Genomic DNA, 42366 nt, shown 5'->3' with positions numbered 1-42366 from the left:
GGAAGAGCCGAAGGCAGAGGAAAAGGCCGACAAGAAGGCCGAGGAGAAGTCCGAGGCCAAGGCTGAGAAGAAGGACGAGAAGCCGGCCGCGTCCGCTGAGCCGAAGGCTTCCGAGACCTCTACGAAGGTCAATAACGGTGACAACGTCCCGTACGTCACTCCGCTGGTACGCAAGCTGGCTGAGAAGCACGGCGTGGATCTCTCCACCGTCTCTGGCACCGGTGTTGGCGGCCGCATCCGCAAGCAGGACGTGCTGGCCGCTGCTGGCGAGGGTGAGGCACCGGCTTCCTCCGCTAAGGCAGCTTCCAGCAGCCCGCGTGCTCGCTGGTCCACCAAGTCCGTGGATCCGGAGAAGCAGGAGCTCATCGGCACCACCCAGAAGGTCAACCGTATCCGCGAGATCACGGCGTCCAAGATGGTTGAGGCCCTCCAGATCTCCGCTCAGCTGACCCACGTCCAGGAAGTCGATATGACTGCCATCTGGGATATGCGCAAGCAGTCCAAGCAGGCGTTCATTGACAAGTACGAGGCCAACCTCTCCTTCCTGCCGTTCATCGTGAAGGCAACCGTTGAGGCACTGGTGTCCCACCCGAACGTCAACGCTTCCTACAACCCGGAGACCAAGGAGATGACCTACCACGCTGACGTCAACGTGGCCATCGCCGTAGACACCCCGAAGGGCCTGCTCACCCCGGTCATCCACAAGGCTCAGGAGCTGACGCTTCCGGAGATCGCTCAGAAGATCGCCGAGCTGGCTGACAAGGCACGCAACAACAAGCTCAAGCCGAACGATTTGACCGGTGCAACCTTCACCGTGACCAACATTGGCTCCGAGGGCGCCCTGCTGGATACCCCGATTCTGGTTCCGCCGCAGGCCGGCATCCTGGGCACCGCCGCTATTACCAAGCGCGCGGTTGTCGTCACCGAGGACGGCCAGGACGCCATCGCTATCCGCCAGATGTGCTACCTGCCGTTCACCTACGACCACCAGGTGGTCGACGGTGCCGACGCTGGTCGCTTCATCACGACCATCAAGGACCGCCTCGAAACTGCAGATTTCGAAGCCGACCTTGACCTCTAAGGCTTCGAAGCCCTCTAAGCCCTAGGCTTGCTCCCCCGCCACTGCGGCGGGGGAGCCTCGTCGTTTTCGCCCTGCTTTCCTCCATCCCACAAACACAGCTCGGTGACATCGCTCAGAGGAACCGCTACCCCTCCAAAACTGACGAAGTTTCCTTCAGATCCTCAGAGATCGGCGCCAACTTTGTCAGTTAGGCGCGTTTTCTTTATCCGTCTTGTCACCAAGACCCGACACCTGTGACTCAGCACACTAGACTGAGCCGCATGGTTTCTCAGAAGTGGTTTCGCGTCGTACTCGGTATGTTTCTCGTCGCCTGCGGCGCTAATCTCTTCGCCCCCATGGTCGTGGTCTACCAAACCACCACCTCCCTCGGGGTTCTGCAGACAACCTTCCTTTTTGGCATCTATGCCCTCGGCATCATGGTCGCTCTATTCATCGGTGGTCCGCTTTCGGATTCGCTAGGGCGCCGCGCCATCATGCGCCCAGCTGTCCTCACCACCACCGTCGGTTCCCTCGTTTTCCTTAGCGGCGCAGGCGGCGCCTTCCTCCCCTTGTTGATCGGTCGCCTGTGCGCCGGTGCCGCCGTGGGCCTCGCCATGTCTTCTGGCGCAGCCTGGATAAAGGAGCTCAGCACACACCTGAGCGTTGGAGCCAAGCGTTCTTCCATAGCCCTGTCGGCCGGTTTCGCATCGGCGCCCGGCGTAGCTGGTATCGCCGCCGAGTTCCTCCCCTGGCCCACCGTTGTGCCTTATCTTTTGCACATCGGACTAGCACTCATCGTGGTCCCACTCGTGTGGACGGTGCCGGAACAGCGATCTGCACAGGCAGCTTCGAGGCGCCATTCTTTTGTCCCGACCAGCCTGATTACTCCCCGCTACTTACCGGTCGTGGCCTATGCACCATGGGTCTTCGGCTCCGCCACCACCGCCTTTGTGTTCCTGCCCGCGCAGCTCAGCGAGCACCTACGCCACCCCGTTCTTGTCGCCGGCCTGTGCGCGCTTCTCACCATGGGCAGCGGCGTGGTTATCCAGCAACTGGCTGGCCGCATCCGCGTGACCTCGTTCCACGGCATGGCGCTGGCCGCAGTAGGAATGGCACTGTGCCTCGCCGTCCTCGCTGCGGCTCAGCATGGTTGGGCAGTTTTTCTCCTGCCTATCGCAGCTATCATCATGGGCAGCTCCTATGGAATCGGCATGCTCAGCGGACTCGCGGAGACCCAAGCCATCGCCGACGCAGAGGAGCTCGGCGCAGCGACGGGGGTGTTTTATTCACTGACCTATCTGGGTTTCTTTGCGCCTTTCATCCTGTCACTTTTGGGCCCTGCCGTTGGCTATTCCACGGCCTTCGTCATCGGCCTCACCGTCGCGGTAGCGACCGCCGTAGCGCTGCGCCTCCATGTCAGGGGTAACCGGGGCTAATGTCATGGCCTACGCCTTATACTTGGGGCAGTTTAGGTCACACAATCTAACGCCACAAAGGAGATAAAACACATGGATTTCATCTCTCGCCACCTCGGCCCCGATGCGGCCGAGCGTGAGACGATGCTCAAGGCAGTGGGCTACGACAGCGTGGAGGCACTCGTCGATGCCGCCCTGCCCACCTCCATCCGCGCCACCGAGGCGCTGAACCTCCCGGAGGCTTTGAGCGAAGATGACGCGCAAGCGAAGCTGCGCGAGTACGCCTCCCAGAACGTCGTGCTGAAGTCCTTTTACGGCCAGGGTTATTCCGATACCCTCACCCCGGCGGTCATCCGCCGCGGGCTGCTGGAGGATGCCGGCTGGTACACCGCATACACGCCCTACCAGCCGGAGATTTCCCAGGGCCGCCTCGAGGCGCTGCTGAATTTCCAGACCATGATTGAGTCCCTGACCGGTCTTCCCATCGCGAACGCCTCGCTTCTCGACGAAGCCTCCGCCACCGCCGAAGCCGTCGGCCTCATGGCCCGCGCGGTGAAGAAGGGCCGCCGCGTGCTGCTCGATTCGCGCCTGCACCCGCAGGTTCTGGCCGTGGCCGCTGAGCGTGCCCGCGCCATCGAGCTGGAGGTCGAGATTGCTGATGTCCGCGATGGCATCGTCGGCGAAGACCTCGTTGGCGCAGTTCTGGCCTACACCGGAACCGAGGGCGATATCGTCGACCCCCGCGCTGCCATCGAGGAGCTGCACACCCGCGGCGCCCTAGCCGCCGTCGTGGCTGACCCCCTATCACTGCTTCTCTTGGAAGCCCCCGGCGAGATGGGCGCGGACGTGGTTCTCGGATCCTCACAGCGCTTCGGCGTGCCGCTCTTCTTCGGCGGCCCGCACGCGGCCTTCATGTCTGTTACGGACAAGCTCAAGCGCCAGCTGCCCGGCCGCATCGTGGGCGTGTCGAAGGACGCCGCCGGCCGCCCCGCCTACCGCCTCGCACTGCAGACTCGTGAGCAGCACATCCGCCGCGAGCGCGCGACCTCCAACATCTGCACCGCCCAAGCACTTCTGGCCAACGTGGCCTCCATGTACGCGGTGTACCACGGGCCTGAGGGCCTCAAGGTCATCGCGCAACGCGTCCACGACCGCGCTTCTGCTTTCGCTGCGGCCGTCACCGACGCGGGCAAGGAGATTGTCTCCCGCGACTTCTTCGACACCGTGACCGTCACCGGCGTGGATGCCGCGGCCATCAAGACCCAGCTGCAGGAGCAGGGCTACCTGGTGCGCACCATCGGCTCGGACAAGGTCTCGGTCTCCTTCGGTGAGTCCGCCACCAACGAGGATGTCAACATCCTCGCCGCCGTCTTCGGCGCCGAGTCCTCCGCTAACTCCGAGCCAGCCGCGTCTGGCTCCTTCGAGATTCCGTCCTCCGTCCAGCGCGCCGAGGCCCCGCTGCAGCACGAGATCTTCAACTCCATCCACTCCGAGACCCAGATGCTGCGCTACCTGCGCACCTTGGCGGATAAGGACCTGGCCCTGGACCGCACGATGATCCCTCTGGGCTCGTGCACGATGAAGCTCAACCCCACCGCCGCGATGGAGCCCATCTCCTGGCCGGAATTCGCCGGCATCCACCCGTATGCCCCGGAGGAGACCACCGCGGGCTGGCGCGCGCTGATCGACGAACTCGAGTCCTGGCTCGCCGAGATTACCGGCTACGCCCAGGTCTCCATCCAGCCCAACGCCGGCTCCCAGGGCGAGCTGGCCGGCCTTCTGGCCATTCGCCACTACCACGTGGCCAACGGCGATCACGGCCGCGATGTCATCCTCATCCCGGCCTCCGCGCACGGCACCAATGCGGCCTCAGCCACCTTGGCCAACCTGCGCGTCGTCGTGGTCAAGACCGCCGACGATGGCTCGATTGACCTCGCCGACCTCGACGCCAAGATTGAGCAGCATGGCGAGCACATCGCCGGCATCATGATTACCTACCCCTCCACCCACGGCGTCTTCGACCCCGAGGTGCGCGAGGTCTGCGACAAGGTCCACGCGGCCGGCGGCCAGGTCTACATCGACGGCGCCAACATGAACGCGCTAGCCGGTTGGGCCCGTCCGGGTGCCTTCGGCGGCGATGTGTCCCACCTGAACCTGCACAAGACCTTCACCATCCCGCACGGCGGCGGTGGCCCGGGTGTGGGCCCGGTGGGCGTCGCCAAGCACTTGGTGCCCTTCCTGCCGGCCGATGCCAACGACCCCAAACTGGATCCCTCGCAACCGACTGCGGAGACCACCGGCGTGCCGTCCACCGCATCGCGCTACGGTTCCGCCGGCGTGCTGCCAATTTCCTGGTCCTACCTGGCCATGATTGGCGCCCAAGGACTCACGGAGGCCACGAGCCACGCCATCCTCGGCGCGAACTACCTGGCGCAGAGCCTGAAGGATTCCTTCCCTGTGCTCTACACGGGCAATGCCGGCCTGGTGGCTCACGAGTGCATCTTTGACCTGCGCGAGCTGACCGATGCCTCCGGCGTCACCGCCGCCGACGTGGCCAAGCGCCTCGTGGACTATGGCTTCCACGCGCCGACCCTGTCCTTCCCAGTGGCCGGCACCCTCATGGTGGAGCCCACCGAGTCTGAAGACCTGGGTGAGCTGGACCGCTTCATCGAGGCCATGCGCTCCATCCGCGCCGAAATCCAGGAGATCATCGACGGCCAGGTGGCCTACGAGGACTCCGTCATCCACCATGCTCCGTTCACCGCCGAATCCGTCGCGGCCGACGAATGGGACTTCACCTTCACCCGCCAGCAGGCCGCCTACCCGGTGACCTCGCTGCGCGCCAACAAGTACTTCCCGCCGGTGCGCCGCATCGACGAGGCTTATGGTGACCGCAACCTGGTGTGCACCTGCCCGCCGCCAGAGGCTTTTGACTACTCCGACGACAACCAGGAGGTTTAATCAATGACTGACTACCTGCACTCCCCGCTGCACGCTGAGCACGAGAAGCTCGGCGCCACTTTCACGCCCTTCGGGCCGTGGGAGATGCCGCTGAAATATGACAACGAGCTTGAGGAGCACCGCGCGGTGCGCGGAGCCGCCGGCCTCTTCGACCTGTCCCACATGGGTGAAATCTGGGTCAACGGCCCGGACGCCGCCGAGTTCCTGTCCTACTGCTTCATCTCCAACCTGGTTCCCCTCAAGGTGGGCAAGGCAAAGTACTCCATGATCTGCGCCGAGGATGGCGGCATCATGGATGACCTCATCACCTACCGCTTGGAGGAGACCAAGTTCCTCGTCGTGCCGAATGCCGGCAACGCCGATACCGTGTGGGAGGCTCTCAACGAGCGCGCCGAGGGCTTCGACGTAGACCTGAAGAACGAGTCCCGCGATGTGGCCATGATTGCTGTCCAGGGCCCGAAGGCGCTGGAGATTCTCGTCCCGCTGGTGGAGGACACCAAGCAGCAGGCCGTGATGGACCTGCCCTACTACGCCGCAATGACCGGCAAGGTGGCGCGCAAGTACGCTTTCATCTGCCGTACCGGCTACACCGGCGAGGACGGCTTCGAGCTCATCGTCTACAACTCCGATGCCCCGGAGCTGTGGGAAGAGCTGCTCAAGGCCGGCGAAGAATACGGTATTAAGCCTTGCGGCCTGGCTGCGCGCGACTCGCTGCGCTTGGAGGCCGGCATGCCGCTCTACGGCAACGAGCTCACCCGCGACATCACTCCGGTCGAGGCCGGTATGTCCCGCGCCTTTGCCAAGAAGGAGCAGGACTTCGTGGGTGCAAAGGTGCTGCGCCAGCGCGCCGAAGAAGGCCCGCAGGCCGTTATTACCGGCCTGGTTTCCTCGCAGCGCCGCGCCGCCCGCGCCGGAGCGGAGGTCTTCGTTGGTGAGAACAAGGTGGGCACGGTGACCTCCGGCCAGCCCTCCCCCACCCTGGGCCACCCTGTCGCGCTCGCGCTCATCGATACCGCCGCAGGCTTGGAGGCTGGCGACGCCGTGGAGATCGACATCCGCGGCAAGCGCTACCCCTTCGAAGTGTCCGCGCTGCCCTTCTACAAGCGCGAGAAGTAAACTCCACTACTGAATCCATCTACCGAAAGGACATCCCTTCTCATGGCTAATCTTCCTTCCGATTTTTCTTACTCCGAGGACCACGAGTGGATTAACGCAGCTGCTGATTCCGTCGTCGGTTCCACCGTCCGCGTCGGCATCACCTCCGTGGCCACCGACCGCCTGGGGGAGGTCGTCTTCGCCGAGCTGCCGGCCGTGGGCGATACCGTCGAGCACGGCGAGACCTGTGGCGAGGTGGAGTCCACCAAGTCCGTGTCTGACCTCTACTCCCCGGTCACCGGTACCGTGACCGCCGTCAACGAGGGTGTGCACGATGACTACGCCGTCATCAACAACGATCCCTTCGGTGAGGGCTGGCTCTTCGAGGTCGAGGTCACCGAAGCCGGCGAGCTGATGACCGCTGAGGAGTACGCCTCCGCCAACGGCGTGGCCTAAATCTGCGCCTGAACAGCACGCATTCAGCCCTTGTCTGGCTGAATCTTCGCGGGGACTAGCATGGGTATCCATGACTGCTCCCCGCGAACCTTTCTTTCCCGCCAACCGCTCTATTCGCGCTTCCGACGAGCCACTGGAGATCCGCCGCTTGGGCCGCATGGGCTACCAAGAAACATGGGATCTGCAGGCCGAGCTCGCCGCAGCACGCGCGGCGGGTACGCAGGGTGATGTCATCCTCGTGGTGGAGCACCCCAACGTCTATACCGCCGGCAAGCGCACGCAGCCGGAGGATATGCCCGATAACGGCCTGCCGGTCATTGACGTTGACCGCGGCGGACGTATCACCTGGCACGGCGAGGGCCAGCTGGTTGTCTACCCCATCATTAAACTGGCCGAGCCGGTCGACGTCGTTGACTATGTCCGCCGCCTCGAGGAAGCCATCATCCAGGCCGTCCGTGAACTTGGAGTGAGCACCGCCGGGCGCATCGATGGCCGCTCGGGCGTGTGGGTCCCCTCCACCACCCGCGCCGCCGATCCGGCCGCCCCGAAGCGCGACCGCAAGTTGGGTGCGCTAGGCATCCGCGTTACCCGCGGCGTAACCATGCACGGCCTCGCCCTCAATTGCACCAATACCCTGGAGTACTACGAGCACATCGTGGCCTGCGGCATCGACGATGCCGACGTGTCCACGCTCTCGCTGGAGCTTGGCCGCGAGGTCACCATTCAGGAAGCGGAAGCGCCGCTTCTCGACGCCGTCCTCAAAGCCCTCTCAGGTGAACTCACCGTGGCCGACCACACCTTCGCCTCGGCGCCTGATCCCATCAAGGTGGCCAACGAGAAGGCACGCCAAGCCCGCAAAGCAGCAGAGGGAAAATAGAAGATACCCTCGGTGGAATAAACCCGGCTCTCGCAGGACTTGTATTAGGAAGAGCTAACTCTAACGCGTAAAGTGAGGTTCCGTGACTGTTAAGCCTGAAGGACGCAAGATGCTCCGCATTGAGAAGAAAAATGCGGAGTCGCCCATCGAACAGAAGCCACGCTGGATCCGCAACCAGGTTCGCACCGGACCGGGTTATGAGGACATGAAATCACGCGTATCCGGAGCTTCCCTGCACACCGTGTGCCAGGAGGCCGGCTGCCCCAATATCCACGAGTGCTGGGAATCGCGCGAGGCCACCTTCCTCATCGGCGGTGACAAGTGCACCCGCCGCTGCGATTTCTGCGATATCGCCACCGGCAAGCCGGAGGAATTGGACCGCGACGAGCCGCGCCGCGTGGCCGAGAACATCCAGGAGATGGATCTCAACTACACCACCATCACCGGCGTGACCCGCGATGATCTGCCCGACGAGGGCGCCTGGCTCTACGCCGAGGTTGTGCGCAAGATTCATGAGCTCAACCCGCACACCGGCGTGGAGAACCTCACCCCGGACTTCTCCGGTAAGCCGGATTTGCTCCAAGAGGTTTTTGAAGCCCGCCCTGAGGTCTTCGCCCACAACCTGGAGACGGTGCCGCGCATCTTCAAGCGCATCCGCCCGGCTTTCCGCTACGAGCGTTCCCTCGACGTCATCCGCCAGGCTCACGAGTTTGGTTTGATCACCAAGTCCAACCTCATCCTGGGCATGGGTGAAACCGCCGAGGAGATCGAGGAAGCCCTTCGCGATCTCCGCGAGGTGGGCTGCGACATCATCACGATTACCCAATACCTGCGCCCCGGTCCCCGCTTCCACCCCATCGAGCGCTGGGTGCGCCCAGAGGAGTTTGTGGAGCACTCCAAGCTTGCCAAGGAGCTCGGCTTCGGCGGCGTCATGTCCGGTCCGCTGGTGCGCTCCTCCTACCGCGCTGGCCGCCTCTACGTGCAGGCTATGGAGGCCCGCGGCCTCGAGCTTCCGGAGAACCTGAAGCACTTGGCTGAGACTTCCCAGGGTGCTACCGCCCAGGAGGCCTCCACGCTTCTGGAGAAGTACGGCCCCTCCGAGGAGACTCCGGTGACCACGCGAATGGTTAAGACCCCGGCTGGTGCAGCGAACCCGAACTCTGCGGCGTCCACTATTCGCTAGTTCGATTCTCTTTTTGACCCTCTGACCTCTAAAGTAGGAGCCATGGCTAACGACGACAAGGCATCGCTGAAGGAAGCGAAGAAGCAGGAGCGCGCAGCAAAGCGCGCCCAGCGCAAGCAGAACTGGTCACAGATGTGGCAAGCGTTCAACATGCAGCGCAAGCAGGACAAGGCGCTCATCCCCATCATGCTGGCTGCATTCTTGGGCATGGGCTTGCTCTTCTTCCTTATCGGCATGCTCTTCAACGGCGAGTGGTTCATGCTCATCCTGGGCTTGGGCATCGGCGCTATCCTGGCCATGTTCCTGTTTACCCGCCGCCTCGAGCGCGATATGTACAAGAAGGTGGAGGATCAGCCTGGCGCCGCCGGCTGGGCCTTGGAGCAGCAGCTGCGCAACACCGTCGGTGTGGTGTGGAAGGTCAAGACTGGTGTGGCCGCTACCCGCCAGCAGGACCTTATCCACCGCGTTATCGGCAACTCCGGCGTCATCTTCGTCGTCGAGGGTGACCGCAAGCGCGTCGGCCCTACTCTTAACCGCTTGAAGAAGCGCGTGGACCGTATGGCCGGCGGCGTGCCGGTGTACGAGGTCTTCGTGGGCAATGGCGAGGACGAGGTTCCCGTGTCTAAGCTGCGCAGCCACATTATGAAGCTGCCGCGCAACTACAACAAGAACGAAACCTACGACAACATTCGCCGCATCGAGGCGATGGATGATCTGCCGGGCACCACCCCTGGTCTGCCCAAGGGCCCGATGCCCCGCCAGGCTCAGAACATGGCGGGCATGAACCGACGTATGCGCCGCATGCAGGAGCGCAAGGGCGGCAAATAAGCCACTAGCTCCAAGCACAACAAGGGTCCCTTCCGAGAGTTCGGAAGGGACCCTTTTCGTTGCCTTCGAAGCCTCCCGGCCTTGTTGCCTCACGCACCCCAGCAGCTTTATCGCTGGTCCCAACAGCCTTAGGCCATGATGACGGCGGTGCCGGTGGCGCGGTCGTGGAGGCCGCGGCCGTCGGCATCGACCATCGCTGCGGGAAACAGCACGGCGGTCAGCAAGGTACGGACCACCGCACGCCACAGGCCGACGGAAGTGCCTGGGACGTCGAGGCGCGCCACGCCCATACCGAGCAACGCCATGCCCGGGGTGCGGGCGAACAGCCACCCGCACACGATGCCCATGACTACCCACACTGCATAACCCAAGAAGGCGGGACCGCCCAGATTGTCGGTGAAGAGCTCGAGAACGTTGGCAATGATCATGGCCAAAATCCAGTCAATTAACACGCCGAACGTACGCCGCATTACCGACGCCAGGGCACCTGGCCCTTCCTTGGGCAAGCCCAATGCCTGCCCAGGCCACTGCCCCGACCCGATGCCATCGTTGTTATCTGCCATGCCCACCAATCTAGCCGCCGTCCATCCCGAGCAGAAATTTTGCCTTCAGGTGCCCACGCGTCCCAGTGATGCAGCCAATACCTGTAAACTAGTCGGGAGTACTACACGTCAACCAACAGGAGACCACCGTGTCCTTTGAGACAATCCAGGACGTCATCACATTCATCAAGGAAGAGGACGTCAAGTTCGTTGACATCCGCTTTACGGACGTCCCCGGCACCGAGCACCACTTCTCTATTCCGGCCGAGGAATTTACTGAAGACGCAGCCGCCGACGGCCTCGCCTTCGATGGCTCTTCCATCCGCGGATTCACCACCATCGATGAGTCCGATATGACGCTGTTGCCGGATCCGAAGACTGCCTTCGTGGATCCCTTCCGCACCGCGAAGACCCTGAACATCAAGTTCTTCGTCCACGACCCGTTTACTCTGGAGCCCTTTAGCCGCGACCCGCGCAACATCGCCCGCAAGGCCGAGGAATACCTCTCCTCCACCGGCATCGCGGATACCTGTAACTTCGGCGCTGAAGCTGAGTTCTACATCTTCGACTCCGTTCGCTACGGCACCGATGTCCACAACGGCTTCTACGAGGTTGATACCGACGAGGGCTGGTGGAACCGCGGCTCTGAGACCAACTTCGACGGCACCCCGAACACCGGCTTTAAGACTCGCGTGAAGGGCGGCTACTTCCCGACGGCACCCGTCGACAAGCACGGCGAAGTCCGCGATGCCATGGTGGAGCAGCTGCAGAAAGCTGGTTTCACCATCGAGCGCTTCCACCACGAGGTGGGCAGCGGTCAGAACGAGATTAACTACCGCTTCAACTCCCTGCTGCACGCGGCTGATGATATTCAGACCTTTAAGTACATCATCAAGAACACCGCTGAGCAGTTTGGTAAGTCCGTAACCTTCATGCCGAAGCCGCTGGCTGGCGATAATGGTTCCGGTATGCACGCCCACATGTCCCTGTGGCAGGACGGCAAGCCGCTCTTCCACGATGAGGCTGGCTACGCTGGCCTGTCCGACATGGCTCGCTACTACATCGGCGGCATCCTGGCCCACGCACCGGCTGTGCTGGCGTTCACGAACCCCACCCTAAACTCCTACCACCGCCTGGTTCCGGGCTTCGAGGCGCCGATTAACCTGGTGTACTCGCAGCGCAACCGCTCGGCTGCCATCCGCATCCCGATTACCGGCTCCAACCCGAAGGCCAAGCGCATCGAGTTCCGCGCGCCGGATCCGTCCGGCAACCCCTACTTCGGTTTCGCTGCCATGATGATGGCGGGCCTCGACGGCATCAAGAATCGCATCGAGCCGCACGCTCCGGTGGACAAGGACCTCTACGAGCTGCCGCCGGCAGAGGCCGCCTCCATCCCGCAGGCACCGACCTCCCTGGAGGCCTCCATCGCAGCACTCGAGGAAGACAACGACTTCCTCACCGAGGGCGATGTCTTCTCCGAGGACCTCATCGAGACCTACATCAACTACAAGCGCGAGAACGAGATTGCGCCGGTCCGCCTGCGTCCGACTCCGCAGGAATTTGAGATGTACTACGACTGCTAATTTCTGGCAGAATCGCCCTGATCTGAGAAATTACTTTCCCAGGTCAGGGCTTTTTCATGCCCGCAGATTTCAATGAAAATGGGCGAAAGCATCCGCCTTTCAGAATTGTGCGGGATTTCTGCGGGATCCGGCCTACACCGAAAGCGCTTCCCAGCTCACGAAAACACGCAACTCTGGCACGCTTCAAGGGGTATATTCATCCTGATCTCTCAGCTCTTTGTGCGCGTTTTTCCTCGCGTGTGAAAGGGCGCTCTCTTTACTCTCCAGACCCCTTTTGAGGTAGCACGTTGCGATAACTGTAGTCAGGGCCCGTTCGGTGCGGGTGCGTCGTTCAAGAAGCCAGTCGGGGAAGAAGGAACCACGGCGCAGCTTCGGGACGGCTATGCCGATAGAGCCCACCCTGGTATCGAGTTGTCGGTGACGGTAGCCGTTGCGGGAATTAGTGCGAGTATCGGACATGGTGGCGTAATCAGCACCGCAGACGCTATCGGCTTGGGCAGAGAGGATCTGATTGATGAAATCGCCAAGCATTTGGCGCATTAAGTCTGGGGAGACTTGGGGCAGCAGTTCTTCGAGATAGGCAGTCGGGTCGATATGATAGGGGCAGCGGCCATCGCGGTGGACTTCCTTTCGAGGATAGGTAGAAGTTGATTCGAAAGGTACCCGCGATGGTCGCCGCATTCGTTCACGGCACCGACATCACCGGGGCACAGATACACCACACTAAGGGACGCAACCCACCAAATTCCTAAATTAGAAGCAAATGCCCTGGCAGGCGCATCGGCAATTAGTTATGTAGTGGAGTCCTCGTCTGTATCTTTGTTTTTCGCAAATCGGCCACGAAGCCCTTTCGCGAGCCCCGTAGCATTGCTCCCAAGGCTGCCGAGCTGCTCTTTGGTTGCCTGAGCAGCTGTGCCTGCGATATCCCGTGCACTTACAGCCGCGCTTCCAGCTAATCCGAGTGCACTTTCAGACACGCCTTTGACAGAGGAGCCCAAGTCCGCGAGTCGCGTCGACCCTGACCGTTCGGCGATGTCGTTGGCCACCGTGACCATGGCGAGATATTCTGCGCCGTCGACACCCGGGGGCGGCAGTTCGCGCAGGTGATCCTTGAGACGCTGCGACTGCGTCCGCAAGGTTGCAAAGGTCATCGTGCCGGAGAGCGCACCGCCCAGCAAGGGGATTACCTTTGTGACTGTCTTCGCGAAGGAGTCTTTGGTGACCTTGACACCCACGAGCCTGAGGGTTTGCTTAACCACTGGGAACCAGGCGGTCTTGGTCAGAGCTTTTTGAGAAATCTGCTTCTGAATCGCGGGGCGAGCGACTTGTTTTGAGAATGCAATGAGGCTATTCGCGGCGCCACCCACGCCCATCATCACACCCAAGAAAACGGCGAGCTTGCCAACGGTTTCATCATCAGCTTCATCCATGTCGCCAAGCAGATCCTGCCAGCCGTACAGATAGGCGAGCTTTTGCATCACGCGGAATGCGTGCACATAGAACTGAGTGATGTCGCCAGGAACGGTGGCGGCCATTGCTAGGCCGCCTGGCAGGCCCGCCGTGAAAGAAATCGCTGCGGACTTGGTGGTCTCAAAGCTAATGGTCGAATCTGCAATTGAATCCAGCTGCGCCAAGGTTAATTCAGCATGTATTGGCGTGCTTCTCAGAGCCTGTGAAATGACGTCATTGGATACACCGACCTTGCGTAGCTCTTGCGCAAGGAATTTTTCGCGATCGATGCGCACCCCGCGAAGACGGATGATTTTCTTGAGAAAATCCATGGCGAATTTTTGCGCCGCTGCGTCCTGCTCGGCGGTCATTGTCTCTAGGTCTTGTACGTCCTCAAGCTCAGTGGGGACTTCGACTCCCTCGAGCGATTCTTCAACAAGTTCGCCATCGAGAATGTCATCGGTCAGTTCAAGAGATAAATCGTCGGGTTGCTGTGACATGAGACAGCCTTTCGTAATCAGGGAATGTGGACCAAATGTTACTGCAACGCCATGGTTTGCAGCTACAAAGTAAGAGGTACCTCTCAGCACTGGTTTCTTCCGCCCTAGGGCGAAATCGATGCGGGAGTGCGGAAGTAACTCGGAGAGATTCGCAGAAATCCAATTCGCTTCAATCCGGCTTAGGCTTTTGTGTCTGTGATGGGACAAAAGCAGTTCGCAAACGGGAGAAAACGCCAAAAGCCTAACTCGGCGTTGACCGAATTAGACTTGCGCGGACGGCCGGGAAGCGGCTACTCCACTGTGGGGCCTGCCCCCGGATAGTAGACACGTCGGGAGTTAGGCCCGAACAAGCCAGCGCGCAACGCGAACAACAGCAGCAGCAAACCAGCAACAGCACCAGCTCCGGCACCTGCCGCACCGCAGCAGAAAGCGCCCAGCATGGAGTGGGCAACCTTTGGCCCCTATGGTGGATTCATGGACTGCTCCCAGGCGCAAAGCATGTGGCCCTCCAACTCGACCGAGTGCTACCAAGGCGGCGACGGCAACTACTACTTCAACGGCCTACGGCAGGCAATGTGCTAGATACAGCTCACCGGCCGCCCTACTTCTTGGTGGAGCGACATTGAGGAATGTGGGGCCGCTTACTGAGCAGGCGAAATCGGAGTAAATTCACCGCTCTATCAGGCATGACGATGGGGCACGACACGAGCTAAACAACTACGCTAACCGCGTGACTACTAGATTCCGCCACTTACCGCCGCCCGGCCCCGCGTGGGGCGGCAGCCTCATGGGTACCTCCATCGTCTCTCGGCTGCTCGTTGAGGAGGGCATGCTGACAGGCTCCGCCGTTTTCGCAGCGCTATCCTGCATTATTCTCCTCGTGCTGACGGTTGGCTTTGCGCTATACCGCCAGCCCAGCTTCGCGCGAACCTCGATGGCTGAATGGTCCATGTATTTCATCGGCATCCTGGCGCTCGGCGCAGCGCTGTCCGGGTTGACGGATATCGGAACCTTCCGCCTCGTCGGCTTTTGGATCGGCGGACCCGTCACCGTCATCACGTGGGCTATTCAGCTCACCCGCTTCGACGGTGAACCGCGCTTTACCTGGGGTCTGCCGCTGGTTGGTCCCATGATTTCATCCTCCGTGGCTGGCTTCCTTGCCCTCGACTACGGACATGCCTACCACGTCATGGGCACCATTCTTTTCGTCATGTCGATCTCTACCGCGGTCCCCACCTTCATCCGCGTGTATTGGGCCGCTTGGCACGGCAAGGTAAATCTCTCCGGGGCCAACTCAGCTACCGCCTGGGTTCCGCTGGGCGTGGTGGGCCAATCCACCACCGCGATGCAGATCCTCTACCCCGGTCATGTTTCCGTCTATTACGGGCTGACCGCTATGGTGATCGCCGTCCCCCTCGCGCTCTATGCCATGATCACCTTCTACCCCAATGTGGCTCGCTGGGTGGACTACTCGCCCGCATGGTGGGCCTGCACCTTCCCGCCCGGGACAGTCAGCATGGGCGGGCACCAGGTAGCCCTAGTGAATGGCTCGGAGCTTCTCGACGTCATCGCGCTCAGCATCCCGTTGCTCCTCGTCGCGCACTGGTCTGCTTGCTCCTGCCGTTTCATTAGCTGGCTCATCGAAGGACGGCGCGCACAGCGAAGCGGAGCTAGCCCAATCTCGAACTAGCTCCGCAGTGCACGCTGTCAGGTGCTTAACAGGCTTTAGTTTTCAGCCTTGGTGAACTGAATGGCCTGGCCCTGGCTGCCCAGCGCGAAGGTGTTGCCCTCCACGGGGATAACGACTGGCTTTGCGGTGAGGATGGTGTTGAGCGCATCGGCATCAGCCATCTCATCCGGGGCGCAGGCACGCATCGTGGAGTTCAGGTTCTCCACCACGATGGCATCGGTCTGATCCAGCTTGTAGCTGCCGCCACCAGAGTTGCAGCCGTCATCGTAGGTTAGAGTTCCATCCTCATTGAAGGTCACGGAAATCGCCGGGTTCTTCTTGGCGGTGAAGGTGCCGTTGAGAACCTTCTGGGCCTCATCAGCCGGCAGCTTCTCCTGCAGACCGTCGATGTCTTCATACTTCTCAATCAAGCCAGAACCTTCCGGTGCTTCCGAATCCTTCGAGGAGGAGAAGGAGTCACCGAACAGGCGCGAGCTCAGCTCCTGAATCTGGCTGGACTTCACGGAGTCAGCGGAGGATGGTTCCTGCGCACCGGCAGTACCGGCACCCAGGACGCCGCCCGCGAGGGCGACGAACGCAGTTGCAGTGGTTACTTTCTTCAGTGTGCGTGAAATCATGACCCCGAAGCTATCGAGCACCGCCGGCAACATCAACCCACTTCATGCGTTTCTGATGATACTTTGCGGTAACTCCAACGATTCCCAGCCCACGGACAAACCTCAAAGAAAATACCTTTGAACTGGACTTTTAGCTGCGCTTAACGTAGCCCATCCGCGGACGGAAGCCCTGCGGGTGTTTCATCTGCGCCACGGCGTCCCCGATGATCATGCGGTGACGGGCGCTGACTGAGGTGGGCATCTGCGCCACCGAGAACCACTGGGCGGCCAGGTTCTCCTCATCGGAAATGACCGGCTCAGCATCATCCGGAACGGAGACACGGATGGCGGTATCCATGTAGAGGCACTTATCCCCATTGGGACAGACTACTGGGCCCACCTGACCGACGCCGAGGAGCGCTTCGATGCGGCCATCGAGGCCCACCTCTTCCTTGAGCTCACGCAACGCGGTCGTCGTGACTTCCTCGCCAGGCTCACAAATACCGGAGATGGGGGCCCATGTGCCGTTGTCGGCTCGCTGGGCCAGCAGCACTGAAGGCAGCTCCCATATCGCAGAACCGGTAGGAACCGCCCGCACAATAACCGCGGTCACGCTGGGAAGGAAGAGCTGCTCGTGACCAATCTTCTCACGCAGGGACACAATAAAATCAGGAGTCGGCATGGGTTCAATCTTAGCGCCTAAACCCGCTCCAGAATCTCCGGCAGGAGTGCCTCAATGTCGGAGGCAGGGGTAAAAGACATCTCCGCCGGCGACCCGTCGGCGCAGCCCTGACTGCTTGCCGCGGCTTCCGTCGTCCCCGACAGAACCCCGACGATCACGCCTTCAAAGGCGCTGCCCGGCGCGCCAAAGACCGGCGCCCCGGAATCACCATGCGTAGAACAGACTCGGGCACTCGCCGAGACGGTATCCACCGTTCGCTCACCAAACTGGAGTTTCCCGTGGCTTTCTCCATGCGTCAGTGGTCCGCACGTCTCTCCCGTGATGCGCCCCAGCTTGCACACCTCATCCGGAAGCTCCTCCTGCCCCGCAGCGACCACGCTGGTAGGCATGTCCTGCGGGACATAAAACTCCGCCTGCCGCGTGATCTCCACCAAAGCGAAGTCGAGCTGGTGTGTGTCAGGTGAGCTGAGATCGGAATAGATGATAGTGCCGACGGGCTCCGCCGGGTACACGAATTCCCCGTCCGCAGCACCCGCCCACACCGTATCCCCTGGCTCACCGCAATGGGAGGCGGTGACGGCGATGGTACGGGCGTCGTCAAGCACGAAGCTCCACGCCACCGTGCAGAGATTGAAATCAAAGGCTTCACCGGGAACCGGCTGCATAGCAGAGATGTCCAGCGCCGCACCCGGCGGCACCGGGGAGGCATCGGGCGTATGCATCTGCGGCGGGGCCGGCGTCATAGTGGTGTACTCGGACGTGCGCGAGGCAGCTTCGGGAACGGAGTCAACCCCCATAGGCATTGAGCATCCACCCACCCCCAGCGCAGTCGCGCTGAGCACCACCAGAAGGTAAGTCCTAGTCCTCCTGAGCGGATGCAGCCTCACCCGAGTCCGCCTTGTGATCCTTATTTTCCTTCTCCATCTCAGCGACCTGCTTCATGTCACGGATGAACTTCTCCGGGTCAAACTCGGTGAAATACTCCGGACCAGAGAACTGCTCCTGTGCCATTGGCTTAAACCTCCGTGCTCTTGATGTACTGCGTGATGTAATCCTTCACCGCCGCTGCATCGTTGGGCAGATCGGTGACGTGGCGCTCGGCTTCCAGAATTCCGGCGAAACGCTCCGGCACCTCCGGCTCGCTGCCGATGGCTTCCGCGATGGTCTCCGCGAACTTCACCGGAAGCGCGGTTTCTAGGCACACGATGGGAGTGTCAACGCCGAACTCATCCTTAACTGCGCGGGCAACCTTGATGCCGTCGGCAGTGTGCGGATCCACCAGCACGCTGTAGCGCTCGTGGACATCCTTAATGGTGGCAAGGCGGTCGGCGTGGGTCGAGGAGCCAGACAGGAAGCCGTACTCGGCGCGGGCAGCGTCGAGCGCCTGCTTGTCGACGTTAAACCCGCCTTCCTTCACCTTCGTTCCAAACAACTCCTTAACTTGTGCGGCATCGCGGCCCAGCAGGTCAAAGGCGAAGCGCTCGAAGTTCGAGGCACGGGAAATATCCATCGACGGCGAGGACGTCTTGTACGTCTGCTCCGAGGAGCGCGGGCGGTAGCTGCCGGTGCGGAAGAACTCATCGAGCACGTCATTCTCATTGGTCGCGACGATGAGTTTGTCGATGGGCAGGCCCATCTGGCGGGCGATGTGGCCGGCGCAGATATCACCAAAGTTGCCGGTGGGCACACTGAAGGAGACCTTCTCGGTGTTCTCCGTGGTGACCTTGAGGTAGCAGTTGACGTAGTAGACCACCTGCGCCATGAGGCGGGCCCAGTTAATGGAGTTGACCGCGCCAATGCGGTTTTCTGCCTTGAAGTTAGCGTCGGCCGATACCGCCTTGACCACATCCTGGCAATCATCAAACACGCCGTCGAGGGCGATATTGCAGATATTCGGGTCATCCAGGCCGAACATCTGGGCTTGCTGGAAGGGCGTCATGCGCCCGGCCGGGGTCAGCATGAAGACACGGATGCCTTTGCGCCCGCGCATGGCGTACTCCGCCGAGGAACCGGTGTCGCCCGAGGTAGCGCCCAAGATGTTGAGGGTTTGCCCACGGCGGGCCAGCTCGTATTCGAAGAGCTCGCCCAACATCTGCATGGCCATGTCCTTGAAAGCGGCCGTCGGCCCTTCAGAGAGGTGGCCGATGTAGAGGCCCTCCCCCAGTTCGCTGACGGGGACGATTTCCTCATCGTCGAACTTCGGGTAGGTGTAGGCGCGCTGGGCAATCCCCTCGAGGTCCTCTGCAGGAATATCGTCCACGAAGAGCTTGAGCACCTCCGCGGCCAGAGCCGCGTAGCCGCCCTCAGCCAAGGTCTGGCGCCACTGGGTAAGGGTGGCGTCATCAATGCGGGGATAGGTTTCCGGCAGGTAGAGGCCACCATCAGGGGCCAAACCTCCAAGGAGGATATCCGTAAAGGCGGCGGGCTGGCGGGCGGTATCGCGGGTCGAAATGTACTTCACCCCCTGCATCTTAGTTGGTGACGCGTAAAGTATCAGCCATGTCGGTTCCTCATCCACGCAATGTAATTACCACGAAGGCTCTCTCTGTGTGGGTGGCTGCGGTGTTGGTCTACATCGTGGCGATGACCGGCCGCACGTCCTTTGGCGTGGCGGGCCTCGAAGCCATCGATCGCTTCGAGGTCGCCGCCTCCCGCATTGCCGTGTTCACCGCGGTGCAATTGGGTATCTATTCGCTGGCGCAGATCCCTACCGGGATGCTCATCGATAAGTTCGGGCCGCGGCGCCTGCTCGTCATTGGTTCCGTCATCATGGGCGTGGGTCAGGTACTCCTTGGCTTCACCAGCAATTATTGGGTAGCCATCGCCGCCCGCCTGCTCATCGGCGCGGGCGATGCCACCGCCTTCCTCTCCGTGATGCGTATTCTCCCCTACTGGTTCCCGCTGCACCGCACCCCCATGTTCACTCAGGTCACCTCGTCGCTTGGGCAGCTGGGTCAGTTCTTGTCCGCCCTTCCTTTCGCCATGCTGCTGGGCTGGGGCGGGTGGACCATGGCCTTCGTTAGCTTGGGCGCAGTGGGGATCCTCATCGCCGTTGCGGCCGCGGTGGCGGTTGCGGATTCCCCAGAATCCCTCGGCATCGTGCCCAAGCCGAAAGAAAAACCTAACGCGAAGCCGGAAAGCACAGCAGCGCTGTTATCCACCGTTTTCCGTTCCCCCGTAGCCTGGCAGGCATTCTTTATTCACTGGATCGGCCTGGGGGCCACCAACGTGTTCGTCATGCTATGGGGCGTGCCGCTGATGACTGCAGGCATGGATTTTTCTAAGACTAGCGCCGGCTGGATCCTGACGTGGTTTAGCGTGTGCATGGTGCTCGTCGGCCCACTGCACGGCAAGCTTTCCTCCAGGGCCAGCGGTTTCCGCCCGTGGCTCGCCTTAGGGTTTGTGGCTACCCACTGCGCGGTGTGGGCCCTGTTCTTCCTCTTCGGTGGCAGCTATCTCTCGCTGTTCATCCTCATCAGCCTGGTAGCCCTGTGCACACCGGTGGCAAATTACGGTTTCGACATTGTCCGTGAAAACCTCGACCGCACTGTCGTCGCCACGGCGACGGGCCTGGCCAATATGGGAGGCTTCATCGCCACGGTCATCGGCGCCCAGCTCGTCGGCATGGTTCTCGATCACTTGGGCAACGGGCCCGACTACCCCTTCCATGACTTCCGGCTCGCTGCTTGGGCAGTCTTTGGCGCGTGGTGCATTGGCATCGTGGGTGTTCTCATCACGCACATCCTGCGCAGCCGCGGCGAGGACGGCGGCCCGCACGTCACCATCGTGCAGGTTGGTTAGTTCAGGGCTGCGCTAATGAAGTGCCGCGGCGCTCAACGCCGCCTCAAGGGGTACCGAATTGGCCACTTCGAAGACCCCGAGCCCACCGCCAATCGGAACAAGGACGGCAATGCTCACCCCCAGGGCGGTTCTGAGCAGCTCGCGTAGTTTTCGTTGTTTCTCCACCTCAACGCACCAACCTTTATCGATTCGTTATCTGTGCGTGTGAGCTTAAGAGCCGCGGCTGCCAGGCAGATCCCCGTTGACTGCGCATCACCTGCCAGTCCCTGTGTGTTTGCGCCGGCGCCCCAGCCGGGCTAGTTCATCGGGCTATTCGGCCGGGGTCGATTCCACGAGAATCGGGCCATCCACTGGGGCGACGACCCCGGCGTCAAAGGCGGCGAGCACACCCTTCGCATCGTCTTTCGTGATAGCACCCGCCTCCACGGCCTTCTTGAGATCAGTCTCGAGGATCTGGCGGGAGCGGTACCTGTCTGATGCCACCGACAAGAGGCCGCGAGGAACCGATTCCGACGGGATCCCCAGTGCCTCCGCCAGCGAAACAATGCGGTCATTTTCAGCAGGGTCGAGCTGAACATCAACCGACTGATCCTGCGGGACGCCACCGTTGACCACCTGCTCCACGGTCAGCGCGCCCTCCGGCACCTGGTGCCTCTCTGTGGCCCACCAGCCTGCGCCGACGGCGGTGATGACAGCGATCACAACGAGGACCCACACGGCGATAAACTGCTTGGACTTCACGGCCACAACCTTAGACTTTTCTCACACCGCCGGCTTAATCCGCGCCAGGGCCAAAGGTCCCAAAAGAGGTACCGCGCGGGGGATGCGGCGAATCCAGGCGCTCGGACAGCGCATCAACGATGGACCGGATAGTTGACTCTGCGACGGAGCGATCGAGGCTGCTGCGGTGTGGGGTCTCTGGCTTCGGCTCAGGAGGGACAACGCGGGGCTTGTCGACGTCCAACCGCATCACCGTCCCCTCCACGCTCAGCGCGGCGGCGGGATCGCACCCGGCGGCTCGGGCCGCGGACAAGAATGCATCGAGATCAGCCAGCGTGGCAGCGTTGAGATCGAGAGAAAGATTAAGGCTCATGGTGTTCTCCTTTTCGGGCTCCTTAAAGGGCGCGGGGCAAGTGCCGCTCACTGCTGTCTAAGGCTAACGGCTTATCACCTGATTGAACAGGGGCGTGCGTTAAGTTCAGGGATAGATCCGGGTTAACTCAGGGTGCGGGTCAGGGAGGATAAACGCCTCTCCTCGCTGTGCTCTACTAATCGTGCTCGAATGACTCAGTCTCACCCCAAAACACCTCGTCGACTACCTTCCGGGCGTGCCGGGTGACTTTGAGGTAGTGCTCTAGGAATTGTTGGTTGCGCTCGGGCGCCCAGCCGGCCGCACCAGCCACCTGCGCCAGTTGAGGGCCCGGTGCCGGAAGCTGGTCCACACGCTTGCCACGCACCAATACCAGGGCGTTGCGGGCATCGGTGGCCAACAACCAGGCCTCTCGCAGCTCCTGCACTTGTTGGACTGGAATGACCTCGCTCTCCTCGAGGGCGTCGAGAACGCGCAGCGTGGAGGGATCATGGAGCGCCGACACGTCGTGAGCATGCATCATCTGCAGCAGCTGGACGGTCCATTCGATATCGGTCAACCCGCCGCGCCCCAGCTTGGTATGGGTATTGCGGTCAGCGCCGCGCGGCAAACGCTCGTTATCAACGCGCGCTTTCATTCTGCGGATATCGCGGATGGTCTTCTCGCTCACGCCCTGCGGTGGATAGCGGAAGGCATCCACCATGGTGAGGAAACGTTGCCCGACGTCTTTGTCCCCCGCCACGAAAGCCGCGCGGAGTAGTGCCTGCATCTCCCAGGGTTCGCCCCACTGCGAGTAATAACGCTCATAGGACTCGATCGAGCGCACAACTGCTCCCGACCGACCCTCTGGTCGCAAGCCCAAATCAACGTCCAAGGGCGGATCCCCGGAAGGCTTTGCCAGACGGCGGCGCAGTTTCTCGATAATGCCAATTGCCCACGGCAGGGCTTCCTCTTCGGCATTGTCTTCGGTTGGCTCGGCCACCACGATGACATCGGCGTCCGAGCCAAAGCCCAGCTCCATGCCGCCGAGCCGCCCCATTCCAATCACGGCGATGCGGGCTGGTGGTTCGGCGTCATCGTTCTCCAGCCTCCAGGCCCTGACTTCGGCGCGCAGCGCGGCTTCCAGCACTGCATTCCAGATGGTGGACAGCTCAAAGCACACCTGCTGGACCGGCAAAAATCCCAGCAGATCCGCGGCAGCGATCCGCGCCAGCTCCGCGCGGCGAAGGGCTCGGGCTACCGACACGGCTTTGTCAGGGTCCGCGTGACGCTTGGTGGAATTAATCAAGGCGGAGGAAACTTGCGCCGGTTTGGTTTCCAATAGCTTGGGCCCTGCCGCGCCATCGGAGAGCTGCTTAACGACGTCCGGCGCGCGGATAATGAGCTCCGATGTAAATGGCGAGGTGCCCAATATCTTCATGAGGCGCTGGCCGACGACGCCTTCGTCACGAAGCATGCGCAGGAACCACGTTCGGTCGTAGGCCGCCTCCGACAGCTTGCGATAATTCAACAGGCCCATGTCTGGATCGGCCGTGTTTGAGAGCCACTCCATCAACGTCGGCAGCAGGATGGCCTGGATACGGGCCTTGCGCGACTGCCCAGCCGCCAGGGAGGTGAGGTGCTCGAAGGCGCGATCCGGGTGGCGATAGCCAAGTGCTGCCAGCTGCAAAAGCGCTGCTTCTCGCGACAATTTGAGCTCATCCGCAGACATTGACGCCACGGAATTCAACAGCGGGCGGTAGAACAAGCGCGAGTGCAGCTCAGAGATGAGCAGGCGAATCTTCCGCAGGTGGGCGTTCATCCGATCCGCTGCTGATTGATGCCCCTGTGGGTGAAATCCTGAATTGATGGCCAACCACGTCAGCGCCGCGAGGTCATCTTTTTCCGGCAATGTGTGGGTACGGCGGAAGCGCTCCAACTGGAGGCGGTGCTCGAGCAAGCGGAGAAACTCATAAGCCTCGATGAGCTGGGTGCCGTCCTCGCGTCCGACATACCCGGCGCGCACGAGCGCTGCGAGGGCATCGACCGTCGCCAGCGTGCGCAGCGATTCATCTGAGCGGCCATGAACCAATTGCAATAGTTGGACGGCGAATTCCACGTCCCGCAAACCGCCCTCGCCGAGTTTGAGTTCGCGAAGGCGCATATCTTCCGGGACGTTGTCCAGTACTCGACGGCGCATAGCCTGGACGTCTTCCACGAAGGATTCCCTCTGCGATGCAGTCCACACCATGGGTCCGATCTGGTCGAGATAGTCCGTGCCCAAGGGCAAGTAGCCGGTCTGCGGCCGCGCTTTTAGTTGGGCTTGGAATTCCCACGTTTCCGCCCACCGCTTGTAGTAGGCCACGTGCGAATCCAGAGTTCGGACTAGTGCACCAGACTTGCCTTCCGGGCGCAGGTTGGCGTCGACCTCAAAGAAGCACGCCGAGCCGATTCGATTGAATTCTGACGCAAGACGGGTGATCCGTGGCGTTGCCTCCGAACCCACGAAGATCACGTCCACGTCGGAGATGTAGTTCAATTCGCCCGCACCGCACTTACCCATCGCGATGACTGCCAGCTGCGCATCGAGTGGCTGGTCCTCGTAGACCACTCGGACAGCACCGGCGAGCGCTGCCGTCAAGGAGGCGTCAGCGAGGGCCGTCGTCAGCCGCGTGACTTCACGGAAACCCACCCGCGGCTGCGGTCGTGACTGCCCCTTGCGCGAATGGAAAGTCCCTGCGAGGTCATGAGCGGCGATGCGCATCATGAGCGTCCGGTAGGCCACCTTGAGCAATGCCTTGTGGTCTCCGGGAGCTGCCCGGTATGTACCGGGAGAGGTCAGATCGGCGCTCGCGGTATCAGGACGAGTGGGCTGCTCGGCATACGTCGCCGGTTCCGCCCCTACCTCTTCCAACAAGGTGTGCAGCATTTCCGTGGGAGTCGGCAGCGGGCGCTGTAGCTCGCGCCAGGTCTCCGGGTGGGCGGCAAGGTGATCACCAAACGCCGAGGAGCCGCCCAACAGGGCCATCAACCGTACCCGGAAGGTTTCGTCTTCACGCATCGCCGGGCCGATCTCAGGCGCTGACTCGATGATCCTCATTAACGTATTGAGGGCCATATCGGGATCACCGGCCGCGGCCAGGGTCCACAGCAGCTCAAGGGACTCAGGATTATCCCACCCAAGGCGGGACAAGTCCTCCGCAGCAGTTGGCCGGGTAAGGCCAAGAGTTGCCGGGGACGGTACAGATGCTGGACGCATGCTTCTCCTAGAAATTCAGGTTGTTGCGCAACTCGAATGCGGTGATCTGCTGCTGATACTCGTGCCACTCATCCCACTTGGCGCGCAGGAAGTACTCAAAGACGTGCTCTCCTAGGACTTCCGCCATAAACTCAGAGCGCTCGAATTCACGGAGTGCCTGGTCCAAGCTGCTTGGCAGATCCTTGTACCCCATCGCGCGGCGCTCACGACGGGTCAGCTGATGGACGTCATCCTCGGCGGGATCACCAAGCTCATAGCCTTTCCTGATTCCGCGCAGGCCAGCGGCAAGCAACACCGCGTAGCCCAGGTAGGGGTTCATCGCTGAATCTAGTGAACGGATCTCAACGCGGCGCGACATTTCTTTGGAAAGACGATAGGTAGGAACTCGAACCAGCGCCGAACGGTTGGAGATTCCCCACGTCACTGATCCCGGGGCTTCGCTGCCAAACATCAGGCGCTTATAGGAGTTGGTCCACTGGTTGGTGATTGCGGTCATTTCCACAGCGTGTTCAAGGATGCCGGCGATAAACTGCCGCCCCGTACTGGAAAGTGAAATCTCATCGTCGGGGTCGTGGAAAGCGTTGGAATCTCCCTCGAAAAGGCTCAAGTGCGTGTGCATGCCCGAGCCAGAGCGATGCTCAAATGGCTTCGGCATGAATGTGGCGTGCACTCCTTGCTGGGAGGCAACCTCTTTAATGAGGTAGCGGAAAGTCATGATGTTGTCTGCCATGGACAGCACGTCGGCATGGCGCAGATCGATTTCCTGCTGCCCAGGTGAGGTTTCATGGTGGCTAAATTCCGTGGCAATGCCCATGGATTCCAGCGCGTACATCGACCGGCGCCGGAAACTCGGGGCGTTATCGTGCGTGGCTTGGTCGAAGTAGCCTCCGTTATCGGTGGCAATCAGGGTATTGATATCGCGGGCGTCTTCCAGAAGATAAAACTCAATCTCAGGAGAAGCCTTGCACGTAAACCCTTCATTGGCAGCCTCAGTAACCTGACGGCGCAGAATGTGGCGCGGGTCCACCAAGGAAGGTTGCCCATCGGGCTGGGTAATATCGCAGAACATGCGTGCCGAAAGAAGCTCTGGTTCTTCCTTGTCAAAGGGCATGATTTGGAAGGTTGAAGGGTCCGGCATTGCGATAGTGTCGGCCTCTGAGATGCGGGAGAACCCTTCCACCGAGGAACCATCGAAGCCAACACCTTCCTCAAAGGCAGATTCCAACTCTGAGGGGCTCATTACCACCGATTTCAGCGCCCCCAAGATGTCAGTAAACCAAAGGCGAATGAAGCGGATATCGCGTTCTTCAACTGTACGAAGGACGAATTCGTGTTGGCTGTTCATGTTCTAAACCCTACCGCCGCGGGCCCAAGTAACGGCGGGAGTTGCAGCTTTTGCCCCCGCCCTTCCAACTATTGTCCCAGTTGGCAAGAGTATCTCGGGGGCAAATTTTTTCGACTCTTAGACCAGATATCAGTCTCACGTGCTTGAATGGCCTCACAACCGAACAGATGTACACATACAAACGGAACAGGAACAGCTATGAACAACCACCACGGAACCTTAAGCGCACGAGGACTCGAGCTCATTTGCCAAGCTGCCAGTCAAGGATGGTCACCTAAGGACTTACTCCACGTCCTAGGCAGCTTTTGCCACCCTCTTATTTATCGTGCCGCTGCCCATATTCCCGCGCAGATTAGTTCTACTGTGCTGCGCAAGGAATGGTTAAGCGTCTCCCCGCCTAACTCGATGACTATGTCGACCGATGACCTCATACGGCTCATTGACGCTACTTCCGCTCTGCCCCCGCTGCGTGACGTTGACGTGCTCGCAGCAGAGAAAACTAGTTCTCGGGCAAACCAAGACAGCAAAGAGAATCGGATCCGCAACAAGATCACCCAACTTCTGCGAAAGGCAGAATCCACTCCTTATGAAGAGGAAGCCAGTGCACTCATTGCCAAAGCACAGAGCCTTCAACAACGGCACCGTCTCGATGAGGCACTCGCCGAATCCCCGGACACGGTGATGTCCACACGCATCCGTATCAGCGCGCCCTATATCAACCACAAGACCACGCTTCTTAGCGTCATCGCGGATCGAAATGGATGCACCGTCCTCAAGCTTCACCCCATGGGAATCATCACCGTCTTTGGCGCCGAGGCGGACATTGATCATGTCAGCGACCTGTTCGCTTCCCTCCTGCGGCAGTGCGAATGGCACATGACTCATGGGGAGGCTGCCGACAACGCGCGATTACTCGGCAATGTGGCGTCGTTTCGCCGAAGCTTCATTTTGGCCTACGCCACCCGCATTGGGGAGCTTTTGGAGGAAGCGAACGCCTCATTGGCGCCTCACGACGAGAAACAGACAGACTCGGCTGCGGGCAGCAACGCCAAAAGGAAAAACGACGTAGCCCTCGCTCAGCGATCTTTATCAGCGGTGGAAGTACGCAGACATAAGGCAGAAGCTTTAGCTGATCACCTCTTCCCTGATTCGCGAACCATCTCCTTAGCAATGAGGAACCATGCAGGGATGTCCGCAGGTGCAACTGCCGCGGAGAATTCCCACTTGGGTGGTGATTCCTCGGGCTTGGGTGGGCGCCGCCAACTCACCGGTTAAGGACCAGCAAGGGTTGGCACATTTGCACTATTAGCCAGGTAACCTAGAAGGCAGTGCAGAGGTTTTATACCTCTTCTTTTATCATTTCGCTCCCCGACGAAGGTGTGTACATGTCTCCAAAGACGTTTCTTGAAATCGAAGCCAAGTTCGCCGTGGATGAAACCACCCCGGTACCAGATCTCGCCCGCCTCGATGAGGTAGCCCGAGTCTCAGAAACTCGCCACCACTCGTTGTCGGCGATTTACTACGACACTGAGGATCTCCGCCTTACCCACGCGAAGATCACGCTGCGGCGCCGCACCGGTGGAAATGACGATGGCTGGCATATCAAAATTCCCGGCGCGGAAGGTCGTACCGAAATCCGAGCCGAACTCGGTGAACCCGTCGACGGCAAGTACGAAGTCCCGGCCGAACTCCTCCACCAGGTTCGTTCGGTGATCCGTAACCACCCGCTTGAACCCATTGCACAAGTGGACAACAACCGCACCGAATTGCTCCTCGTAAACACGGACGAGCAGCCTGTCGCTGAGTTCTGCGATGACCATGTCACCGCATTCTCTTTCCTACCAGGTGGCTCTCAGAGCACATGGCGCGAGTGGGAAGTAGAGCTCGCAGGAGAACTGCCCGGTACGAAGGAGGGCAGCGCGCTACTGCGTCATGCCACCTCCCTGTTGATCAGTTCTGGCGCGCGGGTTTCCCCCTCACCGTCCAAGCTGAAGTCAGCATTGGGGCAGTCCATCAACAATGTCGAGCTTCCCCCAGCACTCGCAACGTCTAACGTGGAGCCCGGCTCCCCCGCGGCGGCAGTCGTGGAGGCACTGCGAGCTAATCGGGATAAGCTCGTCGAGTTTGATCCGCGGGTACGCCGTGATGAGTGGGATTCCGTGCACCAAATGCGCGTTGCTACCCGCGAATTGCGCAGCCACCTTCAAACCTTCCACGGCATTGTCGTGGGCCCGGAGATCAAACGCTTAGAGTGCGATCTCAAGGAGCTTGCTGCCATGCTTGGCGTTGCTCGTGACGCCGAAGTTGTGGAAGAACGCTGGCAGAATCTCCTCGCATCGGAGGACTCCGATGTGCTTGATGAAGCCACCCGCGAACACATCGCACACGATATGGGCCGCGCTTACCGCCGCGCGCATCGTCGTGTCATCGCCGCTCTCGATTCTGACCAGTACCTGGCTCTGCTCGATGCGCTCGACGCATTCCTTTCCAACCCGCCAGTCGCCGCCGAGGATGCTTCGGTTGACGAAGACACCAGCGCCGGGGACAACGGTGCGGTGGAATCTGATTCCGCTGCCACAGCTTCCGCTGAACTATCTGAGCAGCAGGAGGCAGCGAAGGACTATGCGCCGAAGCACGCCAAACGTGATGAAGAAGAGTCCCACGATCTTGACACGGTGATGGCGCTGCACCTCAAGCAGGCCTATGACAAGCTGGTCAAGCGCCACAAGAAGGCTATCTCCAACTGGGATAACACCGAGCTGACGCTGCATGAGCGTGAAGAGTACTTCCACGATATGCGCAAGGCCGCAAAGAAACTGCGCTATGCAGCTGAGGCCGCTGGTTCAGCCACCACGCTAAAGACCAAGAACCTCTACAAGGCCTGCAAGCAGATGCAATCTGTCTTGGGAGACTTCCAGGATTCCGTGACATCTCGCGATAAGTTGCTCGAATTGGCAGAAACCGCACGCCGGCGTGGCGAGGATACCTTCGGCTATGGTCTGCTCTACCAGCGCGAGCGCGTCATCGGGTTGGAAGCACTCAACGCCTACTCGGACAGCTTTAAAGCCATCAAGTCCGCGTTTAAGCCGCTGCGCAAGAAGCTGCGCTAAGCCGCCGGCTCATCCTGCGTGGCTGTGTAGTTGTGCAGTCACCACAACGGCCCACACCATCGCCTGCTTGCGGTGGTGTGGGCCCGAGCTTTTCGCATCCGCCTCATGGCCGGCCATGAGACGTTTAGCTATCGCCTAGTTATCGTCTTCGGCGGCATCCTCAGCATCAGCCGCGGCGGTGCGGGCTTGCGCGATTTCAATAGCGCGCTCGGCTTCCTCGCGGGAATTGTAGGGGCCCATGCGGTTCTCCCAGCCGGACACCTTTCCCTGGGATACCTCACCGGTAGACGGGTCGTAGAACCACTTGTTGTCAGTCTCAGCCATAGTTTTCTCCGTTCTGTCGGGCAAGTAATCAGTGCACCCCACACTACAGACCGCCCGCGGGTCACGCCCGTTAGAATAGATTGGTCACCTACTCCTGCCTTTTCTTTTAGGCAGGCTTTCGCCACCAGCAAAGGAGAACCTTCCCGATGCCCCTGTGGACTGCCCCTTCGACCCCGGCCGTCGACCGCGTTCGCGCCGCACACCGCGAGAACGTGGGCGCTGATGCAGCTCATGTTGCCAGCGCCCCTGCCACCTGGGCACTCATCGGCGAGCACATCGATCACTACGGCGGCATCGCCATCATGGGCCTGGCCAACATCCGCGCGGCAGCAGCTGTCAGCCCCCGCAGCGACGGCCTGGTCAAGGTTCGCCTAGAGCACACCAACGGCGAGACCGTTGAAGACCAAATTTCCCTCGAGCAGGTCTCTTCCCTCGCCGCGGAGCAACAGCCCAGCGTCGATTCCGAAGGCCAGCCCATCGAACCCCCTGCACCCGAAGGGGCCATCGCCGCGCGCCTCGGCGGCATCATCTACACCATGATCAACCGCCAGCTCCTTACCCGCGAGACCGCCGGCGCCGATATCACCGTGGTCAACGACATCCCCGATTCGACCGGACTCGGCGCCGCCGCGGCCATCGACATTGCCACAGCGCTAGCGTTGCTCGGCAACGCGGATGATCTGCATGACGCCCCGCTGCGCGCCCGCATCGCGGAGGTGTGTTCCCAAGCAGTTGGCACCTTCGCCCGATTCCCGGCGCTGCGCGCCCGCCACTCCGCCGCGCTGCGCGGCACTGGTGAGTCCATCACCATCATCGACTACGCCGACGGCTCCGTCACCCAGGCACCGCACATGGTCAACAAAGACATCGCGGCTTTCGCGCTGGCCGTGCCAAGTGATGCCGATTCCTTAGAAGCCGTCGCAGAGATTCGCACCCGCGAGCGATTCATCGACGCCGCCTGCCGCGCCTTCGGCACGCCTTCGCTGCGCCTGTTGCCGGATGCACCCCAACGCGTCCTCGAGTGGCTCGCCGCTGTCCACAAGGTGCACGGCACCGAGAATCAGCCGACCATCGCGCAAGCCACCGCGTGGCTGACCTTCTACTCAGAGGAAACCGAGCGCGCCGAAGGAGTTGCCCGCGCTTTGCGCTCGCGCCGCGGCACCGAGCTTTTCCCGCTCCTCACGCAGTCGCAGTCAGCCTTGTCCACCGTGTATGAATTCAGCTCCGCGGAGAAACTCGCGCAGCTGGCCACCGCGCGCGGCGCCGTCGCGGCACGCTCCGCCCACGCGGGCACGTCCTCCGCGGTCATCGCCTACGTGCCGAGCACCAAGGCCGCAAACTTTGCGGCCGACTTGGCCGAGGACGGCCTGCTTGTCGTCCCGCTTACTGCCGGAAGCCCAGCAATCACCGAGGACTAGTCCGCCGGCCACGCGAAGAGCACATCGCGCTCCTCAACGTCGGCCTTGACCAAGGACACCATCGTCTCCTTGCCGGTCTCCGGGTGGCCTACGGCCTGCCCCATCACCGGCGGGTCTAGGACGAAGAGGCGCGCCTTCTCGCGCTGTTCCCCGCCATCGACCACCACGGCTTCGAAGTTGGTGCCTACCCACGGCGCCAAGACCGTCGCCTCCGTAAGGTTCAAACAGGCCTTATCCACCTGGGAGGCCAGCTGCGATGTCGAGCGCATCGTGGAAATGACATCCCCGGCGCGCTCACGCACCCACTGCGGAACCTCGTAGCCGCCGCTGAGCGCCAGGCACACCTCCGTGGCGAAGCGGTCAACTAGACGCCGCAGCGGGGCCGTCACGTGCGCATAGTAGCCGCCGATTCCCGCGTGCACGTCCGCCTGGCCATCCTCCAGCCACACGTAGTCAGCACCACGAAGCAAACGCTGGGCCTCGCGCATCACCGCCATCCCGCGCGGCGAATCCGCATCCACGGAATGCAGGAATTCAGAGATGCTGCTCTCCCCCAGCTCAAAACCCAGGGCCTCCGCCTCCGAGCGGAAGGTGGCCTCAGCCTCCGGGGTGGCCGCCGATAGGGTGCGCAGGAATCCAACACCGTGTGATTCCATCAGCCGCCCCGCGCACATTCCGGTGAGCAGGGAAATCTCCGAGTTATAATCCATCACCTCATGGCGCGGCTCCATGACCAGCTCATAGTGGCCTTTCTCCCCATCGCTGCTTTCGGATACGCGCTGCGAGGGAATGCGCAAGTTGATCGCCTCGCGGCGCAGCGAAGAAGCCTGGCGCAGCTTTCCCACCTCCGGCAGCAAGGCGATGGAGGAATGCAGCGTGCCCTTCTCCAAGTCGGCGTGCACTTGGTCGTAGTCCAGCCGCGCGTGGCTGCGCACGAGCGCGCGCTCCACCGAGAAGTCCTCCACCTCACCTGCGGAGTCGAGGTCGAAGGTCCAGAGGACGGCGGGGCGGTCGACGTCGGCAAGCAGCGAAGCCCTATCTTCGGAGAGCTCTGCCGGGTGCAGCCGCGCCGGCTCATCCGGCAGGTAAATGGTCTGGCCGCGCTTGAGGGATTCCTGCTCGAGTGCGGAGCCCGGTTCGATGAACGCGGCGACATCCGCGATGGCATAGAGCACGCGGTAGCCGCCATCGCGCGCCTCGATGAACACGGCCTGGTCCAAGTCCATGGAGCCGGCCGGATCAATTGTTACCAGCGGGATGTCCCGGGCATCGCGGCGCTGCTCGGCATAGCGGTCCTGCGCGGAGGCGGCCTGTGCGGTGACCTCCTCTGGGAAGTCGGTCGGAACGGAAAACTCCTCAGCGATGGGCCGAAAGTCCAAGGGCGCGGCATATAGTTTCATGCCGCCCCATTGTTCCAAAAAATAAAAGCGTGGGTGCGAATGAGCCAACCTATAAGCCGGATTCTGTGCCGCGCACGCGACGCGGTGGCAAACATCCATCCAGGCCAACCGTTGCCAGTTGGCTCAAGCAGCTACCTTCAGGCTTCGGCGAGCAGCCTACTAACGCCTGATCGGGCCCGCTAACGTGGCGGGCCGTGATGCCTTGCTCCCAGTGGGGTTTACCCAGCCACCGCCATCGCTGACGGTGCTGGTGCGCTCTTACCGCACCCTTTCACCCTTACCGCTTCCCTTTCGCCGCGCCGAAACGCAGTGGAGGTACGCGGCGGTCTACTCTCTGTTGCACTTTCCCGCGGGTCACCCCGGGTTGCTGTTAGCAACCACCGTGCTCTGTGGAGTCCGGACTTTCCTCGGCCCGCGCCTAGCCCCATAATGGGGCCGGTTCGACGGAACGCGTTTGCCCGGTCGGCTCATTCGCGCCTGTTAGTTTATCACAGCGCGCCCAGATGCCCCACATCGTTGAAACGGTGCAGGGTGCTACCGCCCTCGAAGAACTCGACCTCACTCACAGAAGCCAGCTCAAGGAAGAGGTGGTTGGGCGTTTGCGGTCCGGAATCGAGTGCTTGGCGCACGAAGGACTTGATGGGGTTGACGTGGGAGACCACGAGGACAGTCTGCTCTGCATAGCGCTGCTGCAGCTCGCGGCGCGCAGCACTGACGCGGCGGTGCACTGCGCGCAGGGACTCGCCACCCGGGCAGGCCACGGACGTATCCTTCAGCCAACGCGCGTGGAGCTCGGGGTCGGCGGCATCGGCTTCGGCGAAGGTCTTGCCTTCCCAGCGCCCGAAGTCCACCTCGATGAGGTCCTCGACGGTTTCCACGCGCAGCTCACGGCCCTTAACCACGGCGGCAGCCGTCTGCTGACAGCGGCGCAGCGGCGAGCACACCACGGCATCGATGTGGGTATCGGCCAGGGCTTGGGCAGCGGCGAGCGCTTGCTTCTTGCCCAGCTCGGTCAGCTCGGGGTTTGCACGCCCGGAGTACTGCTTGGCGGCGGACATCGCCGTCTGCCCGTGGCGCAGCAGGATGAAGCGGGTGGACTGTCCGGTCTCGGAGCGCCAGTCGGCCGCGGTTGAAGACGCCGTGCTTGGCGACGTCTCCCCTGCCTCCCCGCCGGGTTCTTCACTGCCCGCAGCATCGACAGCGGCGCCGGTTTCAACGGCGTCGCCGGCACCCATATCGAGGATGCCCACGGGCTCGCCCTTCGCGGCGGCGTCCATCGCCACGTTGGAGAGCTCATCGGCCACCGAGTTCTTGGCGCGCGGAACCCACTCGAGGCTGAAGCGCGGAATCTGGTTGAGCAGGCGGCGCGCCTCGATGGCGAGCTTCTGCATATCCGGGTGCTTGATCTTCCAGCGCCCGTTCATCTGCTCCACCACGAGCTTGGAGTCCATATAGAACTCCACCTCATCCGCGCCCAGCTCCACCGCGGCCTCCAAACCGCGCAGCAACCCGTGGTATTCGGCCACGTTATTCGTGGACTTCTGGCCCACGACGTAAGCGATTTCCCTGAGCAGCTGCGAGCGGTCCTCGTTATAGACCGCAGTTCCGGAGCCGGCGATCCCGGGATTGCCGCGGGAGCCGCCGTCAGCAAAGATGACTAGCTTCATGAGGCCGGGCGCACCAGGTAGGAGCCGCAGTCGCTGCACTGCGGAACCTCGTCGGCAGCAGCGTTGCGCACCGCGTTCTGCTCGGCCGGCGGCAGCACGATGAAGCAACCACCGCAACCACGCCCGGTGAAGGCCGCAGCGCCCACGCCGTTTTCTTCGCGCACGGTCTCGTACTCCTCCAGGACATCCGCGGGCAGCTGCTCGCGCAGCTCGCCGATGCGCACCTGCGGATCCGGGCGGTTCGCCGCGGCCTCTTGGGCGGCCTCGGCCGCGCGCTTGAGTACTTCGAGTTTACGCTCGGAATCGGAGACCTTCGCGCCGTGAACATCAAGGTTGGCGCGCAGTGCGTGGATTTCGTTATGGGCTTCCTGTAGCTCGCTCATAAGATCCGCGATGCGGGACTTTGCAGCGTAGAGATCGTGCTCCAGGTCCTTGCGGGTCTCTGGGTCGGTCGCAGCACCAAGCTGCGCCTTGTCATCGCGCTCGCGCTGACGCAGCTTGCGCTCGTCAGCCTGAATGCGCAAGATCTCCAGTTCCATGTCGTCGACGGCGAGCTGGGCGGAGCCGGAGGCGTCGACAAGCCGGGCGTGTGCGGCCTGGGCCTTCTCGTACTCCTCTTGCTCCGGGATGGTGGTTGCCCCACCTAGCGCCTGGGAGCGCTCGAGGGTGGCCAGCTCCAGCAAGATGCTCTGCAGGTCCTGTGGCAGTTTCATTTAGTTCTCCTTATGCGCAGAAATCGTCCATGGGTCGGTGCGGACATCGATGATCTCGGTGTTCACGCGCAATGCGTCCTCCACAATATCGCGCGCTTGGGCAGTCCAGGGAAACTCGCTGGCCCAGTGAGCGGTATCCACCACGGCCGGGCCCTCCGGCTCCGCCAGGTGCGCGGCGCGCAGGTGCTCATCCACTGGGTGGTGGCGCAAATCGGAGGTGACGTAGACGTCCACGCCGAGAGCCGCCGCGTGGTCCAGGAAGGAATCCCCCGAGCCACTGGAGACGGCAACTTTCTTCACCATGCGCTCCGGATCGCCGGCCGCGCGCACTCCCCATTCGGTTTCCGGAAGGGCATCGGCCACGCGCTGGGTGAATTCGCGCAGAGTCACCGGCTGCTCAAGCTCGCCCACGCGCCCTAGCCCTAAGGCCTCGTCGAGGTTCTCATAGGGCTCCACCGGGACGATGGGGCGGCCGGGCGTGATACCGACGAGCTCAGCCAGCTTGTCGTTGACACCCGGGCGGGCCTTATCCGCGTTGGTGTGCGCGGCCAACAGGGCCACGCCATTGCGTATCAGAGTGTGGATGACCTTGCCCTTCGGCGTATCCGCCGCCACCGAGGTCACCCCGCGAAGCAGCAGCGGGTGATGCACCACGAGCATCTGCGCGCCGAGCTCCACGGCTTTGTCTGCCACTTCCTGGGTGCAGTCCAGAGCGAAGGCCACGGTGCTCACCTCGTCTGTGGGGTCGCCGCACACCAGGCCAACGGCATCCCAGGACTCGGCCAGCTGCGGCGGGTAGGCCTCGTGGATTACGCGGCGGATCTCGCCAACGGTCGTTCGTTCTGCCATCTCGTATGCTCCTTGTTGGCTTGAGGTTTCACGTCAGTCGCGTCGCTGCTATATCCTAGCTTTCGTTCGCCAGCGCACCCCTCTAGCTTAAGGAGCCTTTGCATGACGCCTCCGGAGAACGACAACCAGCTCCACATCGTCTTCGTGTGCACGGGCAACATTTGCCGCTCACCCATGGCGGAAATCATTACACGCGACGCCATGGAGACCGACATGCTCGATCTCCTCGCGCGAGTTTCTTCCTGCGGCCTCGGCGGCTGGCACGTGGGCCAGGGCGCGGACGAGCGCGCCGTGGCTGAGCTGCGCCGCGGCGGCCACGATGGCGCCGGCCACCAGGCCGCCCAGCTGGGTCCGGACCATATGGACGCGGACCTCTTCGTGGCCATGGACACCGGCCACCGCGATGCCCTCATCGAGCGCGGCATCCCGGAAGACAAGGTGCGCCTCATGCGCAGCTTCGATCCGAACTCACCGGAGGATGCCAGCGTGGAGGATCCTTTCTACGGCACGGAGGAGGACTTCGCCCGCACCCGCAGTGAGATCGATGCTTCCGTTCCGGGGCTGCTCGACTGGATTAAAGAAAACCACGGCTAGATAATTCTGCGCGGCTACTAGACTGGTCATCATGCTTAAGACATTCCTCAAGCCTGGGTGGGTGCTCTCTCTCATCTTCATCGTCGCGTTTTCCTATTTGTCTTTCACGGTGCTCGCTCCGTGGCAGCTGAATAAGGACGCGCAGATTGTGGAGCGCAACCACCTCATTGAGGAGGCCTACGACGCCGACCCCCAGCCGGTCACCGAAGTCTTTTCTGCTGATGGCTCCCTGCACAAGGAGTGGGAACGCGCGGAGCTAACCGGCCACTACCTCTCAGAAGATGAGGTGCTCCTGCGCCTGCGCCCGGTGGAATCCGCCCCGGGATTCCAGTCGCTGGTCCCCTTTGAAACCGAGTCTGGTGAAACCTTCCTGGTCAACCGCGGCTGGATGCCCACGGACGAGGGCAACTCCGTCCCCCACATCGACCCGGCCCCGCAGGGCGAGGTCACCATCGTGGCCATGGCGCGCTACGACGAACGCAAGCACACCTCCGCACCCATTGAGGAACAGGGATACACGCAGGTCTACTCCATCAATACGGAGCAGATTGCAGAGCTTGTCGACGTCCCCCTCGCCCACGACTACCTCCAACTCTCCCCCGAGCAGCCAGGTGAGCTGCATGCGCTGCCGGTTCCAAAGCTGGACCGCGGCAACCACTTGTCCTATGGCTACCAGTGGATTGCCTTCGGTGTGATGGCGCCGCTGGGCTTTGCCTACTTCGTGTGGTCTGAGATCCGGGAGCGCCGCCGCGCCCGCGATGAGGATGCCCTGATTGCTGAGGCCACTGCGGCCGCCACCGGTGCCGGTACCAGCTCCCCCGATGCGGCTGCGGACGTCGATAGCTCCGCGCACGAGGCTCCTTCCGGCGAGCACTCTGATGCTACGATGCCTGCTGCCCCGCCTTCGACGCCTGCGGCTGCCACGCAGCCTTCGCGCCGCTCCCGCTCACGCTATGGCTCCGCCAAGCCGGACTTCTACGAGAAGATCCGTGAGCGCGGTCAGGAGCGCTACTAGCACCTGAATATTAGTGAGCTCAAGTTTCCTTCGTCCCCTGCTCAAGCGCAGTAGACTGCAATAACTAGAGTTACCAACTACCAAGTATCACTAGGGCTTATACCGAGTTCCTACTTGGATTCTCACCATTTGTACATATGAACAAGAAATTAAAGTTTAAGAACTTCCTCGCTTGGGGCGGAATCATTTTCGGCGCACTGATAATCGTAGGAAGTATTGCCTCAGGATCTTTTCGAAGCATTGCTGGAGGACTCTTCATAGGCCTAGCCTTTGTCCTTCCTAGTGCTTGGTATCTGTTACACCAACGGCGAGAGATTAATGGTGCCGCCCCACTTAAACGCCACTGGGGCATCATTACAGCAATTGCAATTCTCTCGGCACTCGTCGGAGGACTTATCACTCCTAGTTCTTCAAGTATGAGTCAAGAAGATTCCGGCGAACATCTAACTGAGCCAGAAACCTCGACCCAGTCACCGGCCCCCAAGACCACCGAAGAGTCGCCTACAACTAGCACCCCGCCGAAGCAAATTGATCGATGTGAACCCATTGATGGGGCTAAAAATACATTTTTCACTGATGGCTCACAAGGCTGGACAGAAGAATGCGACAACGAGATTCGTGCTGCAGAAGAAGAGCGACGCAAACAAGAGGAAATTGTGGAGTCCCAACGGCGTCAGACCGAGCAAGAAGCAGCTGAGCGGGAAGAAGCTGAACAGCAACGTTTGCAGCAGGAGCTCGAAGAGCAACAGCAGTTTGAGCAACAGCCGGCGCCTCAACTTGATCAGCCGCCAGCTGATTTGAATTTTAGAAGCTGCGAGGAAGCCCAAGAAGCAGGCTATTCTCATATGACTGCGGGAAGCCCTGGCTATAGCCGACGCCTAGACCGCGACGGCGACGGTATCGCTTGTGACAAGGTCGGTTAGAGAAAGGGACGCACTGATCAAGGCATCCCTAACGACTTCGCCTTACATGTGCTTGAGGCTTTCCTGTTCAAGCTCCGTGTAGCGCCACCTAGGATTGGGCGCACTTCTGGAGAAAAGTAGTTTGAAATACTTACGGGGCAAAAGTGACCTCCGTGAACACGCGTAAGTACTTCATTCATCCCCTCATCCGGGATCAACCCGGGAATAAGTAAAAGGCCAAACCTTAAAGTTGGTTTGGCCTTCCATTTTGTGCGGCCTGAGGGGATCGAACCCCCGACCTACTGGGTGTAAACCAGTTGCTCTTCCAGCTGAGCTAAAGCCGCAGTGCACTGTGTGCTCGCACAAGATTAGCCTATGGGCACCCGCAGCAACAAATCAGGGTGTAACTAGTCGCTGCGAATGCCGCGTGAGCAGGCATAACCTGCGATACTTCTTAAGGCTTCTTGGTGTAGCCGCGGGCTACAAGGCAGGAACCCTGCCACTCACCGAGGCGCTCAGCCTTGGTCTGCACCAGACCAGCCAGCTGAGCGGATTCGGAGATCTCACCGGGCTCGAGGTTGCCCGGCTTTCCAGCGCCTGGGGTCAACAGCCAGATACGGCCGGAATCCCCCAGGGGACGGGTGGCATCGACCAGCCCATCGACCAAATCGCCGTCCTCCGCGCGCCACCACAGCAGCACGAGGTCACACAGCTCGTCGGTCTCCTCATCGAGGAAATCCTCCCCCAACACGTCCTCGATGGACTCAGAAATCGTGGAGTCACAGTCCTCGTCCCAGCCAAGCTCCAGAGCAATCTGCCCCTCTTCGATGCCGAGCTTGGCTGCAAATCCCGTCACTCGCTGAGTTCCTTCCGATGAAGTAGTTGATGTCATGCAGAGTATTTTAACGTCTACGGTGCACTTTTTCGCGACGAACCTCCCCCTATCTTCCCCAGTGGTGGACATTTTCCCCCATGAACCCACCCCTGGGGGCCTCCAAATGCCCCGCCGTGAAAGCGGCGCGTATCCTAGGAACAGATCTTTGTACTACGAACCAGGAGGATTTAATGGCCGACTTGGACGCCCACAACGGCGACTCCAACTTCCCCATCGTCCGCGATGGCGTGGCAGCATACCTGCACGACTCCGACCCGGAAGAAACCCGCGAGTGGATGGACTCCCTCGACGGTCTGCTGGACTCTTCCGATCCGGAGCGCGCCCGCTACCTCATGCTGCGTCTTCTTGAGCGCGCTACCGCCAAGCGCGTGCCGTTGCCGTCCCTGACGTCCTCGGATTTTGTCAACACCATCCCAACCTCCCTCGAGCCGGAGTTCCCGGGCGATGAGGAATTGGAGAAGCGCTACCGCCGCTGGATCCGCTGGAACGCGGCCATCATGGTGCACCGCGCACAGCGCCCGGGCATTGGCGTCGGTGGACACATTTCCACGTACGCAGGCGCTGCCCCGCTGTATGAGGTGGGCTTGAACCACTTCTTCAAGGGCAAGGACGATCCCTCCGGCGGTGACCAGGTCTTCTTCCAGGGCCACGCTTCACCGGGCGTCTACGCACGCGCCTTCATGGAAGGCCGCCTCACCGAGGAAGACCTCGACGGTTTCCGCCAGGAGCACTCGCGCGGCGAAGGCAAGGGCCTGCCGTCCTACCCGCACCCGCGCCTGATGCCGGACTTCTGGGAATTCCCCACCGTGTCCATGGGCCTTGGCCCCATCAACGCCATCTACCAGGCACGCTTCAACAAGTATCTGGAGAAGCGCGGCATTAAGGACACCTCCAAGCAGCACGTCTGGGCCTTCCTCGGCGACGGCGAGATGGATGAGCCGGAGTCCCGCGGTCTGCTGCAGATGGCGTCCCTCTACGAGCTGGACAACCTGACCTTCGTGGTCAACTGTAACCTGCAGCGTCTCGACGGCCCGGTGCGCGGCAATACCCAGATCATTCAGGAGCTGGAGTCCTTCTTCCGCGGCGCTGGCTGGTCCGTCATCAAGATTGTCTGGGGCCGCGGCTGGGACAAGCTGCTTGAAGCCGATAAAGACGGCGCCCTAGTCAACATCATGAACACCACCTCTGATGGTGACTACCAGACCTTCAAGGCTAACGACGGCGCCTACGTCCGCGAGCACTTCTTCGGCCGTGATGAGCGCACGCTCAAGCTGGTTGAGGACATGTCCGATGATGAGATTTGGGCACTGCGCCGCGGCGGCCACGACTACCGCAAGATCTACGCCGCATACGACAAGGCGCTGAGCTACGCGGGCACCGGCCGCCCGACGGTCATCCTGGCCCACACCATTAAGGGCTACGGCTTGGGCCACAACTTCGAGGGCCGCAATGCGACCCACCAGATGAAGAAGCTGACGCTGGAGGATCTGAAGCTCTTCCGCGATAAGCAGGGAATCCCGATCAGCGACGAGCAGCTCGAAGCCGATCCGTACCTGCCGCCGTACTACCACCCGGGCAAGGACGCCCCGGAAATCAAGTACATGCTGGAGCGCCGCAACGAGTTGGGTGGCTTCTTGCCGGAGCGCCGTGAGAACTTCGAAACTCTCACCACCCCGGATCTGTCCAAGCTGCGTTCGGTGCGCAAGGGCTCGGGCAAGCAGGACGTGGCAACGACCATGGCTCTGGTGCGTACCTTCAAGGAGCTCATGCGCGATAAGGAGCTGGGCAAGCGCGTCGTTCCGATCATTCCGGATGAGGCCCGCACCTTCGGTATGGACTCCTGGTTCCCGACTCTCAAGATTTGGAACCCGCGCGGCCAAAACTATGTCCCGGTGGATCATGACCTCATGCTCTCCTACCGCGAGGCTGCCGACGGCCAGATTCTGCACGAGGGTATTTCTGAGGCAGGCGCAGCCGCCTCCTTCACCGCAGCTGCTACTTCCTACGCCACCCAGGGCGAGGCGATGATTCCGCTGTACATCTTCTACTCGATGTTCGGCTTCCAGCGCACCGGCGATGCCTTCTGGGCTGCCGGCGACCAGCTGGGCCGCGGCTTCATCATCGGCGCTACCGCCGGCCGCACCACCCTGACCGGCGAGGGCCTGCAGCACATGGACGGCCACTCCCCGATCCTGGCGTCGACCAACCCGGCCGTGGAAGTCTACGACCCAGCCTTCGGCTACGAGATTGCGCACCTGGTTCCGCGCGGTATCGAGCGCATGTACGGCGAGGACAACGAGCCGATCATGTACTACATCACCGTGTACAACGAGCCGGTCAAGCAGCCTGCCGAGCCGGAGAACCTCGACGTCGAGGGCCTGCACAAGGGCATCTACCACTACAACACCGCTGAGTCCGGCTCCATCCCGGCCAACATCCTGGCCTCCGGTGTGGGCATGTACGAGGCCCTGCGTGCACAGGAAATCCTGGCTGAAAGCTACGACGTCAAGGCGTCGCTGTTCTCCGTCACCTCGTGGGTCAAGCTGGCGCGCGACGGCGCTGCCCGCAACAAGGAAGCTCTGCGCAAGGGCGTTGAGCCCACCGAGGCATTCGCCACCTCCCAGCTCAAGGGCTTCGAGGGACCGTTCGTTGGTGTCTCCGACTTCGCCACGGACCTGCAGGAGCAGATTCGCCCCTACGTCCCGGGTGACTACATCGTCCTGGGTGCAGACGGCTTCGGCTTCTCTGATACCCGCGAGGGTGCCCGCCGCTACTTCAACACCGACGCCGAGTCCATCGTCGTCGCAGTCCTCGAGGGCTTGGCTCGCGAGGGCAAGGTGGAGCGCAGCACCGTGGAAAAGGCGGCTCGCGAGCTCAAGCTCGACGACCCGACGTCCACCCTCTCCACGTCCTCCGATGAGGACTAAGGCTTAGGCCTTAAGAGCCTCAAGCTTTCCAGCCCCTTCTGCCTGAGCAGGAGGGGCTTTCTCATGTTCAACTCATGTTCAAGCCCAGGGGCAACTGCCGTTGTTGCCAAAGTTCTGGCCAGATCTTGAAACAGAGGCTATAACTTTGGCAGAACGGGCAG

The 42366-nt window shown here is 61.5% G+C and carries 37 protein-coding genes, 1 tRNA gene, 1 other RNA gene and 1 pseudogene; 20 read left to right on the top strand and 20 right to left on the bottom strand.

Annotated elements, in window-relative coordinates:
- The 8 genes from sucB to HMPREF2604_RS01965 all read left to right on the top strand — a co-directional run.
- Positions 1-1081, top strand: a 1081-nt coding sequence (sucB, locus tag HMPREF2604_RS02000; RefSeq protein WP_070562750.1) for a 2-oxoglutarate dehydrogenase, E2 component, dihydrolipoamide succinyltransferase, incomplete at its 5' end; no start/stop codon positions are given.
- A 260-nt stretch (positions 1082-1341) separates the two neighbouring features.
- A complete protein-coding gene (locus tag HMPREF2604_RS01995; RefSeq protein WP_070562747.1) occupies positions 1342-2496 on the top strand; it encodes an MFS transporter in 1155 nt (384 codons plus the stop codon).
- Between the two features lie 72 nt (positions 2497-2568).
- Positions 2569-5436, top strand: a complete 2868-nt coding sequence (gene gcvP / locus HMPREF2604_RS01990) for an aminomethyl-transferring glycine dehydrogenase (RefSeq protein WP_070562744.1) — start codon at positions 2569-2571, stop codon at positions 5434-5436.
- 3 nt (positions 5437-5439) lie between these two features.
- On the top strand, positions 5440-6552 hold the full coding sequence (gcvT, locus tag HMPREF2604_RS01985) for a glycine cleavage system aminomethyltransferase GcvT (RefSeq protein WP_070519776.1): 1113 nt from the start codon (positions 5440-5442) through the stop codon (positions 6550-6552).
- A gap of 42 nt (positions 6553-6594) precedes the next feature.
- Entirely contained in the window at positions 6595-6987 is a 393-nt protein-coding gene (gene gcvH / locus HMPREF2604_RS01980) for a glycine cleavage system protein GcvH (protein ID WP_070562740.1), read from the top strand.
- Between the two features lie 70 nt (positions 6988-7057).
- Positions 7058-7864 carry a lipoyl(octanoyl) transferase LipB gene (lipB, locus tag HMPREF2604_RS01975; RefSeq protein WP_070562737.1) on the top strand — a complete coding sequence of 269 codons (807 nt, stop codon included), beginning with the start codon at positions 7058-7060 and terminating at the stop codon, positions 7862-7864.
- A 109-nt stretch (positions 7865-7973) separates the two neighbouring features.
- The gene (lipA, locus tag HMPREF2604_RS01970) at positions 7974-9047 is read left to right on the top strand and encodes a lipoyl synthase (protein WP_039676162.1); all 1074 of its coding nucleotides are present in this window, start codon (positions 7974-7976) and stop codon (positions 9045-9047) included.
- A gap of 42 nt (positions 9048-9089) precedes the next feature.
- Positions 9090-9875 carry a DUF4191 domain-containing protein gene (locus tag HMPREF2604_RS01965; protein ID WP_070519767.1) on the top strand — a complete coding sequence of 262 codons (786 nt, stop codon included), beginning with the start codon at positions 9090-9092 and terminating at the stop codon, positions 9873-9875.
- Positions 9876-10003: 128 nt separating this feature from the next.
- Here the strand turns inward: HMPREF2604_RS01965 and HMPREF2604_RS01960 are convergent, their stop codons facing one another.
- A complete protein-coding gene (locus HMPREF2604_RS01960) occupies positions 10004-10438 on the bottom strand; it encodes an RDD family protein (RefSeq protein ID WP_070520142.1) in 435 nt (144 codons plus the stop codon).
- Between the two features lie 128 nt (positions 10439-10566).
- Here HMPREF2604_RS01960 and glnA point away from each other — a divergent pair, with 128 nt between their 5' ends.
- Entirely contained in the window at positions 10567-12000 is a 1434-nt protein-coding gene (gene glnA, locus HMPREF2604_RS01955; RefSeq protein ID WP_070519765.1) for a type I glutamate--ammonia ligase, read from the top strand.
- 273 nt (positions 12001-12273) lie between these two features.
- Here the strand turns inward: glnA and HMPREF2604_RS01950 are convergent.
- Both HMPREF2604_RS01950 and HMPREF2604_RS01945 read right to left on the bottom strand, forming a co-directional pair.
- Positions 12274-12594 (bottom strand): annotated as a pseudogene (locus tag HMPREF2604_RS01950) (transposase); the annotation flags it as partial.
- 197 nt (positions 12595-12791) lie between these two features.
- On the bottom strand, positions 12792-13949 hold the full coding sequence (locus HMPREF2604_RS01945) for an EcsC family protein (protein ID WP_070519761.1): 1158 nt from the start codon (positions 13947-13949) through the stop codon (positions 12792-12794).
- Positions 13950-14387: 438 nt separating this feature from the next.
- On the opposite strand from HMPREF2604_RS01945, the gene HMPREF2604_RS14035 reads away from it, so the two are divergent.
- Together HMPREF2604_RS14035 and HMPREF2604_RS01940 are read left to right on the top strand one after the other, a co-directional pair.
- The gene (locus HMPREF2604_RS14035) at positions 14388-14531 is read left to right on the top strand and encodes a hypothetical protein (RefSeq protein ID WP_158011570.1); all 144 of its coding nucleotides are present in this window, start codon (positions 14388-14390) and stop codon (positions 14529-14531) included.
- Between the two features lie 148 nt (positions 14532-14679).
- A complete protein-coding gene (locus tag HMPREF2604_RS01940; protein ID WP_083299150.1) occupies positions 14680-15639 on the top strand; it encodes a TDT family transporter in 960 nt (319 codons plus the stop codon).
- Positions 15640-15674: 35 nt separating this feature from the next.
- On the opposite strand, the gene HMPREF2604_RS01935 is transcribed toward HMPREF2604_RS01940, so the two are convergent.
- From HMPREF2604_RS01935 to thrC, 5 genes are all read right to left on the bottom strand, one after another.
- Complete coding sequence (locus tag HMPREF2604_RS01935) at positions 15675-16256, bottom strand: META domain-containing protein (RefSeq protein ID WP_232755530.1); 582 nt, start codon at positions 16254-16256, stop codon at positions 15675-15677.
- A gap of 130 nt (positions 16257-16386) precedes the next feature.
- Complete coding sequence (locus tag HMPREF2604_RS01930; RefSeq protein WP_070562734.1) at positions 16387-16917, bottom strand: NUDIX hydrolase; 531 nt, start codon at positions 16915-16917, stop codon at positions 16387-16389.
- Between the two features lie 17 nt (positions 16918-16934).
- Complete coding sequence (locus tag HMPREF2604_RS01925) at positions 16935-17714, bottom strand: S1 family peptidase (RefSeq protein ID WP_246818358.1); 780 nt, start codon at positions 17712-17714, stop codon at positions 16935-16937.
- Positions 17715-17775: 61 nt separating this feature from the next.
- Positions 17776-17928: a hypothetical protein gene (locus HMPREF2604_RS14030; protein WP_168162980.1), complete on the bottom strand. Its 153-nt coding sequence runs from the start codon at positions 17926-17928 to the stop codon at positions 17776-17778.
- A gap of 4 nt (positions 17929-17932) precedes the next feature.
- A complete protein-coding gene (thrC, locus tag HMPREF2604_RS01920; RefSeq protein WP_070562732.1) occupies positions 17933-19378 on the bottom strand; it encodes a threonine synthase in 1446 nt (481 codons plus the stop codon).
- Positions 19379-19416: 38 nt separating this feature from the next.
- On the opposite strand from thrC, the gene HMPREF2604_RS01915 reads away from it, so the two are divergent.
- Positions 19417-20718: an MFS transporter gene (locus HMPREF2604_RS01915; protein ID WP_070562728.1), complete on the top strand. Its 1302-nt coding sequence runs from the start codon at positions 19417-19419 to the stop codon at positions 20716-20718.
- Positions 20719-20733: 15 nt separating this feature from the next.
- On the top strand, positions 20734-20865 hold the full coding sequence (locus tag HMPREF2604_RS14420; protein ID WP_255365899.1) for a hypothetical protein: 132 nt from the start codon (positions 20734-20736) through the stop codon (positions 20863-20865).
- A gap of 162 nt (positions 20866-21027) precedes the next feature.
- Here HMPREF2604_RS14420 and HMPREF2604_RS01910 read toward each other — a convergent pair whose 3' ends face one another.
- From HMPREF2604_RS01910 to HMPREF2604_RS01895, 4 genes are all read right to left on the bottom strand, one after another.
- A complete protein-coding gene (locus tag HMPREF2604_RS01910; protein ID WP_227485674.1) occupies positions 21028-21459 on the bottom strand; it encodes a hypothetical protein in 432 nt (143 codons plus the stop codon).
- A 34-nt stretch (positions 21460-21493) separates the two neighbouring features.
- Complete coding sequence (locus HMPREF2604_RS01905) at positions 21494-21811, bottom strand: hypothetical protein (RefSeq protein WP_070562725.1); 318 nt, start codon at positions 21809-21811, stop codon at positions 21494-21496.
- Between the two features lie 175 nt (positions 21812-21986).
- The gene (locus HMPREF2604_RS01900) at positions 21987-25046 is read right to left on the bottom strand and encodes a bifunctional [glutamine synthetase] adenylyltransferase/[glutamine synthetase]-adenylyl-L-tyrosine phosphorylase (RefSeq protein WP_070562722.1); all 3060 of its coding nucleotides are present in this window, start codon (positions 25044-25046) and stop codon (positions 21987-21989) included.
- Positions 25047-25053: 7 nt separating this feature from the next.
- A complete protein-coding gene (locus HMPREF2604_RS01895; RefSeq protein ID WP_070561987.1) occupies positions 25054-26391 on the bottom strand; it encodes a glutamine synthetase family protein in 1338 nt (445 codons plus the stop codon).
- Between the two features lie 411 nt (positions 26392-26802).
- Here HMPREF2604_RS01895 and HMPREF2604_RS01890 point away from each other — a divergent pair, with 411 nt between their 5' ends.
- Together HMPREF2604_RS01890 and HMPREF2604_RS01885 are read left to right on the top strand one after the other, a co-directional pair.
- Positions 26803-27666, top strand: coding sequence for a DUF2786 domain-containing protein (locus HMPREF2604_RS01890; RefSeq protein ID WP_232770864.1), 864 nt, complete (start codon positions 26803-26805; stop codon positions 27664-27666).
- 110 nt (positions 27667-27776) lie between these two features.
- Positions 27777-29501, top strand: coding sequence for a CYTH and CHAD domain-containing protein (locus HMPREF2604_RS01885; RefSeq protein ID WP_070562718.1), 1725 nt, complete (start codon positions 27777-27779; stop codon positions 29499-29501).
- A 135-nt stretch (positions 29502-29636) separates the two neighbouring features.
- Here HMPREF2604_RS01885 and HMPREF2604_RS01880 read toward each other — a convergent pair whose 3' ends face one another.
- On the bottom strand, positions 29637-29825 hold the full coding sequence (locus HMPREF2604_RS01880) for a hypothetical protein (RefSeq protein WP_070562715.1): 189 nt from the start codon (positions 29823-29825) through the stop codon (positions 29637-29639).
- Between the two features lie 146 nt (positions 29826-29971).
- Here HMPREF2604_RS01880 and HMPREF2604_RS01875 point away from each other — a divergent pair, with 146 nt between their 5' ends.
- Positions 29972-31243: a galactokinase family protein gene (locus tag HMPREF2604_RS01875; RefSeq protein ID WP_070562712.1), complete on the top strand. Its 1272-nt coding sequence runs from the start codon at positions 29972-29974 to the stop codon at positions 31241-31243.
- On the opposite strand, the gene HMPREF2604_RS01870 is transcribed toward HMPREF2604_RS01875, so the two are convergent.
- The 5 genes from HMPREF2604_RS01870 to HMPREF2604_RS01850 all read right to left on the bottom strand — a co-directional run bounded on the left by HMPREF2604_RS01870 (position 31240) and on the right by HMPREF2604_RS01850 (position 35872).
- Complete coding sequence (locus HMPREF2604_RS01870; protein ID WP_070562708.1) at positions 31240-32643, bottom strand: RNB domain-containing ribonuclease; 1404 nt, start codon at positions 32641-32643, stop codon at positions 31240-31242. The genes HMPREF2604_RS01875 and HMPREF2604_RS01870 overlap by 4 nt on opposite strands.
- Positions 32644-32679: 36 nt before the next feature.
- An RNA gene (rnpB, locus tag HMPREF2604_RS01865) (RNase P RNA component class A) lies at positions 32680-33113 on the bottom strand.
- An 18-nt stretch (positions 33114-33131) separates the two neighbouring features.
- Positions 33132-34310: a bifunctional RNase H/acid phosphatase gene (locus HMPREF2604_RS01860; protein ID WP_070562704.1), complete on the bottom strand. Its 1179-nt coding sequence runs from the start codon at positions 34308-34310 to the stop codon at positions 33132-33134.
- Entirely contained in the window at positions 34307-35023 is a 717-nt protein-coding gene (locus HMPREF2604_RS01855; protein WP_070519727.1) for a zinc ribbon domain-containing protein, read from the bottom strand. Before HMPREF2604_RS01855 ends, HMPREF2604_RS01860 begins: the two co-directional genes overlap by 4 nt.
- Positions 35024-35872, bottom strand: coding sequence for a Nif3-like dinuclear metal center hexameric protein (locus tag HMPREF2604_RS01850; protein ID WP_070519725.1), 849 nt, complete (start codon positions 35870-35872; stop codon positions 35024-35026). It lies immediately after the preceding gene.
- A gap of 102 nt (positions 35873-35974) precedes the next feature.
- On the opposite strand from HMPREF2604_RS01850, the gene HMPREF2604_RS01845 reads away from it, so the two are divergent.
- The 3 genes from HMPREF2604_RS01845 to HMPREF2604_RS14250 all read left to right on the top strand — a co-directional run bounded on the left by HMPREF2604_RS01845 (position 35975) and on the right by HMPREF2604_RS14250 (position 38404).
- The gene (locus HMPREF2604_RS01845) at positions 35975-36466 is read left to right on the top strand and encodes a low molecular weight protein-tyrosine-phosphatase (RefSeq protein WP_070519723.1); all 492 of its coding nucleotides are present in this window, start codon (positions 35975-35977) and stop codon (positions 36464-36466) included.
- Between the two features lie 31 nt (positions 36467-36497).
- A complete protein-coding gene (locus HMPREF2604_RS01840; protein ID WP_070562701.1) occupies positions 36498-37481 on the top strand; it encodes an SURF1 family cytochrome oxidase biogenesis protein in 984 nt (327 codons plus the stop codon).
- 137 nt (positions 37482-37618) lie between these two features.
- Positions 37619-38404, top strand: coding sequence for an excalibur calcium-binding domain-containing protein (locus HMPREF2604_RS14250; protein ID WP_083299147.1), 786 nt, complete (start codon positions 37619-37621; stop codon positions 38402-38404).
- Between the two features lie 250 nt (positions 38405-38654).
- Here the strand turns inward: HMPREF2604_RS14250 and HMPREF2604_RS01830 are convergent.
- Positions 38655-38727, bottom strand: a tRNA-Val gene (locus tag HMPREF2604_RS01830).
- Between the two features lie 110 nt (positions 38728-38837).
- Entirely contained in the window at positions 38838-39275 is a 438-nt protein-coding gene (locus tag HMPREF2604_RS01825; protein ID WP_070517365.1) for a DUF3052 domain-containing protein, read from the bottom strand.
- A gap of 173 nt (positions 39276-39448) precedes the next feature.
- Between HMPREF2604_RS01825 and aceE the strand changes: the two genes are divergently transcribed.
- Positions 39449-42205 (top strand): pyruvate dehydrogenase (acetyl-transferring), homodimeric type, encoded by a 2757-nt coding sequence (gene aceE / locus HMPREF2604_RS01820; RefSeq protein ID WP_070532701.1) that lies wholly within the window; start codon positions 39449-39451, stop codon positions 42203-42205.
- Positions 42206-42366: the final 161 nt, after the last annotated feature.

The organism is Corynebacterium sp. HMSC055A01, assembly GCF_001809405.1.
Classification (GTDB): Bacteria; Actinomycetota; Actinomycetes; order Mycobacteriales; family Mycobacteriaceae; genus Corynebacterium; species Corynebacterium hesseae.
This window is presented reverse-complemented; position numbering and strand designations above follow the sequence as displayed.

What these genes read in the sequence shown, in the direction of transcription:
- HMPREF2604_RS01995 (WP_070562747.1), top strand. Translation starts at nt 1,342, where the DNA reads ATGGTTTCTCAGAAGTGGTTTCGCGTCGTACTCGGTATGTTTCTCGTC.
- gcvP (WP_070562744.1), top strand. Translation starts at nt 2,569, where the DNA reads ATGGATTTCATCTCTCGCCACCTCGGCCCCGATGCGGCCGAGCGTGAG.
- gcvT (WP_070519776.1), top strand. Translation starts at nt 5,440, where the DNA reads ATGACTGACTACCTGCACTCCCCGCTGCACGCTGAGCACGAGAAGCTC.
- gcvH (WP_070562740.1), top strand. Translation starts at nt 6,595, where the DNA reads ATGGCTAATCTTCCTTCCGATTTTTCTTACTCCGAGGACCACGAGTGG.
- lipB (WP_070562737.1), top strand. Translation starts at nt 7,058, where the DNA reads ATGACTGCTCCCCGCGAACCTTTCTTTCCCGCCAACCGCTCTATTCGC.
- lipA (WP_039676162.1), top strand. Translation starts at nt 7,974, where the DNA reads ATGCTCCGCATTGAGAAGAAAAATGCGGAGTCGCCCATCGAACAGAAG.
- HMPREF2604_RS01965 (WP_070519767.1), top strand. Translation starts at nt 9,090, where the DNA reads ATGGCTAACGACGACAAGGCATCGCTGAAGGAAGCGAAGAAGCAGGAG.
- HMPREF2604_RS01960 (WP_070520142.1), bottom strand. Translation starts at nt 10,438, where the DNA reads ATGGCAGATAACAACGATGGCATCGGGTCGGGGCAGTGGCCTGGGCAG.
- HMPREF2604_RS01945 (WP_070519761.1), bottom strand. Translation starts at nt 13,949, where the DNA reads ATGTCACAGCAACCCGACGATTTATCTCTTGAACTGACCGATGACATT.
- HMPREF2604_RS14035 (WP_158011570.1), top strand. Translation starts at nt 14,388, where the DNA reads ATGGAGTGGGCAACCTTTGGCCCCTATGGTGGATTCATGGACTGCTCC.
- HMPREF2604_RS01935 (WP_232755530.1), bottom strand. Translation starts at nt 16,256, where the DNA reads ATGATTTCACGCACACTGAAGAAAGTAACCACTGCAACTGCGTTCGTC.
- HMPREF2604_RS01930 (WP_070562734.1), bottom strand. Translation starts at nt 16,917, where the DNA reads ATGCCGACTCCTGATTTTATTGTGTCCCTGCGTGAGAAGATTGGTCAC.
- HMPREF2604_RS01925 (WP_246818358.1), bottom strand. Translation starts at nt 17,714, where the DNA reads ATGGGGGTTGACTCCGTTCCCGAAGCTGCCTCGCGCACGTCCGAGTAC.
- HMPREF2604_RS14030 (WP_168162980.1), bottom strand. Translation starts at nt 17,928, where the DNA reads ATGGCACAGGAGCAGTTCTCTGGTCCGGAGTATTTCACCGAGTTTGAC.
- HMPREF2604_RS01915 (WP_070562728.1), top strand. Translation starts at nt 19,417, where the DNA reads ATGTCGGTTCCTCATCCACGCAATGTAATTACCACGAAGGCTCTCTCT.
- HMPREF2604_RS14420 (WP_255365899.1), top strand. Translation starts at nt 20,734, where the DNA reads ATGAAGTGCCGCGGCGCTCAACGCCGCCTCAAGGGGTACCGAATTGGC.
- HMPREF2604_RS01905 (WP_070562725.1), bottom strand. Translation starts at nt 21,811, where the DNA reads ATGAGCCTTAATCTTTCTCTCGATCTCAACGCTGCCACGCTGGCTGAT.
- HMPREF2604_RS01900 (WP_070562722.1), bottom strand. Translation starts at nt 25,046, where the DNA reads ATGCGTCCAGCATCTGTACCGTCCCCGGCAACTCTTGGCCTTACCCGG.
- HMPREF2604_RS01895 (WP_070561987.1), bottom strand. Translation starts at nt 26,391, where the DNA reads ATGAACAGCCAACACGAATTCGTCCTTCGTACAGTTGAAGAACGCGAT.
- HMPREF2604_RS01890 (WP_232770864.1), top strand. Translation starts at nt 26,803, where the DNA reads ATGTCGACCGATGACCTCATACGGCTCATTGACGCTACTTCCGCTCTG.
- HMPREF2604_RS01885 (WP_070562718.1), top strand. Translation starts at nt 27,777, where the DNA reads ATGTCTCCAAAGACGTTTCTTGAAATCGAAGCCAAGTTCGCCGTGGAT.
- HMPREF2604_RS01880 (WP_070562715.1), bottom strand. Translation starts at nt 29,825, where the DNA reads ATGGCTGAGACTGACAACAAGTGGTTCTACGACCCGTCTACCGGTGAG.
- HMPREF2604_RS01875 (WP_070562712.1), top strand. Translation starts at nt 29,972, where the DNA reads ATGCCCCTGTGGACTGCCCCTTCGACCCCGGCCGTCGACCGCGTTCGC.
- HMPREF2604_RS01870 (WP_070562708.1), bottom strand. Translation starts at nt 32,643, where the DNA reads ATGAAACTATATGCCGCGCCCTTGGACTTTCGGCCCATCGCTGAGGAG.
- HMPREF2604_RS01860 (WP_070562704.1), bottom strand. Translation starts at nt 34,310, where the DNA reads ATGAAGCTAGTCATCTTTGCTGACGGCGGCTCCCGCGGCAATCCCGGG.
- HMPREF2604_RS01855 (WP_070519727.1), bottom strand. Translation starts at nt 35,023, where the DNA reads ATGAAACTGCCACAGGACCTGCAGAGCATCTTGCTGGAGCTGGCCACC.
- HMPREF2604_RS01850 (WP_070519725.1), bottom strand. Translation starts at nt 35,872, where the DNA reads ATGGCAGAACGAACGACCGTTGGCGAGATCCGCCGCGTAATCCACGAG.
- HMPREF2604_RS01845 (WP_070519723.1), top strand. Translation starts at nt 35,975, where the DNA reads ATGACGCCTCCGGAGAACGACAACCAGCTCCACATCGTCTTCGTGTGC.
- HMPREF2604_RS01840 (WP_070562701.1), top strand. Translation starts at nt 36,498, where the DNA reads ATGCTTAAGACATTCCTCAAGCCTGGGTGGGTGCTCTCTCTCATCTTC.
- HMPREF2604_RS14250 (WP_083299147.1), top strand. Translation starts at nt 37,619, where the DNA reads ATGAACAAGAAATTAAAGTTTAAGAACTTCCTCGCTTGGGGCGGAATC.
- HMPREF2604_RS01825 (WP_070517365.1), bottom strand. Translation starts at nt 39,275, where the DNA reads ATGACATCAACTACTTCATCGGAAGGAACTCAGCGAGTGACGGGATTT.
- aceE (WP_070532701.1), top strand. Translation starts at nt 39,449, where the DNA reads ATGGCCGACTTGGACGCCCACAACGGCGACTCCAACTTCCCCATCGTC.